The sequence below is a fragment of the Xaviernesmea rhizosphaerae genome (genome assembly GCF_001938945.1).
Lineage (GTDB): Bacteria > Pseudomonadota > Alphaproteobacteria > Rhizobiales > Rhizobiaceae > Xaviernesmea > Xaviernesmea rhizosphaerae.
This window is the reverse complement of the sequence record NZ_MKIO01000042.1, coordinates 57672-104302: the sequence shown is the minus strand read 5'-3', so window position 1 is coordinate 104302 and position 46631 is coordinate 57672. Positions and strand designations below refer to the sequence as shown.

Here is a 46631-nt window from a genome sequence, read left to right as displayed (position 1 = left end):
CCCCTCGTTCGATGAGCGCCTTATACGGCCACCAAACCCGAAACGTCAACACAGGAAATGAAAGAAAAATGACGGAACTGGTTAAGAGACTGAAAACTAAAGGGAAAAACTGACGGAGACCCTTAGTTGGCAGGGCGATCCTCCCCGCAGCAGGGCCCATTTAGGCATCAGAGCGGACTGAAACTGGCTGAGAACTGGAAAAAAAGAGGAGAAAGCGGCGCAAATTGCCAGATTGAGCAGGCTCCGCGCGCCGAAGAGCCATGGCCGGCACCTTCCTTGGACCGACGGGAGCGAGCCGGGAAGTAGCGCGCCGCGCTGGAGCGCCGTCCTTATTGCGTCGGCCCCGCGAGGCGGGCCGTCTCTTTCGCGCCCCGCCCTTCCCCCGTCAAGCGCTCAGATGATCAAGCAATCAGCCCCTTCAGCGGCGCGAGCCCTTCCGTTCCGGGGAAGACCGTCTGGCCCAGCGGCGTGGCGGAGAGGCCGAGGAGCTCCACCGCCACCCCCTTGGCCACGGCCCTGAGGTCGGTGGTCGGGGCCAGATCGCGGGCCTCGTAGAGCGCGCTCTGCTTCAGGCCCGGCCAGTCGGCGAGAACACGGCCGCCGCGCACGGCGCCACCGGCGAGAAAGGCGACCGTGGCTGTGCCGTGGTCGGTGCCCTCCGTGCCATTGATGCGGGCCGTGCGGCCGAATTCGGTGGCCACGAGGATGACCGTGTCTTTCCACACCGGTCCCAGGCCGGCCTCGAAGGCGGCAAAGGCGCGATCGAGGCCGCCGAGCAGCTTGCCCAGCCGATCGACCTCCTGGGCATGGGTGTCCCAGCCCTCGAAGGCGAGCGCGGCCACGCGGGGGCCGTCCTCGCGCGCCAGCAGCCGGGCTGTGCCCATGGCCATCTGCTCCATGCCGTCGGGATCGCCCGGGCCGCCTTTCGCCTTGCCATTGAGGCCGCTGGCGATCTTGCCCGTGTCGATGCCCTGCTGCAGGAGCCCGGCGAGGAGCGGATCGCTCTGGCCATAGAGATCGGCGAGCCGGGCGGCGATATCGCCATCGGCCGGGCGCAGCACGGATGGCGCCCAGCCGAGCAGCGGCGCAGCGCCGCGAATGAGCAGCGGCGGCGTGGCGCCGACCGCGAGACCGAGCGTTCCGCCTGAGGTCGCGCCGGCTGCGAGACCGGCGCGCGGCGCCACGCGCTCGCCCGCCGGCAGAGCGCCGATCAGCCGGTTCATCCAGCCGGTCTCGACATGGCCGGGCATGGGAAAGCCCGATTCCAGCACGTCCTGCCCGTCGAAATGCGAGCGGTCGCGGTAGCCCGTGGCGCAGGCATGGATGATGGCGGCCTGGCCGGCATGGAACAGCCGGTGAAATTGCGGCATGGAGGGATGGAGGCCGAAGAAGCCATCGAGCGGCAGGGCCGCGCCGGGTCCCTGCCCCCCAAGCGCGATCTCGCGGCGCAGATCGGCATAATCGGGATCGCCTGTCGGCGGCACGGCGGTGAGCCCATCCAGCGCGCCGCGCAGGATGATGGTGACGAAGCGCGGATCCCGCGTGGCGGCGGCGCTGGCCAGGCGCGGCATGAAGGCCCAGGCAAACAGCGCGCCGGAAGCGCCGAGCACGGCGCGGCGGGTGGGGGTGAGCGGATCGCAGAGCATGGTCAGCGCCTTTGAAATTCGGGGGAAAGGAAAGCGAGCGTCAGGCCCTGCGCCCGGGTTTCGGCGCGCGAGACGGTCTTGAGCGTCTCCGGGCTGAGGAGCGGCCCCAGCCGGTCGGCGAGGAAGCTGCGGGGATCGAGATCGCCGCCCGGCTGGCCGCCGGACTGACCGCCGGACTGACCGAGAGCCTGGCCGGCGAAGAGGCTGGCGGCATCCAGCCGCGTGGCCAGACCTTCGGCCGAAGCCCAATTCTCGCTCTTGTCGGAAAAGCCATTGGGGCCGGACGGGTCCCAGAGCGGCTGTCCGAGCGCCTTCATCACCTGCAGCACCTGTTCGGGCTTCGGCTTCAGCCCCGTCGTGCGCAGGAGAAGGCTAACATAATCGAGCGGCGGGCGGATCTTGGTCAGGGCCGGATTCCAGGCCTCCGGCGCCTCGACGAGAGCGAGATAGACGGCCGAGAGATCGCCTCGGCTGCGCGTATAGGCGGCGGCCAGACGATCCGTCAGCGCCGGCGGCGGATCGTCGGCGATGAAATGACGGGCGAGCTTGAGCGCCAGATGATGGGCCGTGGCCGGATGGCGGGCGAGATCGGCAAGCGCCGCCCGCCCCTGCTCCACGCCGCCCGCCGCATAGGTCAGGCCCATCACCGTCTGGTCGCCGGGCTCATGCGCTTCGGCGCGGAAGAGAAAGCGGCCACGAACAGTGTCAGGCTGTTTCTCGCCGCGCGCCACCGTCCAGCCGGTGATGATGCGGGCGAGCGCGGTGACATCGCCTTGGCTGTAGCCGCCGGCGACGCCGAGCGTATGCAGCTCCAGGATCTCGCGGGCGAGGTTTTCGTTCAGCCCCTGCTTGCCCTTCAGCCCTACGGGGGATTGCGGGCCGACCGATTGCTGATTGTCGAGAAAGGCGAGCATGGCTGGATGGCTTTCCACCGCCTGCAGCATCTCCTCGAACCGGCCGAAGACATGCGGGCGGATGGCCTCGCGCTCGAAGGCGCCGGCGAGAATATGCACCTCGCCGCCCTTGCCCGTGGCCACCGCAAAATGGTTGGCCCAGAACTGGACGAGCCGCTCGCCGAAGCCGATCAGCGGGGCATGGATCGTGCCGCTGAACCGTGCCTCGGCTTCGGCGATCAGGATTTCCTGCGGCAGATAGCGGCGTTTGCTCGCAGGCTGGGCGGCCATTTGCGGCGCCGGGGCGGTGGCCGGCTGCTTCTGCGCCGACATGCCCTCGGCCATGCCCGCAGCGGGAACCGGCACGGGCGGCGGCATCTTCGCCGGATCGACCGAAGCGGGCTGGACCGGCCGGGCGGAGGCGGGCGCGCCCTGGCCGGGGGGCGCCATGGCGGCGGCTGCGCCCGGGGAGCCCGGCGCGCGCTCGCGCTCGGCCTTCACCGCCTCGGAATAGAGCCGCAGCGCCTCGAGCAGGGCGGCGGAGGACTGCAGGCGCGGCCCGACAGGCACGGGCACGGCCCGCTCGGCGATCTCCTCCTTCAGGAGATCGCGGGCAGCACGCCCGAGTGCAGCGAGGCTGCCGGCCTGGGGGCCGAGGCCGAAGCGCCAGAGCACCAGCGCCGCCTCGAGATCAGGGGATGTCGCACGATCAGCGGATGTCACACGATCAGCGGATGTCTCCATGGCGAACCGACCTTTCCGGCCCGGCAGCGCCTGACCGGCACAAACGGGCATCCTGCAATGGGCACGCCGCGAAAGGCGGCGCATCGATGTTCCTTGGACGCGCGGCCGAGCGCGATCCGTCGGTCGGGAAATGTGATCTTTTCGCGGCAGGGATCGGGAGGCGGTGCGGGGCGTGCGGCCACGAGCCAGACCCGCAAACCTTTTGCACGGCGCCCCTCTCCCGCGTTGACGGCGCCGGCCCCGCCGGGCCAATCTGGCACGCAGGAAGCCGGGCCGCGCGAAGGATTGCGGGCGCCCGGGATTTCACGATTGCATCACAACAGGGATCGAAGCCGGTCGCCGCCCCTGCGGACGCCTTAAGCTTCGAAACAGCCGGAGGCCGACCATGCCGATAACCAGCGCCCGGGTGGAGACCAGCCACGCCACGATCGCCGTCAGCATGACCGACGGGCCGGGCCTGCCGGTTTTGATGATCCATGGCAATTCCGCCTCCGGTATCGTCTTCCGCCAGCAGATGGAGGGCGACATCGGCCGGCAGTGGCGGCTGATCGTGCCGGACCTGCCGGGCCATGGCGTCTCGTCCGACGCGATCGATCCAGGCCGAACCTATTCGATGGAAGGCTATGCGCAGGCCATGGTGGAGCTGTTGGAGCGGCTCGGCACTGCGCAGGCCGCAGTCTTCGGCTGGTCCCTGGGCGGCCATGTCGGGCTGGAGATGATAAAGCGCTTTCCCGGCCTGCGCGGCCTGATGATCACCGGCACGCCGCCGCTGACGCGCGAGACGCTGGGCGAGGCCTTCCTGGCCGGCGAGGCGGCGGGCCTGAGCGGGAAGGAGCATTTCTCGCCCGAGGATGTGGCGCTCTATGCCCGCGCCACCTGCGGCGAACCGTTCAAGGAGGCGTTTCTCGCCATGGTCGCGCGCACCGACGGGCGGGCGCGCCGGATGATGGTGGAAGCCTTCCTGGCCGGCACCGGCGACGACCAGAGCCGCCTCGCCCGCGAAGCCCCCGTGCCGCTTGCCGTGGTCAATGGCGCCGACGAGCCCTTCGTCAATCTCGATTTCGTCGCCCGCGCCGCCTATGGCAATCTTTGGGACGGCCGCACCCATGTCATCCCGGGTGCCGGCCATGCGCCCTTCCGCGGCAGGTCGGCGGAATTCGATGGGCTGCTCGCGCGTTTCCTGAGGGGGGTGGGGCCGCGCTGAACCATCGGAGCGGCGACGCTCAGGCGCGCCTGAAGCCTTTCGCGTGCAACCAGCTCCACAGGACACGACAAAGGTGTTTGTGCGACGAGGCGCCCCCTTGTATCTTCCCGCTGTCGCTCAAATCTCTCACAAGCGACAGCGGGAAGATACAAGGGGGCCAGCCAAGGTCGCAGAGCGTCGTGTCATGGGCCGCACAGGACGATTCTCAGACCGATGCTATAGAACTGACCGTTCATATCGCATTTTTCCGAAAACCGGTTCCCGCTTTCCGTCAGATGCCTTAGTTCTTGCGCGCCTTGCGGGCGGCGTAGCGGCGGTCGCGCTCGGCCTTGCGGGCGGCTTCGTCTTCGACAACGCGGGCGATGCGGGTCTTTTCGGCCAGTTCGCGGGCCTCGGCTTCCGCGCGGGCTTCGGCTTCCAGCGCGGCTTCGCGCGCAGCGGCTTCCTCAGCCAGACGGATTTTTTCCGCGCGCTTGGCTTCCTCGCGCTCGATGCGGCGGGCTTCGCGGGCGGCGGCCACGGCGGCGCGTTCGGCCTGGCGGGCGGCGCGCTCGGGATCGGGCTGGGCCTGGGCGTCGCGATAGGCCTTCAATTGTGCGGCCTTGGCCTCCTGGGCACTCTGGCGGCGGTCGGTCAGTTCATTGTTGCGGGCGTTCTTCAAAAGTTTCCATCCATAGAAAATCGAAAGTGTGCATCAGCCTGTTTCCCCGCGCGTCGCAAGGGCGGCGGGGCGGAGCGTGAATGCCTGGCCAGAGCATCGGACTGGTGCTCCGAATTTATTCCGTGCATCGGATTGTCCCGAAGGCGGCGTCCCGCCTCTTTGCAGGATCCGCAAGGCGCGGTGTCCGCCCGGAAAACCGGGCCGCTGCCTGTCATGCAGGTTGCCGTTATGACAGCAAGCTGCGTCTTATCCTAGTCACGATGCTGTAGACCATCCCCAATTTCCCTGGCCCCAATTTCCCTGGCCCCAATTTCCTTGGCCACAATTTCCCTGGCCCCAATTTCCATGGCAAGACGCGCCGTGCGCAATCTCAGGGTCTTTGCCTCACGGGCGGCCTTGATCGAATCGAGTTCGTCGAAAGCGCGGTCGCGGGACGAGGCGCGGGCCTGGTCCTGCGGCGCGGTCCGGCCCTGGGTCTTGCCAAAAGCGATTTCGGCCTGCTGGCGCGATTTGCTGAAGGTGTTGTTCATGCTGTTCCTCCTCGCCACGCGCATGGCGTGGGACAATTTCTGTTTCGGATGACCTTCTGCCTGTCGCGCGGCCTATCGCGCGATGGTCCTTTGGGCATTCCGCGCTGCCGGTGCATCGGACCGGAACGGCTGCTCCGTCCGTCGCTCTTACGCATGGCGCTGAAAATCATGGGCAGTCCGATGGGTTATCTTTGGTTTCCGCATCGGATTTTTTTAAAAAGAGGTTGCCGGCCCTGCGCGCATGACAGGCTGAAAAGCAATCACTCAAAGCGTGAGGCGCGACCGAGAAAGATCGCCACGGGCTTTTGAGCACCGGGTTTGACCGGAAGCCTGCAACGCGGCTTCGGTTCCGAGCGCCCGCCTCCGCTGAGCAAGAACGCGACGCAACAGCGCCGGAAACAAAAAAGGCCAGGCAAGAGTGCCTGACCTCGCTTGGGTCTCCATCCATCGACAGTGCCATTTCATCCGTGGTCAAAGTCGTGAAGGTGCCCGGAGATCGGCCGGTTGTGTCGAGCCGTCCTGCGCCGCGATCTATCTGATCGGTCTAGCGCAATCGGCCGTTTGACAGTGTGGGCTTTTGGCGGAAGCTTGTAGCCGGAGGCTGCTGGCGCGTTTCGCGTCGCAAAGCCGGTTTCCAGCCCTGCACCATCCAGCGGTGCCCAAGGGGCGCCGGATTCTCCGCCGTGTCGGATCTCTTGATCGACGGAGCAACGAACCGGAAACGGCACGCTGCCCCGCATTTTTGTCGCCGCGTCGGGGGTATCACCCAACAACGGCAGTCTTTCGCCGCATCGGGAAGGCCGAAACCCGCATGGGCTCCAGGTCTCTTCCCTGTCGCAGCAGCCCCGCCCGAAGGTCAGCCCCTCAGGCGGAAAAGCGAAATCAGGCGGCGCGCAGGTTGCAGGCCGACATCTTGCCGGACTTGCGGTCCTGCTCGAGGTCGTAGCTCAGCTTCTGGCCTTCGACGATTTCGCGCATGCCAGCGCGCTCGACGGCGGAGATGTGAACGAAGGCGTCAGCGCCGCCGTTGTCCGGCTGAATGAAGCCGAAGCCCTTGGTGGAGTTGAACCATTTTACGGTGCCAGTGGTCATGTTGAACCCTCTCATAGCAAATAAACGACCACAGGACGGAAGCCCTGCGGATGGTGATAACGACATTTTAAAGGGAGGGTTCGCTCAAAGCGCGGTGCCAATCGCGCGGTAACAAAAGCTCGGCAAGAAAAGATCGATGAGCTGGTTATAGAGGCAACCGCCTTTATTGTCAAATTTTTATTTGAAATTCGCCGATCGGGCGAAAAAAACTTTGCCGCGACGGGCAGTATGTTCGGCAGGTGTTGGCCGTCGATCCCTTGTCTTGCGAGGGGTCAGCGCGGTTTCGGGGCCCAGCCCCGCGGCTGCACCCCATCGTCTGCCGGGCCTTTCGCATCGGCCCGCCACGAGATCCTGTCACAGCACCAGCTTCGGCTCGGTCCAGAGGCGGAAGCCGCCCAGGAAGGCCAGGGCATTGTCTCCGCGCCGGCAGCGGGGCGGCAGGGTCTTGAGATGCTCGACATTGCCGCCGCCGATCACAACCTCGTCGGGCAGGAAGGCAGCATCCAGCCGCTGCGCCACATCGGCCACGGCATCGCGCCATTTCTTCTTGCCGCGTGCTTCGCGCGCCGCTTCGCTGACATAGTCCTCGAAGGACCTGCCCTTGCGATAGGGCAGGTGGCCGGCCTCCAGCGGATGGCAGACGCCTTCCAGAATCAGTGCCATGCCGAGCCCGGTGCCTAAGCCCAGAAACAGCATGCGCCCGCCGCGATAGCTGCCGATGGCCTGCATCAGCGCGTCGTTCACCACCTTGACCGGCCGGCCGAAACTTTGGGCGAAATCATGGCCGGCCCAGCCGGGTCCCAGATGTGCGGGGTCGCGCGACGGCCTGTTGTCGTGCACCGGCCCGGGATAGCCGATCGACACCACATCATAATGCCAGCCATCGGCGAGGCTTTTGACCGCCGCGACCATCTCTGCCGCCGTCATGGTGGGGCCTGACTCGACCCGGCGCTCCTCCTCCACCGCCTGGGTGCGGATCTTCACATGCGAGCCGCCAATATCGATGGCGAGAACGGCCGGGGCGGCTTCGGGGCGATGATCGCCGAGGGGGCTTGCAGCGTCGGATGTGCTGAGGACATCCGGTTTCAGATCGTGCGGGGTCATGGTTCAGCTCTTCACGGGATGGGTGGGCGACATGCTGGTCGCAGGCGCGCCCTTCGGCGCGGCTTCCAGCGCGTGCCAGCCGCCCGGCGGGCCGAAATCGGTCATGGCCTCTTCCGGCCCCCAGGTGCCGGGCGCGTAGACCGGCGGCGGGATCGGATCGTCCAGCACGGGGGCGACCACGCGCCAGGCTTCCTCGCTGATATCCTGCCGGGTGAAGAGCTGCTTGTTGCCGGCGATCGCATCGCCGATCAGGCGCTCATAGGGCAGCATGTCGGCGCTGTCGTCATCCACGGCAAGCAGTTCCACCGGCTCGCCGATCATGGCGTCGCCCGCCATCTTGCGCCGCGCGCCGAGCGCCACCACCACCTGCGGGGCGATGCGGAAGCGCACATAATTGCCCGCGCCGGCCAGAGGATCGAACACGTCGATCGGCGGGCGCTTGAAGCGTACCACCACTTCGGTGGCGTGAACCGGCAGGTTCTTGCCGGCGCGGATATAGAAGGGCACGCCCTGCCAGCGCCAGGTGTCCACCCGGAAGCGCACGGCGACGAAGGTCTCCACCGTCGAGCCCGGCTTCACCCCCGGCTCGTCGAGATAGCCGCGAAACTGGCCGCGCACGATATCCGGGGGCGACAAGGCGGGCATGGCCTTCAGCACCCGCTGCTTCTCGTCCATCAGATCGTCGGCCGCGTGTCCTGCCGGCGGCTCCATGGCGAGCAGCAGCAGCACGTTCAGCAGATGGTTCTGCACCACGTCGCGCAGGCAGCCGACCTCATCATAGAACTTGCCGCGCCCCTCCACGCTGAAATCCTCTGCCATGGTGATCTCGACGCTGTCGATATGGTCGCGGTTCCAGACGGGCTCGAGGAAGCTGTTGGCGAAGCGGAAATAGAGCAGGTTCTGGATTGCCTCCTTGCCGAGATAATGATCGATCCGAAACAGCGCGCTTTCGGGAAAGGCGGAATGCAGGATGGCGTTGAGATCGCGCGCGGAGGCGAGATCATGGCCGAAGGGCTTTTCGATCATCAGCCGCGCATCCTTCGTCAGCCCGGCCTGCTGCAGCGAGCGCACCACGGTCTCGAACAGGCTCGGCGGGATGGCGAGGTAGAAGATCGGCCGGTGGCGCGCGCCGAGCGCCGCCTTCAGCCGGTCGAAGGTGGCGGCATCGCGATAGTCGCCGCTGACATAGGACAGCAGCGCGACGAGCCGGCCGAAGACAGTCTCATCCACCTCGCCCAGCGCATGCGCGATGCCGTCGCGGGCGCGGGCGACCAGCTTTTCCAGCGGCCAGTCGTCAAAGGCGATGCCGATCACGGGCACATCGAGATGGCCGCGCGCCACCATCTGGTAGAGCGAGGGGAAAATCTTCTTGTGGGCGAGATCGCCCGTGGCGCCGAAGAGCACGAGTGCGTCGGAATGCGGGGTGTGCGAATGGGCATCGGCCATGGTGTCGCTATGAGCGTCCGTCATCAGTCTCTCCTTCTTGAGGCCCAGGGTCTCCTGGACCGGGGGTGGAAACGGCCGGGCCTGACCAAAGGCTGCGCGAAAGCCGTTTCCTTCCCGTCTGCTGTCATCGCGCCGTCGCGGCCCGGAACCGACGCCGCGACGGTGCCGAACCGTCAGCCGACGGCCGACGGCGCTTCGGGCTCCGCCACCACCTCCACCGCGAAATCCTCGCCTTCCCAGTGCTGGGCCTCGGTCCAGAAGAAGGTGAAGGCGATGCGCGTTCCCGCCGGCAGATCGGCGACGGGAAGCGTGACGCTGTGCAGCCCGAAGAGCGGCGCGGCCGTGCGGCTTTCCTGCACGCTCGTCCAGTCATCCGCGCTCCAGCGCAGCGTCGCCGCCGCCGTCAGGTCCAGCCGCAGCGCCTTGCCCGGCGGAATTTCGCGGATGCGGTTGTTGAAGCGCCAGATGCGAATGGCCGAACCCGTGGCATCGCGCAGATAGCGCCTCGGCCCCTGTGGCGGCATGTCGAACACGCGGCCATCCTTGAGGGAGCGCAGCAGCTTGATATATTCGGCATGCGCCCAGACCAGCGGCATAGCGCTGCCGGAGGGGCCGCCGCGCATTAGCTCGCGCTCGGGCAGATCCTCGCCGTCCCAGACCTGCTCGGGCAGAAGCCCGCCGGGGCCGGCGCAGGCGGCGAAGGTTTCCAGGAGATCGCCCGCCCGGTCGAGACGGCCGGCGGCGATCTCGTAATGGGCGCGCTCCCCGGTCAGAAGCGGCCAGGGCCGGCCGATGCCGGTGCCGTCGAAGGGGCCGCCATCGGCCTTTTCGCCATAGCCATCCTCGCTGTAGCGATACCAGACCGGCCCCTGCGGCAGCGCGGCGCAGAGCTTGGCGTCGATCACCTTGACTGTGGCAAGAATGCGCGGATCGTCGGCCGCGCGCAGGCCGAAGCGCACCAGCGCCAGCGCGTCCGGGCTGACGATCGCGTCGGCCGCATAGGTCCCGCTTTCGGGCGGGCGGTTCTTGATCGGCACGAAGCCATGGCTGGGCGAGGCGGCATCGGCCGTGTCGGCAGCGGCGATGCGCACATAATAGCCTTCGATGCTCAGCGCGCGGGCGGTGCCATTGTCGCGCACATAGGTCCAGCGCTCGATCTGCTCGTTCCAGCAATCGGCGGTCTCACGCGCCAGCGCGGCCCCAGCCGCCCGGCCGCAGGCCTCCAGCGTATCGGCAGCCGCCAGAAGTGCGGCGATTTCCACCGCTAGCGTGAAAGGGGAATAGCCGGCATCCTCCTCCCAGCGGTCCTCCCCGGTCACGGGGCCGTTCTGCAGGAGATAGGCGACCGCGCGCTCGGCCATCGGCAGATAGGCGGCCAGATCTTCCCCCGTCAGCGTGCCCATGCGGTGCAGCGCATCGAGCAGCAGCAAGGGAAAGCCGCACTCGTCCATCTGCACGCCGGTCCAGTAGGGCGTGCCGTCGAGCCAGGCATTTTGCGGCCAGTGGCCATCCTCCTCCTGGATGGTGCGCAGATAGGCAAGGATCTCCAGCGCGTTCTCCGTCAGCCCGCAGGCGAGATAGCCGCCGGCCGTTTCCACCAGATCGCGCGGCCAGACGAGGTGATAGCCGCCGAGATCGTCATCGCCCTTGTTGAAGCCCCAGGGGATGGACAGGCTGGCCACCGCGGGCCCGCGAAAGGCGAGCGAGCGGTGAAGGCCGAGCACGGCGGTGCTCGCGCGGTAGAGATGGGCGCCCTTGCGACCGCCCGATTCCAGCGGCAGGAGATCGCGCTGAAACGCCTGCCAGCCGGCGACATAGGCCCGCGCCGCACCCTCATAGCCATCCTGCAGGCTGGCAAGCGCGTGATAGCCGGCTTCCGCCTCGCTGGCGCCGAAGGCGAGCGCGAGAAGCGCCGCATCCTCCTGCGGCCCGAAGCCGATCAGGCCCGTCAGCGCCACATTGCCGTCAAGCGCGCGCCCATAGGGCGCCAGCCGCCCGGTTTCCGACAGCTGACGCCAGCCATCGGACTGGCCGACATAGCCCGCCGACATAGCCGCCCAGGGCAGAGAGGAGGCCAGCGCCAGAAACTGGCCCTTGCCCGAGGCAAACAACATGGGAAACCCCTTGTAATGCCCGGTCCAGGCCGAATTGCCGGCCCCGGCATTGACCAGATGCGGCGAGAGCAGCGCATGGACGCGATAGTCCGCAATCGACCCCGCCAGCGGGCGAAAGCGGATCTTCTGCAGGAGCACCGGCCGGCGCGGATCGGTCAGCACGGTCTTGTCGATGGCATAGGCGCCATCGCGCGCCACGTTCTCAAGGTGAAAGGCGGGAATGCCGTCATGCAGCCAGTGGCAGGCATGGGCGGCGTGGCGCTTCTCCTCGGAAAAATAGCCGTCGTCGCGCGTCACCAAAAGCCCGAGATCGCGGGTGCAGGCGAGATCGACGCGCGGATGATAGACCTCGTTGACGATGCCGTGGCTCAGCGTGAACCAGACGGGAGAGGCGGCGGAAAGCGCGGTTCCGAGCCCGCTCTTGGCGCTGGAGGTCCAGCGTCCGGCGATGCCGGGCGCGCCCGGAGCAGCGATCGCGGCTGACAGGACAGGTTCGGATGACATGGCGGCAGGCCCCCCGGCATTGCGAATTGGCATTGCGAAATCGGCGTGAACGCGGCCACGCGGCTCTTCACGGGGCCGGGCGCCGTGGCGCCCCACCCTGCATTGTCGAACCTACTGATAATGCACATCCATGCGAAATTGTTTCATTACAGATACTTAATCAATTGGCGGAAGCGGGGCCCGCCGTCCTCGCTTAAGAGCCTTTCAGCCGGCTGCAAAGCCCGGCGCTGCGGGCGTCCGTACGCTGGCGGACAGGAACCGGGGCTGGCCCGCGCGCATTTTCCCGACAACAAGAAGATGGAGATGATGGCCATGGCGACATGCGGCGCCGATAATCGGTGCGAGGATCCCTCGGGCGATCTTTCACATGACCGACAAGGGGAGGAACGGCTTCGCCAGGAACTCGGCCGCATGGCGCGGCGGTTCTGCCGTCATCCCGAAGATGTCACGCGCCTGATCGACAGGACGCTCGACGAGGCCGGCCTGGCCGGCGGCACGTTGGAAGGCTGGGCGGCGCGAGAGGCTGAAGCCGCCACCATGCCGAGCCTTCTGTCCGCCATGCGCCGCGTCATGCTGGCGCCCAGCCTTGCCGAGGACGAAGCGCCGCGGTCACGTGGCCCCTCTTTGCTGACCTGAGGCGGGCTGTCCTCAGGCAGTCAACGATTTCGCAGGCGGGAAACGCGCGACGAGGCCGTTTGTGCCGCGCCTTGACTGGCGAGTGGGCAAAAAATCACAGGCAGACGACGCTCAGGCATTTTGTTCGCATTGGATGGCCAGAGCCGTGAAACCACTTTCTTTCAGGGGCTCAGCGCCCGGCGCGGCTCACCACCAGTGCGGCGCCCGCGGCCAGAAGCAGGGCTCCGAACAGCGTCATGGGTTTGAGGCTGGCAGGGCCGAAGCGGACGGCGTCGGCGAGAAGGCCGCAGGCAAGCTGGCTGGCGATGAGCAGCGCGATGGTGGACGCCGCGCCAAGCCGCTGATAGCCCATCAGGCTCGCCAGCACGAAGAAGGAGCCGAGCAGGCCTGGCAGAAAGGCGCGCCAATCCGCCACCTGCGCCAGTTCCTTCAGCCCCGCCGGGCCGGCCTGCCAGAGCAACAGGCCGAGAAACAGGCAGAGCCCGGTAATCGAATTCAGCAGAAGCGGGATCAGCAGGCTGGAGGCGCGCGCGGCGATCGCGCTCATTGCGAGATTTTGCAGCACCAGCGCACCGCCGGCGGCCACCAGAAGCAGGAAGACCATGAGAACCTCGGAGCAAAAAGGGAAAGGTTTGCGGAAAAATCCGATGCAAGACCTTAAAAACCAGAGCATCGGACGGCGGACGACCTCCCGTCCAAATGCCCTGCTGGCGCTGAGCGGATTGAGTCAGACGTGCGCATTTCAAGCCTTTTTCTTTGAAGCATCATCTGGTTGATCGTCGTCTCGCTCCGATCGAAGGATGCTTCAGGGCGCCGCGCGATCGTCCAGCACCAGCTGGAGAAAAGCGAGGTCCAGCCAGACGCCGAACTTCGTGCCCACCTGCGGCATCAGCCCGACCTGGCGGAAGCCGAGCTTCTCGTGCAGGCGGATCGAGCCGCGATTGCCCGCCTCGATGCCGGCCATCATCACATGCTTGCCCAGCGCCCGGGCGCGGTCGATTAGCGCCTGCATCAACACGACGCCCAGGCCCCGCCCTTGCGCATCCGCGCGCACATAGACGGAATGCTCCACCGTGTGGCGATAGCCGTCAAAGGCGCGCCAGTCGCCGAAAGAGGCATAGCCGAGCACCTCGCCGCCCTCCACCGCCACCAGCACGGGATAGCCCAGCCGCTGGCGATCGGCATGCCAGGCGATGCGGTTGGCAAGATCCACCTCGGTCTCGTTCCAGATCGCCGTGGTCTCGCGCACCGCATGATTATAGATCTCGGTAATGCCGGCGAGATCGGCCGGGATCGCATCGCGGAGTTCCATCATGCTCCCCTTCGTCCATTATTTGAGACTAATCGTCTAAAATAATGGACAGAAGAATGCAAGCGATTTTTGAGAGATTGGCGCGATAGCCTGCTTCCGCGCGGGTCGGGCTAGTCCTTAACCGGCCATCTTCAAGAAGGTCACGGCGTAGCGGCAGGGCGTCTCCGTCCGGTTTTCGAAGCGACAGTCGACGGGCGGTCCGAGTTCGAGGCAGTCGCCGGCCTGCAACTCATGGCGCAGGCTGCCCTCGGTGAAGATCAATGCGCCTTCCAGAACCCAGATCAGGTGGCGCTGAAAGGCATAGGCGGCGGCGGGCATGGCCACTTCGGCGCGCGGCGGCAGCACGATTTCCACCAGCTCCAGCGGCAGTTCGGTGCGCGGCGAGACCTGGCGGCGGAGATAGCCGGTCTCGGGATCGGTCCAGAGCGGCTGCTCGCCGCGGCGCGCAAGGCGCCCCTGCCCGCGTTCGGCCCGCGCCATCAAGGTCGACATGCTGAGCCCGAAGGCGCCGGAGAGCTTGCCGAGAAGCTGGGCGGTTGGGCTGCTTTCGCCGCGCTCCACCTTGTTGATCATCGCGCGCGACACACCGGCCCGTTCGGCCAGATCGGTCAGCGACCATCCCCGGAGGTCGCGCTCGATGCGGATGCGGGCGCCGATGCGGCGGTCGAGGTCCTGGATCTCTGTCATCCGTCCATCATAGTGGACGACGTCAGGACATGGCAAGACGGAAGAGGGAAAGGCTCGAGGCCGCCGGGCCGGCGCGGGCGAGAGGCGCGCAAGGTGACTCACTCCACTTCGCAGTGCAGCACACCCCTTCGCAGAGCGGCGACGATCCTTGATTGACATTTGTCGATTGCCTGCCGAATAATGTCAAACATCAGACGGGGCGATGGAGGTCGCCCGGTCGCCGGCTGTGCCACAAGGCGGGCCGCGTGGAGGAAGATCCGTGACCTATCTGCTTGAGGTGGAAGGGCTGAAGAAGTCCTTCGGCGGCGTGGCCGCCTTGCGCGACGGCGCGCTGCGGCTGAAGCCCGGCTCGGTCCATGCGCTGTGCGGTGGCAATGGCGCGGGCAAGTCCACCTTCCTGAAGATCCTCATGGGCATCCACCAGCGCGATGGCGGCACGATCCGGGCCCGCGGGCGCGACGTCGTCTATTCCTCGCCGGCCGAGGCGCTTTCGGCCGGCATCGCCATCATCGAGCAGGAGCTGAGCCCGATCCCGCATATGAGCGTGGCGGAAAACATCTATCTCGGCCGCGAGCCGTCGGGCCGTTTCGGCGGCATCGATTTCAAGACCATGAACCGCAAGGCCCAGGCGCTGCTCGACCGTCTGGGCTTCGACATCCGCGCAAGCGCGCTGATGATGCATCTCTCGGTCGCGCAGGTGCAGCTCGTGGAAATCGCCAAGGCACTCTCCCATGATGCCGACGTGATCTTCATGGACGAGCCCACCTCCGCCATCGGCGAGAAGGAGGCGCAGCACCTCTTCGTCGCCATCGAGCGGCTGAAGGCCGAAGGCAAGGGCATCGTCTATGTCTCGCACCGCCTGTCGGAAATCTTCCAGATCGCCGACAGCTACACGGTCTTCCGGGACGGCCGCTTCATCGGCGACGGGCTGCTGTCGGACATCGACCGCCCCGGCCTGATCCGCATGATCGTCGGGCGCGATCTGGGCGAGGAATTCTACAAGACCAATGTGCCGACCGACGAGCCCGGGCTGGAGGTGGAAAACCTGACCGCGCCCGGCAAGATCGACAAGGTCTCGTTTACCGCGCACAGGGGCGAAGTTTTCGGCATTTACGGGCTGATGGGCTCGGGCCGCACCGAGATCTTCAATTGCCTTTTCGGCCTGGACACGCCTTCGGAAGGCATCATCCGCCTTGCCGGTACGCCGATTACGGTGCGCCGGCCGAGGGACGCCATGGATCTCGGCCTCGCCTTCGTCACCGAGGACCGCAAGCTGACCGGGCTCAATCTCGGCGACAGCCTGCGCAACAATGTCTGCCTGGCGAGCCTGCCGGAAATGAGCCCGCGCTTCTCCATGAACCGGCGCGCGGAGGCCGATGCGGCCCGCGCCATGATCGACCGCTTCGCCATCAAGGCCGCGCGCGACACCATGCCCGTCTCGGGTCTCTCCGGCGGCAACCAGCAGAAGGTGGTGCTGGGCAAGTGGTTTCTGCGCCAGCCCAAGGTGCTGCTGCTCGACGAGCCCACGCGCGGCGTCGATGTCGGCGCCAAGCGCGAGATCTACCGCATCATCTGCGACTTCACGGCGCAAGGCGGCACAGTGGTGATGATCTCCTCGGAAATCGACGAGGTGCTCGGCCTGTCCGATCGCATCATGGTCATGCGCCAGGGGCGCTCGGCCGGCATCCTTGCGCGCGACGCGGTGGATGCCTCCGCGCTCGTCAACCTGTCCACCTGAGCGCGGCCTGCCACCTGGAGCGTCGGACCGAAAAGTGGGAACCGGTTTTCGGAAAAATCCGATGCAAAAACAAAAATCTAGAGCATCGCACTGAGGACTGTTCTTCAGTCCGCTGCTCTAGCGCATGCCCGCAGCCCTGCCAGACAGTCCCGAAGAAGACATTGCCGAAGGAACCGATCCCGTGTCCGTCACCGACAACAGCCCCGCCCCTTCCGAGACGACCTCCGCGCGCGGACGGCTGATCCTGCAGGAATACGGCATCTTCATCGCCTTCCTGCTGCTGTCAGGCATTCTCTCGGTGTCCAACGAATATTTCCTGACGCCCGGCAACATCTCCAACGTGCTGTTGCAGACCTCGATCAACGGCATTCTCGCCATCGGCATGACCTTCGTCATCCTGACGCGCGGCATCGATCTGTCGGTTGGCGCGGTCGTGGCGCTGTCGGGCATCGTCGCGGCCAGCTTCGCCACCACCTCGGCCACGGCGGCCATTCCCGGCGGGCCCTATCCGGCCGTACTGGCGCTCGCCATCGGCGTTCTGGTCGGCGTGGCCTGCGGCGCGCTGGTGGGCACCATCGTCTCGCGCTTTTCCGTGCCGGCCTTCGTCGCCACGCTCGGCATGCTCTCGGCCGCGCGGGGCATGACGCTGATCTATGGCGGCGGCAAGCCGGTGCCGGCGCTCACCCCGGATTTCCGCTTCATCGGCACGGGCAGCGTCGCCGGCCTGCCGATGCCGGTCGTGGTGCTGGCCGTGGTCTTCCTGGTGTCCTGGTGGGTGCTCTCGCGCACCCGTTTCGGCCGCTACATCTATGCCGTGGGGGGCAATCCGCATGCGGCCAACACCTCGGGCATCCCGGTCTCGCGCCTGCGCTTCTCGGTCTATGTCATCTCCGGCGGCCTGTCGGGCCTGGCGGGCATGATCCTGTCGGCGCGCACCGGTTCGGCCCTGCCCCAGGCCGGCATCGCCTATGAGCTGGACGCCATCGCCGCGGTGGTCATCGGCGGCACCTCGCTGTCGGGCGGCGTCGGCCGCATCACCGGCACGCTGATCGGCGCGCTGATCATCGGGGTGATGAACAACGGCCTCGATCTGATGGGCATCCAGTCCTACTACCAGCAGGTTCTCAAGGGCGCCCTGATCGTCGGCGCCGTCATGCTGGACCAGAAGCGCAACCACGGCTGATCGCATCCGATGATAACGGCCGATTAACCATATTCCCGGGCGGATGCGCCGCCCGGCCGCCCATGTTGCGGGCCGCGTCCGGGTTTCGGAGGGGCGCGCCCGAAGCAGACCGCCGGTTCCCTTTCCTGACGGACAGGCTGGAACAGGCTCCCTCGAAAGACCACCCCTGGAGGAAACGACATGAAGAAACTTCTCATCGCGCTGGCGGCCGCCACCGCCCTCATGGCCACGCCGAGCCTGGCGCAGGACAAGAAGCTGAAGATCGGCGCGGCGCCCTATGGCCTCAATGCCGAATTCATGCAGATCTGGACCGCCGCGCTGGAACAGCACCCCGCCGTCAAGAGCGGCCAGGTGGAGCTGACCGTGTTCGACGGCCGCTATGACGCGCTGGTGCAGCAGGAACAGTTCAACACGATGATCACGCAGAAATTCGACGCGATCATCTTCGTGCCGATCGACATCGAGGCCGGCGCCACCGCCGTCCAGGCTGCCCATGACGCGGAAATCCCTGTCGTCGGCTCCAACACCCGCGTCAATTCAGACCTGCTCGCCGCTTATGTCGGCTCCGACGACACGATCTCGGGCTACATGGAAGCCAAGACCGTGCTCGACAAGATCGGCTGCAAGGGCAATGTCGTCATCCTCGAAGGTCCGATCGGCCAGTCGGCCCAGATCTCGCGCCTGGAAGGCAACAAGAAGGCGCTGGCCGAATGCCCTGACGTGAAGGTGCTGGAAGACCAGACGGCCAACTGGTCGCGCGCCGAGGCCCAGACGCTGATGGAAAACTGGCTGACGGCCCATCCCGGCCAGATCCAGGGCGTGATCGGCCAGAACGACGAAATGGCGCTCGGCGCCATCGAGGCAATCAAGGCCGCCAAGCTGAAGCCGACGGACTTCGCCATTGCCGGCATCGACGGCATCACCGATGCGCTGCACGCGGTCAAGGACGGCACCATGACCTCGATCCTGCAGGATGCCCGCGCCCAGGCGCAGGGCGCCATGGATCTGGCGATCTTCCACGCCAAGAAGGGCGACTACAAGCCCGAGTCCGACATCTGGGCCCATTACAAGGACATGCCGTTCAACGACGGCAAGGACAAGAACTACAACGTTCCCTGGACGCCGGTCACCAGCGAGAACGTCGATACCCTGCTGCAGGGCCGCAAGTAACCGCGAACTTCGCGGCATCCAAGCCCGGTTTCGCACCCGCCGATGCCACGACAGAACAGAGAAACCGGCCGCAGCCTTTGCGGCCGGTGCGCCGATCGGCAGGCCCGCCAGCCGGGCGCCCGTCCCCCTATTCAGCCCGAGAGTTTCCCTATGACTGACGCCGCTCCTCAGATCGACTTCACCTTTCCGCTGACCGGCAAGGTCGCGCTTGTCACCGGCGGCGGCTCCGGCATCGGCGCGGCCACGGCCGAGGCGCTGTCCGCCAAGGGCGCGCGCGTGGCCGTGCTCGACATCAATCGCGAGATCGCCGAGGCGCAAGCCGCAAGGCTTACCGGCGAGGCCCGCGCCTTTGTCTGCGATGTGGCCGATCCCGCTTCGGTGGAACAGGCCGTGGCCGATGTGCTCGCCGCCTTCGGCGGCATCGACATTGCCGTCAACAGCGCCGGCGTCGCCCTGCTTGCGCCCGCCACCGAGCTGACGCTGGCCCATTGGGACAAGACCATCGACATCAATCTGAAGGGCAGCTTCCTGGTGACCCAGGCCGTGGGCCGGGCGATGATCGCCGCAGGACGCGGCGGGCGCATCATCAACCTTGCCTCCCAGGCCGGCACGGTGGCCATCGAGGACCATGTCGCCTATTGCGCCTCGAAATTCGGCGTCATCGGCATGTCCAAGACCTTCGCCGCCGAATGGGGCAAATACGGCATCACCGTCAACACGCTGTCCCCCACCATCGTTCTGACCGAGCTCGGCAAGAAGGCCTGGGCCGGCGAGAAGGGCGAGAGTGCCAAAAAGCGCATTCCCAATGGCCGCTTCGCCTATCCGCAGGAAATCGCCGCCGCCGCCGTCTTCCTGGCATCGGAAGGGGCTGCCATGATCAACGGCGCCGATCTCTTGATCGACGGCGGCTACACCATTCTCTGACCGCCATCCCTTCTTTCGGGCGCGCTCATGACAGGAGTTTTCATGCAACGCTTCATCAACAATCCGGACGAGGTCGTCGAGGATACCGTCAAGGGCTTCGTCAAGGCGCATGCCGACCTTCTGGCGCTTTCGCCTGCCAATCTGCGCGTGGTCGTGGCCAAGGGCGCGCCGGTGGCCGGCAAGGTCGGCGTCGTCACCGGCGGCGGCTCGGGCCATGAGCCGGCTTTCATCGGCTATACCGGCCGCAACATGCTGGATGCGGTCGCCGTGGGCGAGCTGTTCTCCTCCCCCACCGCCAAGAGCTTTCACGATGCCATCCGCGCGGCCAATGGCGGCAAGGGCGTGGTCTGCCTCTATGGCAATTATGCCGGCGACAACATGAACGTGAAGATGGCGATCAAGCTTGCCGCCAAGGACGGAATCGAGGTGGCCACCGTGGTCGCCAATGACGACGTCTGCTCCGCGCCGAAGGACGAGCGCGAGAAGCGCCGGGGGGTCGCCGGTGAGATCTTTATGTGGAAGGTCGGCGGCGCCAAGGCAGCGCAGGGCGCAAGCCTGGAAGAGGTGCGCGCCACCGCCCAGAAGGCCATCGACCATTGCCGCTCGATCGGCGTCGGCCTCGGCCCCTGCACGCTGCCGGCCGTCGGCCATCCCAATTTCCAGATCGAAGCCGGCACGATGGAGGTCGGCATCGGCCATCATGGCGAGCCGGGCGTGCGCGTGGAGCCGTTGAAATCTGCGGGCGAGGTCGGGCGCGACATGGCCCGCATCGTGCTCGACGATCACGACCTTCCGGCCGGCACCGAAGTCGCCGTGCTCGTCTCCGGCCTCGGCGCCACGCCGCTCAACGAGCTCTATATTCTCTTCGACACGATCGAGGAGGAGATCACTGCCCGCGGGCTCACCATCGCGAAAACCTATGTCGGCAATTATTTCACCTCGCTGGAAATGGTCGGCGCGACGCTGACCGTCATGGCGCTCGATGCCGAGCTGAAGGCGCTGCTCGAGGCCGAGGCGCGGTGCACCATGGTGCTTTGAGGTCCGGCCATCCCTGCCCGCGGGGATAGGCTGCACCATCATTTTGTAAGAGGGGAAGAACCCATGCAGAGCTTTTCCAATGCCGGCGGCGGCGCCATCGTGCTCGCCATGGCCGAGCGCATCATCGAAAACCGCGCCTATCTCTCGGAGATCGACGGCAAGATCGGCGATGGCGACCACGGCGTGAACATGGCCAAGGGCTTCGGCATGGCCGCCGAGCGGCTGAAGGGCACGGAGGCGACGCTGGCGGGCGCGCTGGACACGCTCGGCACCGTGCTGATGACCGAGATCGGCGGCTCGATGGGCCCGCTCTATGGCGTGATGTTCACCGAATTCGCCGAGACGATCGAGGGGCTTGAGACGATCGACGCCGCCGCCTTCAGCCGCATGCTGCATGCGGGTCTGGCTGGCATCCAGTCGATCGGCTCGGCCAAGGTGGGCGACAAGACGCTGATCGACACGCTGGTGCCCGCCATCGAGGCCTTCGATGGCGCCACGAGCGCCGGCCGGAGCTTCGCCGAGGCGCTGGACGCCCTCGTCGCCGCCGCCGAGGCGGGCCGCGATTCCACGCTGAACCTCGTGGCCCGGATCGGCCGCGCCAGCCGGCTTGGCGAGCGCTCGCTCGGCGTGCTGGACGCCGGCGCCACCTCCTGCGCCATCATCCTGAAGACGCTTTGCGAAGGCGCCCGCGCCCGGCTCGGCTGACCTGAAGCGCAGACGCTTCCCGTCTTCTCCTCCTTCCGCCGGCGGTCCTCCCGGCACCCGGCGGGTCTTGCGGTCCCGGTCGCCTCTCTCTCCAAAGGCGGCCGGGCCTCGCGGTGTCAAGCAGATTAGCCCAGGTGCAGGCAGGCGCGCTTGCGAACAGTCCTTCCCTGTGATGTCGTTGCGGCGACAGCTTCGCCGAGGGGGATGGGACAGTCCGGCTCAGGGATCACATCGCGCGGGCGACGGGAGGTCACCAACAGCGGGTGGGCGCGTTCAGAACCGATGTGCCGTGTTTCTCACGGCTCCTTCCGCAATCCCGTCTCTACAGGACCGACGGGGGCCCGACTGCCACCTTTGGCCAAGAGAGCCGGATCACCGTTTGCGGCCTAACGAAGCTTTAGGGGACAGGACCGGGACGGGGCGAACAAAATCCGGGAGATGAGACTGACCATTTCCCGCAATGTGATGCTAGGCTATCAGCAGACGGGGGTTCAAGCCGTCTGATGCCGATCTGAACGATCGCGACAGGCCTGAACGCAATCGCATCAGGAGCGGCCGGGCGCAGCCGGCGGAGACACCATGGCCAACAACAGGACGACAACGCCCGGCCGCAGCCCGCGCCTGGTGCCTGCGGAGGCGGCCGGCGCCGGGCCGGCGGCGGTGCCGCTGCGCTATGGCGACGATCCCTATGTCTGGGCCTGCTGGCTCTATTACGAGGAAAGCCGCACCCAAGGCGAGATCGCCGAGATCATGGGCATTTCCCGCGCCACGGTGAACACCTATCTGGCCGAGGCGCGCGCGCGCGGCATCGTCAACATCGCGCTCGAACCCGAGCGGCTCGGCGCGCTGTCGGTCGCCCAGGCCTTGAAGCGGCACTTCGGGCTGGAGGATTGCCTGGTCGTGCCGGGCGATGATGGCGCGCGGCCGCTGATCGACCGGCTGGGCGTGGCCGGCGCCCAGGCGCTGGGCCGGCTGGTGCAATCGGGCGATACGCTGGCGGTGGCCTGGGGCCGCACCGTGCTTTCGGTGGCCGGCCAGATCAAACGGCAGGCGCAGGATCCGCGGCTGCAGGATGTGACGGTGGTGCAGGCCACCGGCGGCACGCGGGCCGACATCGCCTATACGCCCGAGCTTTGCGCCGCAGCCCTTGCCCGCGCGCTCGGCGCCAGGCTGGTGCATCTGGCCGCTCCGGCCATCGTCTCCTCCCCGGCCTTGCGCGCCGGGTTGATGGCCGAGCCGCTGATCGCCGACCAGTTTGCCACGCTGGGCCGCGCCAACAAGGCGCTGTTCGGCATTTCCTCGCTGCGGCCCAATTCCACCATCCAGACCAGCGGCTTTTTCGAGGATGTCTCGCTGCAGGACTATCTGGCCAAGAATGCCGTGGGCGGGGTGGCCGGCCGCTTCATCGATGCGCAGGGCCGGCCCGTGGCTGGGCCGCTGGACGGGCGCACCATCGGCATCGAGCTTTCCGCCCTTGCCGCCATCGGCCTGCGCATCGCGGTTGCCGGCGGCTTCGACAAGGTGCCGGCGATCCTGGCCGCGCTGCGCGGCGGCTATGCCAATGTGCTGGTGACCGATGCGGCCACGGGGCGCGGCATCCTGCATGCCGAAGGCGTGAGCGAGGGCGAAGCGAAGGCGCGGCAGAGGGCCGAGAGCGCCGGCCCCGCCCCTCTCACCGGCCCGCGCACCCACATCAAGAAATTCCTCAACAAGGCAGACCATGTGGTGGAGGAGATGCTGGATGGCGCGGTGCAGGCCCATGCCGCCCATATCAGGCCGATCGGAGGCTCGAACCGGGCGCTGGTGGCGCGCAACGGTCCGCGCCCGGGCAAGGTGGGGCTGGTGATCGGCGGCGGCACCGGGCACGAGCCCTGCTTCCTCGGCTATGTCGGGCGGGGGCTGGCGGATGCGGTGGCGGTGGGCAACATCTTCTCCGCCCCGCCGCCGGCGCCGATCCTGGCCTGCGCGCGCGCGGCCTCCGGCGGCGCCGGGGTGCTGTTCGTCTATGGCAATTATGCCGGCGACGTCATGAATTTCGAGATGGCGGCGGAAATGGCGGAGGAGGACGGCATTGCCGTGCGCACCGTGCTGACGACCGACGACATCGCCTCCTCCCCGCGCGAGGACCGCGAGGGCCGGCGCGGTGTCGCCGGAAACGTGCTGATCTTCAAGGCGGCGGGTGCTGCCTGTGAGCGCGGCCTGCCGCTGGAGGCCTGCGCTGCGCTGACCGCGCGCGCCAATGCCCGCACCTATACGATGGGCGTGGCGCTGGAGCCCTGCTCCCTGCCGCAGACCCGGCGGCACAATTTCGAGCTCTCGGCCGACGAGATCGAGATCGGCATGGGCATTCACGGCGAGCGCGGCGTGGCGCGCGACCGGATGATGAGCGCCGACGCGGTGGTCGACCGGGTGATGGACGGCATCTTCGCCGAAATGGAGGCGAAGCCAGGAGACCGCGTCGCCGTGCTGGTCAATTCCTTCGGCGCGACGCCGCTGATGGAGCTCTATATTCTCTATCGCCGGGTGGCGCAGCGCCTGGCCGCCAAGCGCATCGTCATCGCCCGCAACTGGATCGGCCATTATTGCACCTCGCTCGACATGGCCGGCGCATCGATCTCGGTCATGCATCTGGACGAGGAGCTGGAAGCGCTGCTGGCCGCGCCCTGCGACACGGCCTTCCTGAAGGTGTGAGCGGCGACAAGGCCGGACCGGCGCGCGCGGCAGGCGGATGCGGGCGGACCCGAGGCTAGCCTTCGGACCGGAAGGCGGGCACCGGTTTCCGGACGCCGCCGCGGCAAGAACAAATCGGAAGCATCCGACAGATGCTCGAGGGAGGAGCGGACGGCAGAGACCGGCCGCGGGAGGAGACCAGCATGACCGATCACGCGGCCCGGCAGCTCAGCCGGATGTTCCGGGATATTGCCAGCGCCATGGCGGACGCGCGCGACTGGCTGACCGAGCTGGACGGCGCCATCGGCGATGCCGATCACGGCATTACCATGGCGCTGGGCTTCGAAGCGGTGACGGCCGCGCTTGCGCGCGAGGATCTCGACAGGATGGCACCATCGGCCCTGTTCGAAATCGCCGCCACCGCCTTTCTCGACGCGGTCGGCGCCTCCACCGGCCCGCTCTATGCCACCGCCTTCCGCCGCGCCGCCCGCTTTCTCAGGACGCAGGAACCGGCCGCTTCCAACACCCCCGCGCAAGCGCCATCGCTTGCCGCGCGCCCTCTCGCCCCGCTTTCCACCGCCACACAGGCCGGGCTGCTGCAGGCCATGGCCGCCGGCATTGCCGAGCGCGGCAAGGGCCAGCGTGGCGACAAGACCATGCTCGATGCCTGGATTCCCGCCGCCGAAGCCGCCGAGAGCGCCGCCGGCCTCGATGCCGCGTCGCTTTGGCGCGCCGTGCTGCCGGCAGCCGAAGCCGGCGCCGAGGCCACCCGTTCCATGACCGCCGCCCGCGGCCGCGCCGCCCGCCTGGGAGAACGCTCCCTCGGCCACATCGATCCCGGCGCCGCCTCCGCCGTCATCCTTCTCCAGGCCATGGCGCGGGTGCTTGCAGACCAGACCGACGCGTCCTGAGGGGATGCAGCCGGAAGGTGCCGCAAGGCCGGCGCCGAGTCCCGTCATCCGCCGCCTTGCGGTACAACACGCTGAAATAGCAGAATTCAGCGGATTGCCTAGATTTCAGCATCAATGAGTATCTCTTCAGCGATGGGAAGCCCACAATTGCATCGCCTGCCCGCCAAAGGGCTGTGATATTGTATTATTTATAAAAACCAAATAAGAGGCAGCCATCGGACAGGCGATTGTGGGGAAAACGGCAGCTTTTTACATCCTGTCGAGAAATCTCGCGCTTGTGCAATTTTTGTTTTGCAGTCTCGATGTCCAGTGTAACAGATAAGTCAGGCTCAAGATTGATGGTTGACCTTTAAGCAGCGGCGCACGTCGAGCGGGCTGCAGGGAAGGCCGTCTGCGTCCGACGAAAGACCGCCTCTGGGTTGCAACGTCCTTTTCGACAGGGAGAAACATCATCCTGACTCTGGCAGCGCTCACAGGGATGACAAAGCTTTCCTTCTACAGCCTGACATCGGCCTTTCGGCGCGCTGCAGGCGAAAGCACACAGGCGTCTGCGCCGCCCGCCGCGCCGCGCGCCGGCACGGCAGGCACGCTGCTGATCTGCGGCACGCCCGGTGAGGGCCGTGCGCAACTGGCCAAGGCGCTGGCCGACGAGGCCGGCCTGACATGGCTCTCGCCAAAGGCACAGCAGTCCCCGCAGGGTGACGCGCAGCAGAGCTGGACGATCGAGCAGAGCGAGGACGAGGCGGGCGAGACCCCGCTTGCGCGGCTTGAGGCGCTGATCATGGCCGACCTCGTGCTTTTGGCGGTCGATGTCCGCGAGTCGAACCGCGATGCGATGGGCAACCTGCTGATCCGCCACCACCTGTTTCGCCGGGGCGGCCTCGTCATCGTGCTGACGGGCCTCGATGCCATCGAGGACGGGCGCGCCAGTGTCGAAACGATCCGTGCGGAACTGGCCACGCTCTGTGGCGATCGTGCGATGCCACCGCTGGTTCCGCTGTTCAACGCCCTGTCCGCACGATCCGAAGGCCGCGAAAGGACCGCAGCGACCCCCGAGTGGTTTGCCGGGCCGACGCTTGGCGCGGTCATCGAGGCCGAGACGGCGCGCTTCATGCAGCAGGAAGATCAGCCCTTCCGCCTGGCGGTGACCGCCTTCGATCGCAGCCGGCCGGAGGCGCCGGCCGTCGAAGGCACGGTCTGCCAGGGCCGGATCGCGGCGGGCGAATCGATCCGCATCCTGCCGGGCGGCATGCTGTCCTCGGTGGGCGCGTTGGTGTCGCTGGAGCCTGCGCCGCGCCGCGTCACCGGCCCCGCCGCCCTGCGCCTGACGTTGTCAGAGCCGGTGGCCTGCCAACCGGGACAGATCATCGTTCCGGCCGACCGGCCTTGCGAAGTGACCGACCAGTTCGAGGCCGCGATCGCCTGGTTTGATTCGGAGCCGCTTCTGCCCGGGCGCAGCTATGGTCTCGACCTCGGCGGCCAGTCCGCCACCGCCTCGGTCACACGGCTGAGAGCTGCCGCCGATCTCGACATGGCCGACCCTGTGGAGGCCGAAAGCCTCGGATGTTTTGCCATGGGCATGGCGCATATGGCGCTCGAAACGCCACTGGCCTTCGACGTCGACAGCAATGGCCTCAGCTGCTTCTACCTGACCGATTCCGCCACCGGCCGCATCGTCGGCCTTGGCCGGATCCACCAGGCGCTGCGCCGCGCCGACAATATTCACTGGCAGGCGCTTGCCATCGACCGCAGCCGCCGCGCGGCGATGAAGCATCAGGCGCCGCTGGTGGTCTGGATGACCGGGCTCTCCGGCGCGGGGAAATCGGCCATCGCCAACCTGGCCGAACTGAAGCTGGCGGCAGCCGGCAAGCACACCTTCCTCCTCGATGGCGACAATATGCGCCACGGCCTGAACCGCGACCTCGGCTTCACCGAGCCGGACCGCGTGGAAAACATCCGCCGCGTGGCGGAGGTGGCCCGCCTGATGAGCGATGCCGGGCTGATCGTGTTGTGCGCCTTCATCTCGCCCTTCAGGAGCGACCGGCAGATGGCGCGCAAGCTGATGGCCCCGGGCGAATTCATCGAGGTCCATGTCAAGGCCTCCGTCGAACTCGCCGAATCCCGCGACCCCAAGGGCCTCTATCGCAAGGCCCGGGCGGGGGAGCTGAAGAACTTCACCGGCATCGACAGCCCCTATGAGGAGCCGGAAACGGCCGAACTCGTGCTGGACACCGCGATCCTGTCGGCGGCGGCGGCGGCGGATCTCCTGGTCGACTTCCTCCTCGACCGACTGATGCGCAACACACCGACCCCGGTCGACCCCTTCAGGCCTCGCTAAATCAAGGATTTTTTCGTCAGGCCTGCTTGCTCCTGCCATCACAGTTATTCTACATCCGTCTGCAGAGCGCTCGAAAGCCGTTGGTTGCAACAATGGCCTGCGGACACGGCGAGATTGAATTGCGATCGAGGCAATTCCTATTCCAGAAGGCGTGCAGATAGACCAGCTCCCGCTTCACCGGAGCGTTAAAGACTATGAGACTCTGGTCGGAATCGACAGCTATCAGGATGAAGCGGAGTCTCATTTCCTGTCGATCTTAAGGCACTTTGCGACCAGGCAGGCATCAAGGCCGTCATCTTCGACTGTTTCGACACCATCTTATGGCGGCCTTTCCGCCAGCCGAGCGACAGCTTCGCCAAGCTGGGCGAGACGCTCCTCTCGCTCGGTCTTCTTCACGACACGATCTCGCCCGATGCCTTTCGCCGCGGCCGGATTCTGGCCGAGCGCCGCGCCCGCGAGCGCAGGGAACAGGCGGGCCTTTTTCACGAAGTGACCCTGGCCGAAATCTATGCCGAATATACCGGCTTCTCCGCCGAGACGCGCGCCGCGCTGGCGCGCGAAGAGGTGCGGCATGAGGCGAACCTGACCTTCGTCGATCCGCTGGTCGATCAGGCACTGACCTATGCGCGCCAGGCCGGCAAGACGATCCGCGTTCTGTCCAACACCTATCTCTGCCCCGACGAACTCCATGCGCTTTTGCGGGGCAAGACCGCCGTGCCGTTTGCCGAGGAGGAGGTTCTGTGCTCCTCGACCTTCCGGCTGGACAAGGAAAACGGCCTGTTCGGGCATCTTCTGAAGGACCTGAACTGCCTGCCGGAATGGCGAAGGGCCGATCCTCTGCCTGACACGCGAAGGGCTTTTCCTCAGCGAGGCCATCAACACGGTGGCGGCCGCCACCGGCCGTCGCGAGACGATCAGCCGGCCTTTCCTGTCCTCCCGCTCCATCGTCTTCCCGGCGGCCTTCTTCGATTATTCGCAGGAGGAAATCCGCACCTTCATTCTCTCACGCCGCACGCCCTTCACCATCCGCTCCTTCTGCACCATGGTGAAGCTGGAAACGGTGGACGCCGATGAATTCGGCATCGAAGGCGTGATGCTCGACTATCCGCTGTTGCACGGCGCGATGATAACCCACACGCTGATCGCCTGCATGCAGCGCCATCAGGGACTGAAGGCGGCGACGCTCGCCTATGCCCAGGCGCAGCGCGACATCTTCAAGGTCTTTGTCGATGACGTCTTCGCCCGCTATGGCGTCCAGCCGGGCCACACGACGCTCTATGCCGTCGATGTCGGCTGGACCGGCAAATCGCAGCGCCTGCTGGAAAAGGTCCTGCGCGCCTGCGGCTACGATGTCACCCTGCACGGGCTTTACCTTGCCAGCGATGCGGGCTGCATCGAGGAACAGCTGGCCGGCCTGCGGGCGAAGGGCTGGCTTTACAATGCAGGCCAGCCCCAGCGCAGCGAATTGCTCGGCCTGCACTGCAAGGAAATCATCGAGCAGGTCTGCTCCTCCGAACTGGGCGCGGTCAAAACCTATTCCGCCGATGGCGATCCCGTCTTCGGCGAGGATACGAAGACGCTGCAGCAGCGCATCGATCTGCGCCGGCTGAGAAACGCCGCACGCAGGGCGATCGCGCTCTACGGCCAGGTGTCGCAGCAGGCGCGCGACAATGGTCTGGCCGAGCTGCTGATCGATCCCGTCGATTACCGCAATGCCTATGGCGGTCTGGTCGCCTTCCCGACCTTCGACGAGCTGACGATGATCGGCCGCTGGTCGCACGACGAAAACAACCTGTCGCGCAATGTCGAAGGCCTGTCGTCACCCTATTGGGAGACGTTCGCCCGTTACGCCACGGTTCAGCAGTTCCTGGAATCGCGCTCCTACTGGAAGGTGCCGGAGCTGCGCCGCTCGCGTCCCGCTCTGGCGGATTCGCTCGTGATCAGGATGATGGGCGGCCGCCATACCCAGCAGGAATACAGCTATCCCGTCAGGCTGGGCGTCATGGCCGAGGGGGAGCCAGCGGAATTCGTCGATCGCCAGATCTTCTTTTCCGCCGATGGCTGCGCCATCGTCCCCAATGCGCGCATCTGCCTGCTGACGAGCAGCTTCATCTTCGAAAACACCGGCAACGACATGCTGCGTGTCGAAGCCGTGCTGATCTCCTACTACAATACGGCGACGCGCGCCCGGATCGAGAAGGTGATCATGCCTCTGTTCATGGACAAGCCGGAAACGGCGCACATGCCGTCAGATCTGCCGCCCGGAGGCAGCTTCGTCGTGCGTGCCGAAGGCAAGCAGTCCGCCATTTATGACAGCCTCTTCGGGATGCTGTCGCCGGTTTCCGTTATCTGCTGCGTGCGGAAAATTTAAAGGGATCATCACGCCTCATGGCTAAGATCGTTGTCATTTCTCCCGCGCCGATCAAGGGATCCGGCGGTGTCAGAACTATCCTGAACTATGCCCACGCGCTGATGCGCAACGGGCATGAGGTGACCGTGTCGTTCCTGGCGGACGGCAAGCCGATCGGGACCAATGTCTCGCAGCTGGTCGAAGCCTATTTCGGCATCAGCGGGCTTCATTGCGGGCAGTTTCCCTTCGGCCTGCACAATGCCGATCTGGCCGTGGCCACCCGCTGGGATACGCCGCCGATGATCCGCCGGCATTTCGGCGGCAAGATGGTGCATCTCATCCAGGACATCGAGGGCTGGTTCAACCCGGTGGGCGACGCCTTCCTCTATGCCGAGAACAACTTCCTGTTCAATTCATCCTTCATCACGCTCGGTCACTGGCTGGCCAAGCGGCAGCAGAAGCAATATGGCGTCAACAGCTATACGATGGACTTCTGCTATGATGACGAGGTCTACAGCCTGAGCCAGCCCTATGCCGAAAGGCCGAAGCGGGTCTGCTTCATCTATCAGCCGGAAAAGCCGCGCCGCTGCGCGCAGCTCGGGCTGGAAGCGCTGGGCATCTTCAAGAGCTTCCACCCCGATTACGAGATCGTCCTGTATGGCAGCGATGCGCCGGCCTATCTCTGGTATCCGACCGTCAATCTCGGCATCGTTTCGCCCAAGGAACTGAACGACCTCTACAACGCCTCGCGCGCCGGCCTTTGCATCAGCGCGTCCAACCCCTCGCGCATTCCCTTCGAGATGATGGGTTGCGGCCTGCCCGTGGTCGATATCTACCGCGCGAACAACCTGCACGACTACAAGAGCAACCAGCTGCTGCTCGCGCATCAGACGCCCGAGTCGATTGCCCACGCCTTGTCGTCGCTGGTCGTCGACGAGCAGCTGGGCGCGCGCCTGTCGCGCCTGGGCCATGAGAGCGTTTCCGGCCTGTCGCTGCAGCACGAAATGCAGCAGTTCGCCGCTTTCGTGGAAAAGGTCGCCAATGGCGAGCAGCCGCAGCCCCGCACGGACATGGCGCCGCGCTATCGCAGCGCGCCGGTCATTGCCCCCGCTTATGAGGTCGACCGCGTTCGCGCCTTCTGCGAGGATCAGACGCGGGAGTTTCAAAGCGAGAAGGCGACGATCAGCCAGGCATCGACCAGCGTGGAGCCTTCCGCTGCCCTGTTTGCGACCGCCAAGCTGACCAGCACCAAGCCCGCCGGCTTCATCTGGGACATGGTGACGCTGGAAGTGGACGGATCGCTTCAGCTGAATTCGCATCAGGCGACGGCGACGACGGCTGTTCTGCCGCACGCCCTGCCCGCCGGCACGCTCTCGGCCATCGCCGTGGTGCGCCTGGCCCATCCCAAGGCCTCGCCGACCGAATTCGCCATGGCCGCCGTTCCGGCCATCGACGACGAGGACATCATCCGCCGACCGGATGAGCAGATCTGGTCGTCGCCTATGGGAAGCGGCTGGACCGAAGTGACGCCGGGCGCAGATGTTCTTCTGCAATTGCAGCTGCCGGAGCCTTCGGCCGTGCCGCTCGATCTGCATATTGCCGTGCGTCTTCCGGAGGGTTCGCCCCAGGACTTCGGCTGGTGCCGGTGGGTCAACATCATCCATCTGCAAGCCCATCAGTGAGCCTTGGGCTCGAACAGGCACATGCGAAGTTGCGCTGTTGTCGGCGCAATGGCAGGTCGAAAATGGAAGTCAAGATGACACGACTGATCGTCAAGCTGCAGGGGCGGAAACTGACGGGCTGGGCCTACGAGGTCGGCGGCAGCTCCCACGCCTACGAGATCGTCCTCAGCCAGGACGGAGCTGCTTTCGCGCGATGTTTGGCCGACATGAGCCTGAGCCAGGTCGAAGCCTTCGTGGCGGTCGATGAGGCCATGGGGCATGGCTTCAGCTGTCTGATCGATCCCGACCGTCTGGCACCCGGCCGCTCCCCCATCATCGTTTCCATCGTGGGAACCGATATTCGACGCGAAGTTGCCGCCGGCGGTCGCAATGCGGTGACGCTGCGCGCTGATCTGCGCATCGATCATGTGGACCAGATCGGTTTTCGCGGCTGGTGCTGGAACCCGGCAATACCAGATGATGCACCGACGGTCTCTCTGCGCGCCACCCACCCCGGCTCGGATGCGCCGGCTTATGAGTTCACCTTCAAGGCGGATCAGTTCCGTGCCGATCTGCTGAGCTTGGGGATGAACAACGGGAATGTCGGCTTCGCCCTGCGCTGGCCCAACAGCCTGCCACCGGTCATGCGCAAGCTGAGCCGGTTGCATGTGGCGGATCTCACCTTCGATCTCGGCGCGCGCTACAGCCGCCTGCTGAAAGGCTCAACTTTCGAACTTCCCGGCTTCATCACGAGTTTCTGAGGCAATGGCCTGCCTTTACTGCGGCGGGAAAGAGCGTGCTGGAACGCTCGACCTTAACCGCTCTTCTCACATGCGGACGGTTATTACTTCCGAAGCATAATTCGATCTGATTAAAACGACGATCGAGAAGGTAATTCTTTAAGTAAAAATCTTTTAAGATACGCCGACCCGAGTGAAACAGATCGGATAGCGCCGTAATGCCTCGTCTTGTCGCATGTCGTAACCGGAAAGCCGGCGTTTGTATTTGCGTGACAGTCCCCGACCGGAAGGATCGCCGGTGCCCGATCCAGGCAAGACACAGGAAGGGACCTCACGCCGACAGGCAGCGGCGCACGCTGTCGCGCCAGCCGGCGATGGCAGCTTCGCGTTCGGGCGCGGCCATGCCGGGGGCGAAGCGGCGGTCGCGGTGCCAGCGCTCGGCGAAGCCCTTGGCGTCCGGCCAGAGGCCGGCGCGGGCGCCGGCGAGCCAGGCGGCGCCGAGAATCGTGGTTTCGAGGAAGAGCGGGCGGTCCACGGGCGCGGCGAGGATGTCGGCCAGGCGCTGCATGGTCCAGTCGGAGGCGACCATGCCGCCATCCACGCGCAGCACCGTGCGCCCGTCATGGCCCTGCCAGTCCTGCTGCATGGCATCGAGCAGGTCCAGCGTCTGGAAGGCGACGCTTTCGAGCGCGGCGCGGGCGAATTCGGCCGGCCCGGTGCCGCGCGTCAGGCCGAAGATCGCGCCCCGCGCCTCGGCATCCCACCAGGGCGCGCCGAGCCCGGTGAAGGCCGGCACGAGATAGACCCGCTGTTCGGGGTCGGCCTGTTCCGCCAGCGCGCTGACCTGCGAGGCCACCTTGATGAAGCCCATCTCGTCGCGCAGCCATTGCACGGCCGCGCCGGCGATGAAGATCGATCCCTCCAGCGCATAGGTGGTGACTCCATCCAGCCGGTAGGCGATGGTGGTCAGCAGGCGGCTGGTGGAGGCCACGCGATCCGTGCCGGTGTTGAGCAAAGCGAAGCAGCCGGTGCCATAGGTGGATTTCATCATGCCCGGCTCGAAGCAGGCATTGCCGATCACGGCGGCCTGCTGGTCGCCGGCCACGCCGAGGATCGGAATTTCGGCCCCGAACAGCGCGGGGTCGGTCACGCCGAAATCGGCGGCGCAGTCCAGCACCTCCGGCAGCATGGCGAGCGGCACGCCGAGCAGGCCGGCCAGTTCCGCATCCCATGCATTACGGCCGATATCATAAAGCAGGGTGCGCGCGGCATTGGTGGCGTCGGTCACATGGCGGCGCCCGCCGGTCAGGCGGAAGATCAGGAAACTGTCGACCGTGCCGAAGCAGATCTCGCCCCGCTCGGCCCGCGCCTTCAGCCCGTCCACATGATCGAGCAGCCAGGTGATCTTCGTGCCGGAGAAATAGGGGTCGAGCAGCAGGCCGGTCCTTTCAGTAAAGACCGGCTCCAGCCCGTCGCGCTTCAGTGCCTCGCAGATCGGCGCGCTGCGCCGGTCCTGCCAGACGATGGCGCGGTGAAGCGGCGCGCCGGTCTGGCGGTCCCAGACCAAAGTGGTCTCGCGCTGGTTGGTGATGCCGATGGCGGCGATGTCCTTGGCGCCCAGACCGGCATCGGCCAGCGCCAGCCTTACGGTCTCGACCACGCTGTTCCAGATGTCCTCGGGATCGTGCTCCACCCAGCCGGAGGCCGGAAAATGCTGCGGAAACTCCCGCTGCGCGCGGCCCGCCACGCGCATCTGACCGTCGAAGACCATGGCGCGCGTGGATGTGGTGCCCTGATCGATGGCCAGGATATAGCCGCCCATGATGTTCTCCTCCCTGATATCGTCGCGCGACGCGCTCGGCCGGCTGTTCGCCCGGCGAGGCAGTCGCTTCAAGTCTTCGGCCTGCCGCCGCGCTCCCGCGCCCGCGAACGCCGCCCCTCCCAGGGCGGTGCGCATCGCCGGGGCAAGCGAAGCCCGTAGGCCCGGCCTCTAGGCCCTTACCCCGCCCGATGTTGCACGGCCATACCCCGCAGATAGTCTTCCAGACCCTGCATCTCGTCCTGCGTGAGGAACAGGCCCTGTTTCGTGCGGCGCCAGAGGATGTCCTCCGCCGTCATGGCCCATTCCCGCGCCACCAGCCAGCGCACCTCCGCCTCGTAAAGCGTGCCGCCGAAATGGCGACCGAGGCCGGCGATGTCGGTAGCGCCGCCGAGCAGTTCGGCGGCATCGCTGCCATAGCAGCGGATCAGCCGCGCGGCATGGCGCTCAGACAGGAAGGGATAGGCCGCGATGAGCGACCTTGTGGCCGCCGCCGCGCCATCGGCCGGAAACTGGCCGCCGGGCAGGCGCGAGCCCGCCGTCCACGCCGCGCCCTTCGCGCCGATCGCCTCGCCGACCTTTTCCAGCGCATGCTCGGCCAGCCGGCGATAGGTGGTCAGCTTGCCGCCGAAGACATTCAGCAGCGGCGCCATGCCCTCCTCCAGCTTCAGCACATAGTCGCGCGTCGCCTCCTGCGCCTTGGAGGCGCCGTCGTTGAACAGCGGCCGCACGCCGGAATAGCGCCAGACAATATCGTCCCGCGTCACCGGCTCGGCGAAATAGTCGCTGGCCGCCTGGCAGAGATAGTCGATCTCGCCTTCGGTGATGGAAATCGCGCGCGGGTCGCCGGTAAAGTCGCGATCGGTCGTGCCGATCAGCGTGAAATCCTCTTCGTAAGGAATGGCGAACATGATGCGGCCATCCGGGTTCTGGAAGAAGAAGGCGCGCGGATCGGCGAATTTGCGCCTGACGACGATATGGCTGCCCTGGACCAGACGGACATTGCGCGCATCATTGCGCGCCAGAACGCCCGACAGCACCTGGTCCACCCAGGGGCCGGCGGCATTGACCAGCATGCGGGCGCGGTGCGTTTCCAACTCGCCTTCGGCATTGCGCGTCTCGATGGTCCAGCCGCCCTGTTCCCGCCGCGCGGCGATCACCTGGGTGCGGTTGAGAATGCGGGCGCCGCGCGCCGCGGCGTCGCGCGCATTCAGCACCACCATCCGCGCATCGTCGACCCAGCCGTCGGAATATTCGAAAGCCTTGCGGAAGATCGGCTTCAGCGCCCTGCCGGCCGGATCGCGGCGCAGGTCAAGCGTGCGGGTGGCCGGCAACCGCTTGCGCCCGCCAATATGGTCGTAAAGAAACAGGCCCAGCCGCACCAGCCAGGCCGGCCGCACGCCGCCCTTCTGGAAGGGCAGCACGAAGCGCATGGGCCAGATGATGTGCGGCGCCATGGCCCAGAGCACCTCCCGCTCCATCAGCGCCTCGCGCACCAGGCGGAATTCGTAATGTTCGAGATAGCGCAGGCCGCCATGAATCAGCTTGGTGGAGGCCGATGAGGTGCCGGAGGCGAAATCCTTCATCTCGGCCAGAGTGACCGAATAGCCGCGTCCAGCCGCATCGCGCGCGATGCCGCAGCCATTGATGCCGCCGCCAATGACGAACAGATCCTGCAGCTTCTCGCCTGACATCATCTCTCCACCGCCCGGATGCCGCAGAAGGGCGCCGAACTTATTGCTTCTCGAAACTGAAGCAATCTAAAGTGAATGCAAAACGAATGTCAAATGAAGATTTTCGGACGATTGCATGCCGAAGGATGAGGTGACGGGATCAGCCCTGTGTCTCGATCAGGCGCACATCGTTTTCCGCGCAGATCGCGCGGATGCGCCCGTTTGGACAGTGATCTGTGATGAAGCTGTTGACCTGCGAGAGATGGCCGATGCGCACGGGCGCGGTGCGCTCGAACTTCGAGGCGTCGGAGACGAGGATGACATGGCGGGCATTGTCGATGATCGACTGCGCCACCTTCACCTCACGGAAATCGAAATCGAGCAGCGCGCCGTCGCCATCGATGGCGGAGGCACCGATCACGGCGAAATCGACCTTGAACTGGCGGATGAAATCCACCGCCGCCTCGCCGACAATGCCGCCATCCGAGCGACGCACCACGCCGCCGGCAATCACCACTTCGATCGCTGGTGACAGGCGCAAGCTGTTGGCAACGTTGATGTTGTTGGTGATCACCATCAGGCCCTGATGGTCTGACAGCGCCTCGCCCACGGCCTCCGTCGTCGTGCCGATATTGATGAAGAGCGAGGCATTGTCGGGGATCATGGCGGCAGCGGCCCGGCCGATCGCCTGTTTCTGCGCGGCCGCCATGGCGCGCCGGGCCTCATATTGCACATTCTCGTTGCCGCTCGGGAAAAGCGCGCCGCCATGCACGCGGGTGAGCAGGCGCCCGTCGCAGAGATCGTTGAGATCCTTGCGGATCGTCTGCGGCGTCACGCCGAAGCGCGCGGCCAGATCTTCCACCGTCACCCGGCCGCTCGCCTTGGCCAGCGCAATAATGTCTTCCTGGCGGGTGCTGAGCAGCATCGGCGGTTCTCCCTTTCCTTTCAGGTTCACATGATATGAAAGCGAACCCGGCGGCAGTCAACAGGTGCTTACCCCTGCGGCGCAGAGTGCTGGACACGAGGCGGCGGGACGGGCAAGGCAGGGACCATGATCGATCTTGCGAAATATGCGGCTCTGGCGCTGGTGATGGCCGGCTGCCTCTCGCTGCTGATCACGCAGCTGCGCACGGGCGTTCCCGCCATGTCCTCCTCGCGAAAGGAAGCGCTGCAGGTGGTGGCGCTGCTGAAAGCAGCGGGGCTGGCCGAGGATGCGGTGATCTACGAGCTGGGCAGCGGCTGGGGCGCGATGGCCAGCGTGCTGGCGGAAAGCTTTCCGCAGGCGCGCATCCGCGGCTTCGAGCTGTCGCCCCTGCCCTACTGGATCTCACGGCTGCGGCTGCGCCACCATCCTCATATCAGGCTGATGCGACAGGATTTCTTCCGCGCCGATCTCACGGATGCCGATGCGGTCGTGTCCTATCTGATGATCCGGCCGATGCCGAAGCTGGGGCTGCTGCTGGACCGCGACCTGAAGCCGGGAACGCCCGTCGTCAGCCTCGCCTTCTGGTTTCGCGACCGGCAGCCGGAGGCCGTGGGCCGCGCGGGAACGGCCGCGCTCTATCGCTGGCCGGCACGGGTCGACACGTCTCGGTTGGAAGAGACGGCGCGTGTGGAAGAAACGGGGCGGGCCTGATCAGGCCGCCGGCCAGTCATTGGCGGGTTCCTCGCGCATCGGCGCGTCGGGCGACGGCGGGGCGCTCTCGGGCTGGTCGGACATCGCGTCCCGTTCCAGCTCGGCCCGGATCAGCGCCGAAGCCTTGGCCCTGGAGACGCCGTCGCGCTCCAGCCGGCCCAGCATGTCCTTCAGCGCGTCGCGCACCTTATCGGCCTCGGGGCCTTCGATCCTGCCGCTGATGTCCATCAATGCCGCTCCTGCCGTTCTCATGGGGGTGGTCCACCAACAGAACGCGGGGCCGGGCGAAAAGTGCCCGGCGGAGAGGCGACCACCTGCGCAAGGTGTGGCACCTGCCCCCTCGCCTGGCCTTCTCCCCGCCGGGGAGCGGAGGCTTACGCTTCACGCGCGGGCGGACCGGATTGGCGCGGTGGCGTCCCCGGCCTTTTCCCGTCAGGCCGCCGGTCGGCAGGCGGCGGCATAGAGGCCGAGCACCTGATCGACGGCGGTCACCAGGATCTCACTCGCGCTTTTTCCCGCGATCTCGGCCAGCGGCAGGCCGCCGAGATATTGCCGGAGCAGGGTTTCGGGGATGGCCACGCCGTCCAGCGCCTGCAAAAGCTTGGCCACGGCGGCGTCCGCCTCCGGCCGGTTCCAGTAATAGCGGATGCGGTCGCTATAGCTGTAATGGCGCTGCAGCCGGAGTGCGGCCTCTTCCCCGTGATAATGGCCCTGCCAGTCGGCGGGGGCTGCGCGCATCAGGGCCTCCATGGCGGCGGCGAGCGGGCGCTGGCCATAGCCGGGCACCAGTTCGGAGGCGATCATGTCGAGACCGTAGAGCGCCTCGCGATAGGCGAAGGTCAGGCCGGGGCCGACCTTCAGGATCGGATAGCCGTCGCTGACCAGCGCCGCCAGCGCCGCTTCCGTCTGGTAATCGGTGGAATGCGCCTCGAAGACCAGGCCGGGCTGGGTGGCGAGCACGGCGCTCAGCGCCTCGGCCTTTTCGGGCTGATAGGCCACGACATTGTCGCTGCCGAACTCAACGCCCGGCTGGACGACGAAGGCGATGACGCGGGAGAAGGCTTCGCCTAGACCCGCCTCGGCGAAGATCGTCTTGTGCACGGCGATGGTGGCTTCGGCGGCCTCGGGCGCGGTCGGCTCCACCGTGTCGAGCACATGGTCGGCCCCGCCGGGCACCGGCACTTCCGTGCCGAGAATATAGAGCGGCGGTGCGATGCCGGCCTTTCTGGCGGCGGCTTCCGCCACAGCCGCAAGCCTTGCCGCGCGCCCGGCAATGGTGCGGTCGTCCAACGCTGCCGGCTCGCCGGCGCAGCCCATGGAGGCATCCAGATGGATCTTGGAGAAGCCGGCGGTGACATAGGCCTCCACCATCGCCTCCGCCTTGACGAGCGCCGTTTCCGCCGGCTCCTTGCGCCAGGGATTGGGGCCGAGATGATCGCCGCCGAACAGGATCTGCCCGCGATCGAGCCCTTCCTCCGCAGCGATCTTCTCGACGAAACGGACGAAATCGGCGGGCGTCATACCGGTATAGCCGCCGAGATGATTGACCTGGTTGCACGTCGCCTCGATCAGCACCGGCTGGCCATCGCGCCGGGCGCGGCGGATGGCGGCGCGCAGCACGGTGGGATGGGCCGAGCAGACGGAGGTGATGCCGAAGGGCCGGCCGGCGCGGTGGGCCGGAGCAAGATCGGTCAGGACGAGATGGCTGAGAGGGGTCGACATGACCTTATCCTTTCGCGGAAACGGAAGCGATGAACTGGTCGAGCTCGGCCAGGCTGCCGACACCCTCCATCGGCCCCTGCCGGGTGACGTTGCGCGCGCCGGCGGCATTGGCATAGGCAAGCGCCTGGGGCGGCGCCATGCCGAGCCGGCGGCAGGTGAGATAGGCAGCGCCGAAACAGTCGCCGGCCCCGGTGGGATCGACCTCCTCGACTTTCAGGCCCGGCGCATCGATGCGCCCATGCGCGCGGCTGAAATGGCTGGAGCCGGCGGCCCCGCGCTTCAGCACCACCTCGGCGATGCCGGCTGCGAGCAGCGCCTCGATCGCGGCCTCCTCCGTATCCTGTCCTGAGGCGACAAAAAGCTCCTCGCCCGAGGGAAGCAGCAGGTCGCAGACCGACAGCAGATCATCCACCAGCCTGCGGCCTTCCGCCCCGCTGACCAGCTCCTTGCGCAGATTGGGATCGAAGGAGACCGAGCCGCCCCGCGCCTTCACCTCTGCAATTGCCTCGCGCAGGATCGCGCCGGCGCCGTCAATGGCGAAGGCCGAGCCCATCACGTGGACATGGCCGGCGCGCGCGATCAGCGCCTGCGCCTCACCCGTCATCGCCGTGTCGCCGGCGGCGGAATGAGCGATGTTGAAGACGAAATCGCGGTTGCCATCGGCGCGGTAGCGCACGAAGGCGCTGCCGGTCGGCTTGCCGGCAATGGTGGCAATCGCCGAGACATCGACCCCGTCGCGCGCGAGACGCTCGACATTGAGCCGGCCGAAATCATCGGCCCCGACAGCGGCGACGATGCCCGCCGCCCCGCCGCAGCGCGCCACCTGCGACATGAAGATCGCCGGAGCGCCGCTGGGAAAAGGGCCGATCAGCGGCTGCGGCGCCAGAAAGCCGTCGCCCACCGTGGTGGCCATGATCTCCACCAGAATTTCGCCCACCGTGATCGTCGGTCCGAGCGCCTCCGGCGCGATCGCGCGCGCTGTCGCCATGCCTGCCTCCTCCGGCGCGCCCGCGCGGGCCGCCTCCACTCATGCCGAGGCGCTCTCCCGCTCAAGGAAGAGGCCGCCAATTCGTCAGCGCTGATAAACGCCGCGGTGACCGAGATCAACATTGAAATTTACACGCGTCAATAAAAATCTCTTTCGAGGCAATTATGGCGATGCAGCACAAATACTGTGCACCGCACCCAGGCAAAATCATAATTCTGAACTTTTTCAGAGGCTTAATGCGCCACCAGCAAGAACAGGCGCCGACCGCCCGACGACGCCCTTGACAGCATCAACGATCATAGCCGATAAAAACTTTACGCACGTAGCTTTATGCGTGCACATCCGTAAAGGAGGAGACGGATCCCATGAACACATTCATCCGCATGCTGTCGTCGTCGGTGGTGGGTCTTGGCCTGATGGCCGGGCTGGCCCATGCCGAAGAGATCACCGTCGCCACGGTCAACAATGGCGACATGATCATCATGCAGAAGCTTTCCAGCGCCTGGGAGAAGGAAACCGGCAACAAGATCAACTGGATCGTTCTGGAGGAGAACGTTCTGCGCGAACGCGTCACGACCGACATCGCCACCAAGGGCGGCCAGTTCGACGTGATGACCATCGGCGGCTACGAAGCGCCGATCTGGGGCAAGGCCGGCTGGCTGACCTCGGTCGACGATCTGGGCGACGATTATGACTATGCCGACCTCCTGGACCCGATCAAGAAGGGCCTGACGGTCGACGGCAAGCTCTATGCCGTGCCCTTCTATACGGAAAGCTCGTTCACGCTCTATCGCAAGGATCTGTTCGACGCCGCCGGCCTGAAGATGCCGGACCAGCCGACCTATGACCAGATCAAGGAATTCGCCGCCAAGCTCACCGACAAGGCCAAGCAGCAATATGGCATCTGCCTGCGCGGCAAGCCGGGCTGGGGCGAGAACATGGCCTTCCTCGGCACCATGGTGAACACCTATGGCGGCCGCTGGTTCGACATGGACTGGAAGCCGCAGCTGACCACCGAGTCCTGGAAGAAGGCGATCGGCGACTATGTCAAGCTGATGCAGGAAAACGGCCCTCCGGGCGCGACCGCCAACGGCTTCAACGAGAACCAGTCGCTGTTTGCAACAGGCCATTGCGCCATGTGGATCGACGCCACCTCGGCCGCCGGCCGCGTCTATGACCCCAAGCAGAGCCAGGTGGCAGACAAGATCGCCTTCACCCGCTCGCCCGTCGAAGTCACGCCGAACGGATCGAGCTGGTCCTGGTCGTGGAACCTCGCCATTCCCGCCACCACCCAGAAGGCGGCCACCGCCAAGTCCTTCCTGAAATGGGCCACCTCCAAGGCCTATGTGAAGACGGTGGGCGAGACGGAAGGCTGGGTCGCCGTTCCCCCTGGTACCCGCAAGTCCACCTATGCCCTGCCGGAATATCAGAAGGCCGCGCCGTTCGCCGAAACGGTGCTGAAGGCGATCATGTCCGCCGATCCGTCCAAGCCGACCAAGGATCCGGTGCCCTATACCGGCGTCCAGTTCGTGGCGATCCCGGAATTCCAGTCGATCGGCACGGTCGTCGGCCAGCAGATCGGCGCCGCCCTTGCCGGCCAGCAGACGGTGGATGCCGCGCTGGAAGCCGCGCAGGCGCAGGTTCAGCGCGACATGATGCGCGCCGGCTACATCAAGTAAGCCGCAAGCATCGCCGATAAAGGCGGCAATCCTGTTCGGTGCCATGATCGCATGCGACGGACAGCCGCTCTCCACGCCCTGGCTTTTGCCGCCAGGGAGGGGCCGTCCGGGTCCGGCCTCTGCCGGGCCCGGACGAAAGCGTTCACAACAGAAAACCGGGCCGCCCGACGGCGGCGCAGGACGGGAGACCGACATGAGACTGAAGGACAAGGTGGCCCTGATCACGGGCGGCGCGCGCGGCATCGGGCTCGGCTTTGCCGAAGCCTTCGTGGCCGAAGGTGCCCGCGTCGTGATCGCCGACATCAACATCGCGCGCGCCAGCGAGGCGGCCGCCGCGATCGGTCCGGCCGCAAGCGCCGTCAAGCTCGACGTAACCAGCGTGGCCGATATTGAGGCCTGCGTGACGGCGGTGGATGCCGAATTCGGCGGCATCGACATTCTCGTCAACAATGCCGCTATCTTCGACATGGCGCCGATCAACGACATCACCGAAGAGAGCTACGACAAGGTCTTCGACGTCAATCTGAAGGGTCCGCTCTTCATGATGAAGGCGGTCTCCAACGTGATGATCGCGCGGGCACGCGGCGGCAAGATCATCAACATGGCGAGCCAGGCCGGCCGGCGCGGCGAAGCGCTGGTGACGCTCTATTGCGCCTCCAAGGCCGCGATCATCTCCGCCACGCAATCGGCTGCCCTGGCGCTGGTCAAGCATGGCATCAATGTCAACGCCATTGCCCCCGGCGTGGTGGATGGCGAGCACTGGGACATTGTCGACGCGCATTTCGCCAAGTGGGAAGGTCTCAAGCCCGGCGAGAAGAAGGCCGCGGTTGCCAAATCCGTGCCGATCGGCCGCTTCGCCACGCCCGACGACATCAAGGGCCTGGCCGTGTTCCTCGCCTCGTCCGACAGCGATTATATCCTCGCCCAGACATACAATGTCGACGGCGGCAACTGGATGAGCTGAGAAAGGGGGCCGCCATGCAGGCGATCCGTTTCACGGGCAAGGGCCAGGCCGAGCTTGCCGCTTTCGATCCCGGCCCGCCGGCGGAAGGCCATGTGCGCCTGCGCGTGCGCGCGGCCGGCCTCTGCCATACCGATATCGACGTGCTTCATGCCCGCTATGGCGACGGGGCCTTCCCCGTCGTGCCCGGCCATGAATATGCCGGCGAGATCGAGGCGCTCGGGCCCGGCGTCTCCGGCTTTGAGGTCGGCGACCGCGTCGCCGTCGATCCGAACCTGCCCTGCGGCGCCTGCCCGGCCTGCGCCAGGGGGCTGACCAATCTCTGCCGCAACCTGAAGGCCTATGGCGTCTCGCACAATGGCGGCTTTGCCGAGGTCAGCCTGGTGCATGCCGATCATCTTCACCCGATCGGGGCCATGCCCTACACCACGGCCGCACTCGCCGAGCCGCTCGCCTGCGTGGTCAACGGCATGCGCAGCGCCGGCATCGGCGCGGGCGCGCGCACGCCCGACCATGCGCTGGTCTTCGGCGCCGGGCCGATCGGGCTTCTGCTGGCGCTGTCGCTGAAATCGCAAGGGGTGGCGCGCGTCACCATGGCCGATATCAACGAGAGCCGTCTGGCCTTCGCCGCCGAGCTGGGTCTCGAAGGCGCGGTGTCGGGCTCGCAGGCGCTGATGGGCCAGAGGAAGGGCTTCGATTTCGTCGCCGATGCCACCGGGATCGCCAGCGTGGTCGAGAGCATGATCCCGCTGGTGGACGATGGCGGCACGGCGCTGTTCTTCGGCGTCTGCGCGCCGGATGCCCGCATTGCCATCTCCCCCTTCGAGGTGTTCCGCCGCCAGCTGAAACTGGTGGGCTCGCATTCGCTCAACCGCAACATTCCCGACGCGCTCGCCATCCTGCGCGCCGATGACGGGACCATGGCGCGGCTGGTGTCGCATCAATTGCCGCTGCAGGACATGCTGCCCTTCTTCCTGCACAAGCCGGGCGATCCCGCGACGATGAAGGTGCAATATGTCGCGGCCTGAGGCTGCGTCCGGGACGAGACGGTGCGAGAACCGCTCCGCAGGCGTGGTCGGGCCGGAGCCGGGGATGCGGGCATCGTGGCAGGGGCGGCGGCGGCGACCCTTCCGCTCGCTGAGCTGGTTCGGGATGTCCGCCATCGCCCCACGCGCTGCAGCCAAGGTGGATCCTCGGGTCAAGCCCGAGGATGACGTCGTGGGTGGGGGCGCCTTGGTGGAGACAGCGCGCCAAAGCGGGAGCCCGCCGGAACGCAAAAACGTCCTTTCCGTGCCGCGAAGACAGGTGACGGACCTCTCTTGTGACACCATCGGCCACCCCGATCGCCCGTCATCCTCGGGCTTGACCCGAGGATCCACCGCGGGTGCGGCGGGTGGGATGGTGCGGTCAGTGCCGACGGCAACCCTCTTATGTCTGACGTCGGACGCTCCGGCGCCATCCCTCTTTTCCTTGACACGGCTTTCCGGCATTTTAGGGAATTGCGGTGCAATCACAGGGGCGAAGCCTGGCGCCGGGGGCCACGCCTGACAGACCGGACCTTTCGGGCCAGCTGCGGTTGCATTGCAACCGCAACAGCCCTTTTGATGCCGGCGGCAGCGCCGGAGGCAGAGAGCGGGGCCTTGCCCCAGGGAGCATGCGATTTGGCCAAGACGATACGCACGATGGAGGAATTCTCGGAATTCGTCGGCCTGTCCCGCCCCACGGTCTCGAAATATTTCAACGACCCGGCCTCGGTGCGCAAGAAGACGCGCGACGTGATCGAGGAGGCGCTGAAGAAATCCGGTTTTCGGCCGAACATCTTCGCGGTGAACCTCAACCGCCGCCGCTCCAACATCATCGGCGTCGTCATTCCCAATGCCACCGACCCCTTCTACATGGCGCTGACGCGGCGTATCGAGCTGATCGCCAGCGAAGCGGGCTTTCTCGCCTTCGTGCTGACCTCGGATGGCCGGCCGGAGCTGCAGGACCGGGCGATCCGCACCTTCCGCTCCATGAATGTCGCCGGCGCCATCGTCGCGCCGCTGGATCTGAACGGCCGGCGCTCGACGCTCGCCGAGCTCGACCGCGACATTCCGCTGGTCTATGTTGATTCCCCGCCGGACGACATGGCCGCCTTTGTCGGCACCGACAACCGCCAGAGCTTTGCGCTGATCGTCGACTATCTCTGCCGCTCGGGCGAGGCGCCCTGCTATTTTGGCATGCCCGCGGTCAACACCAATGCCCGAACGCGTCTGGATGCCTATTGCGAGGCGATGGAGCGGCTGAACCAGGCGCCGCATGTGCTGGCGCTGTCGGATGTCGCCAGCTGGGATTTCGAGCGCTTCGGCTTCGAGGAGGCCGAGCGGCTTTTTGCCCAGCCGGACCGACTGCCGACGCGTACCATTCTCTGCGCCAATGACCGGCTGGCCTTCGGCGTGATCGCGGCGGCCTATCATCGCGGGCTCAAGGTCGGCCATGGCGCCGATTGCGACCTGCGCGTCGCCGGCCATGACGACCATCCGCTGTCGCAATATGCCTGTCCGCCGATCACCACCGTGGCGCAGAACTACAACGAGATCGGCCGGCTGGCGATCGGCCTGCTGATGCGCAAGCTCGGCGAGAGCGAGGAGCAGTCCGGCCCGCACCGCGACCAGATCCTCCTGAAGAGCGAGCTGATGCTGCGCCGTTCGGCCTGACGCGTCAGGCCCGGCCCGTGAGCCGGCGCAGCACCTCCAGCTCGCCTGCCGCCAGCGGCCGCACCGCACCCTTGGGCAGATCACCGAGCAGCACGGGACCGATCGCCACGCGCACCAGCCTGAGACAGGCGATGTCGAGCACCTCCAGCATCCGGCGGATCTGGCGGTTGCGGCCCTCTTCCAGCACGATCTCCAGCCAGGAGGTCTTGTCGCCAGCGCGCAGCAGCGTGACGGACCGGGCGCTGAGACATTCGCCCTCATGCCGCACGCCGTCGCAGAGCGCCCGCAGCACCGCATCATCGGCAATGCGGTCGATCTGCACGTGATAGGTCTTGGACACATGCGTCTCGGGATCGAGCAGGGCCTGGGCAAACGCGGTGTCGTTGGTGAAGAGCAGCAGGCCTTCGCTGGCCTTGTCCAGCCGGCCGACCGGCGAGAGATGGGCCACGGCCAGCTCCGTCAGGCAGTCGAACACGGTCGGTCGTCCCTCGGGGTCGTGGCGGGTGGTCACCAGCCCGCGCGGCTTGTTCAGCATGTAGTAAACCGGCGCCTCGGCCTCGACCTTCCTGTCGTCGACGCGGATCTCCTGACGGTCGAGATCCACCCAGTGCTCGGGATCGCGCACCACCTGTCCGCCCACGCGCACCCGCCCCTCGCCGACCAGCGCCTCGGCCTGGCTGCGCGAGCAGAAGCCGAGCTTGGACAGAGCCCGGGCAAGCGTCGCCCTCCGCCCGCCCTCGCGCGGGGGGGCGCCGGCGGGTCTGGATGCGGCAGGGCTTGCGGCTTTGGCCCCGGTGGCGAAGCGCCTGGCGGCCATTCCCTTTGTGCCCTGCTCCTTCGGGCCCTGCCCCTTTGCCGGATGTCCCTTCCCGCGCTGTCCCTTGACACCGGTGCCCGGGTCGCGGCCTGGGCCGGCGCCGGTCTTCGGCGGGCGGGGGGGCGGTCTGCGGCCGTTCTTCATCATCATGCTCCTCGCCGAAAGGTTGACCCGCAGCCCCATGCCATTCTAGAGCGGAGACCTTTGGCGCGCGGCCATCCGGCCGCCCGCATCGGCCTCCATTTTCTCGGGGAATAGAGGACGCGGCCACTCTTTGGAAGGGAGAGCCTTGATGAGCCTGGATGACATCACCCGCGAGCTGGCGACGCTGCGCGATTACTGGCGCTATGCGATTTCGCGCTTCAACGCCGCGGATCTCAGCTATGGCCACGGCACGCTGACGGCCGCCGACGACGCCGCCTTTCTGCTGCTCGACTCGCTGGAGCTGCCGATCGACCGGCTGGACCCGTTCCTCGATGCGCGGCTGCTGCCGGCCGAGCGCCGCCTGCTGGCCGAGCGGATCGAGGCGCGCGTGACCACCCGCAAGCCATCGGCCTATCTGACCGGCCGCTCCTATATTCAGGGCGTGCGCTTCCATGTGGACGAGCGGGTGATCGTGCCGCGCTCGCATCTGGGCGA

At 66.4% G+C, this 46631-nt stretch carries 40 protein-coding genes (1 of these 40 only partly in view); 21 read left to right on the top strand and 19 right to left on the bottom strand.

Annotation, left to right across the window (positions count from 1 at the left end):
• Positions 1-401: 401 nt before the first annotated feature.
• Together BJF92_RS23100 and BJF92_RS23095 are read right to left on the bottom strand one after the other, a co-directional pair.
• Positions 402-1646: a DUF1501 domain-containing protein gene (locus BJF92_RS23100; protein WP_075637112.1), complete on the bottom strand. Its 1245-nt coding sequence runs from the start codon at positions 1644-1646 to the stop codon at positions 402-404.
• A gap of 2 nt (positions 1647-1648) precedes the next feature.
• Positions 1649-3283, bottom strand: coding sequence for a DUF1800 domain-containing protein (locus BJF92_RS23095; RefSeq protein WP_075637111.1), 1635 nt, complete (start codon positions 3281-3283; stop codon positions 1649-1651).
• A 385-nt stretch (positions 3284-3668) separates the two neighbouring features.
• Between BJF92_RS23095 and BJF92_RS23090 the strand changes: the two genes are divergently transcribed.
• Positions 3669-4487 (top strand): alpha/beta fold hydrolase, encoded by an 819-nt coding sequence (locus BJF92_RS23090; RefSeq protein ID WP_078058344.1) that lies wholly within the window; start codon positions 3669-3671, stop codon positions 4485-4487.
• Between the two features lie 280 nt (positions 4488-4767).
• On the opposite strand, the gene BJF92_RS23085 is transcribed toward BJF92_RS23090, so the two are convergent.
• The 6 genes from BJF92_RS23085 to BJF92_RS23060 form a co-directional block, all read right to left on the bottom strand.
• Positions 4768-5148 (bottom strand): DUF6481 family protein, encoded by a 381-nt coding sequence (locus BJF92_RS23085; protein WP_075633312.1) that lies wholly within the window; start codon positions 5146-5148, stop codon positions 4768-4770.
• 251 nt (positions 5149-5399) lie between these two features.
• Positions 5400-5678 (bottom strand): hypothetical protein, encoded by a 279-nt coding sequence (locus BJF92_RS23080; RefSeq protein ID WP_075637110.1) that lies wholly within the window; start codon positions 5676-5678, stop codon positions 5400-5402.
• An 882-nt stretch (positions 5679-6560) separates the two neighbouring features.
• Positions 6561-6770 carry a cold-shock protein gene (locus BJF92_RS23075; protein ID WP_075637109.1) on the bottom strand — a complete coding sequence of 70 codons (210 nt, stop codon included), beginning with the start codon at positions 6768-6770 and terminating at the stop codon, positions 6561-6563.
• A gap of 354 nt (positions 6771-7124) precedes the next feature.
• Positions 7125-7874, bottom strand: coding sequence for an ROK family protein (locus BJF92_RS23070; RefSeq protein WP_078058343.1), 750 nt, complete (start codon positions 7872-7874; stop codon positions 7125-7127).
• Between the two features lie 3 nt (positions 7875-7877).
• Positions 7878-9344 carry a glucose-6-phosphate dehydrogenase gene (zwf, locus tag BJF92_RS23065; RefSeq protein ID WP_075637108.1) on the bottom strand — a complete coding sequence of 489 codons (1467 nt, stop codon included), beginning with the start codon at positions 9342-9344 and terminating at the stop codon, positions 7878-7880.
• A 149-nt stretch (positions 9345-9493) separates the two neighbouring features.
• Positions 9494-11938 (bottom strand): glucan 1,4-alpha-glucosidase, encoded by a 2445-nt coding sequence (locus tag BJF92_RS23060; RefSeq protein ID WP_075637122.1) that lies wholly within the window; start codon positions 11936-11938, stop codon positions 9494-9496.
• A gap of 45 nt (positions 11939-11983) precedes the next feature.
• On the opposite strand from BJF92_RS23060, the gene BJF92_RS25400 reads away from it, so the two are divergent.
• On the top strand, positions 11984-12574 hold the full coding sequence (locus BJF92_RS25400) for a hypothetical protein (RefSeq protein WP_143524169.1): 591 nt from the start codon (positions 11984-11986) through the stop codon (positions 12572-12574).
• A 169-nt stretch (positions 12575-12743) separates the two neighbouring features.
• Here BJF92_RS25400 and BJF92_RS23050 read toward each other — a convergent pair whose 3' ends face one another.
• Positions 12744-13178: a DMT family transporter gene (locus tag BJF92_RS23050; RefSeq protein ID WP_075637106.1), complete on the bottom strand. Its 435-nt coding sequence runs from the start codon at positions 13176-13178 to the stop codon at positions 12744-12746.
• On the opposite strand from BJF92_RS23050, the gene BJF92_RS25670 reads away from it, so the two are divergent.
• Positions 13177-13350, top strand: a complete 174-nt coding sequence (locus BJF92_RS25670; RefSeq protein ID WP_158032262.1) for a hypothetical protein — start codon at positions 13177-13179, stop codon at positions 13348-13350. The genes BJF92_RS23050 and BJF92_RS25670 overlap by 2 nt on opposite strands.
• Before the next feature lie 29 nt (positions 13351-13379).
• On the opposite strand, the gene BJF92_RS23045 is transcribed toward BJF92_RS25670, so the two are convergent.
• Together BJF92_RS23045 and BJF92_RS23040 are read right to left on the bottom strand one after the other, a co-directional pair.
• Positions 13380-13886, bottom strand: coding sequence for a GNAT family N-acetyltransferase (locus tag BJF92_RS23045; RefSeq protein ID WP_075637105.1), 507 nt, complete (start codon positions 13884-13886; stop codon positions 13380-13382).
• A gap of 117 nt (positions 13887-14003) precedes the next feature.
• Positions 14004-14573 carry a helix-turn-helix domain-containing protein gene (locus BJF92_RS23040; RefSeq protein WP_075637104.1) on the bottom strand — a complete coding sequence of 190 codons (570 nt, stop codon included), beginning with the start codon at positions 14571-14573 and terminating at the stop codon, positions 14004-14006.
• A 259-nt stretch (positions 14574-14832) separates the two neighbouring features.
• Here BJF92_RS23040 and BJF92_RS23035 point away from each other — a divergent pair, with 259 nt between their 5' ends.
• The 9 genes from BJF92_RS23035 to cysC all read left to right on the top strand — a co-directional run bounded on the left by BJF92_RS23035 (position 14833) and on the right by cysC (position 27250).
• Positions 14833-16311 (top strand): sugar ABC transporter ATP-binding protein, encoded by a 1479-nt coding sequence (locus BJF92_RS23035; RefSeq protein ID WP_075637103.1) that lies wholly within the window; start codon positions 14833-14835, stop codon positions 16309-16311.
• Between the two features lie 181 nt (positions 16312-16492).
• On the top strand, positions 16493-17494 hold the full coding sequence (locus tag BJF92_RS23030) for an ABC transporter permease (RefSeq protein ID WP_075637121.1): 1002 nt from the start codon (positions 16493-16495) through the stop codon (positions 17492-17494).
• A gap of 180 nt (positions 17495-17674) precedes the next feature.
• Positions 17675-18664, top strand: a complete 990-nt coding sequence (locus tag BJF92_RS23025) for a substrate-binding domain-containing protein (RefSeq protein WP_075637102.1) — start codon at positions 17675-17677, stop codon at positions 18662-18664.
• Between the two features lie 150 nt (positions 18665-18814).
• Positions 18815-19588 (top strand): SDR family oxidoreductase, encoded by a 774-nt coding sequence (locus BJF92_RS23020; RefSeq protein WP_075637101.1) that lies wholly within the window; start codon positions 18815-18817, stop codon positions 19586-19588.
• 42 nt (positions 19589-19630) lie between these two features.
• The gene (locus tag BJF92_RS23015; protein WP_075637100.1) at positions 19631-20626 is read left to right on the top strand and encodes a dihydroxyacetone kinase subunit DhaK; all 996 of its coding nucleotides are present in this window, start codon (positions 19631-19633) and stop codon (positions 20624-20626) included.
• Between the two features lie 63 nt (positions 20627-20689).
• Positions 20690-21331, top strand: coding sequence for a dihydroxyacetone kinase subunit DhaL (dhaL, locus tag BJF92_RS23010; protein ID WP_075637099.1), 642 nt, complete (start codon positions 20690-20692; stop codon positions 21329-21331).
• A 579-nt stretch (positions 21332-21910) separates the two neighbouring features.
• The gene (locus BJF92_RS23005) at positions 21911-24022 is read left to right on the top strand and encodes a bifunctional sugar-binding transcriptional regulator/dihydroxyacetone kinase subunit DhaK (protein ID WP_075637098.1); all 2112 of its coding nucleotides are present in this window, start codon (positions 21911-21913) and stop codon (positions 24020-24022) included.
• A gap of 182 nt (positions 24023-24204) precedes the next feature.
• Positions 24205-24912 (top strand): dihydroxyacetone kinase subunit DhaL, encoded by a 708-nt coding sequence (dhaL, locus tag BJF92_RS23000; RefSeq protein ID WP_075637097.1) that lies wholly within the window; start codon positions 24205-24207, stop codon positions 24910-24912.
• A 478-nt stretch (positions 24913-25390) separates the two neighbouring features.
• On the top strand, positions 25391-27250 hold the full coding sequence (gene cysC / locus BJF92_RS22995) for an adenylyl-sulfate kinase (protein ID WP_075637096.1): 1860 nt from the start codon (positions 25391-25393) through the stop codon (positions 27248-27250).
• A 318-nt stretch (positions 27251-27568) separates the two neighbouring features.
• Here cysC and BJF92_RS22985 read toward each other — a convergent pair whose 3' ends face one another.
• Positions 27569-28039, bottom strand: a complete 471-nt coding sequence (locus tag BJF92_RS22985) for a hypothetical protein (protein WP_143524168.1) — start codon at positions 28037-28039, stop codon at positions 27569-27571.
• Positions 28040-28133: 94 nt separating this feature from the next.
• Between BJF92_RS22985 and BJF92_RS22980 the strand changes: the two genes are divergently transcribed.
• From BJF92_RS22980 to BJF92_RS22970, 3 genes are all read left to right on the top strand, one after another.
• Positions 28134-29621, top strand: a complete 1488-nt coding sequence (locus BJF92_RS22980) for a hypothetical protein (RefSeq protein WP_075637093.1) — start codon at positions 28134-28136, stop codon at positions 29619-29621.
• A gap of 17 nt (positions 29622-29638) precedes the next feature.
• Positions 29639-31282, top strand: a complete 1644-nt coding sequence (locus BJF92_RS22975) for a rhamnosyltransferase WsaF family glycosyltransferase (protein ID WP_075637092.1) — start codon at positions 29639-29641, stop codon at positions 31280-31282.
• Positions 31283-31356: 74 nt separating this feature from the next.
• On the top strand, positions 31357-32022 hold the full coding sequence (locus BJF92_RS22970) for a hypothetical protein (RefSeq protein WP_210187606.1): 666 nt from the start codon (positions 31357-31359) through the stop codon (positions 32020-32022).
• 310 nt (positions 32023-32332) lie between these two features.
• Here the strand turns inward: BJF92_RS22970 and glpK are convergent, their stop codons facing one another.
• The 3 genes from glpK to BJF92_RS22955 all read right to left on the bottom strand — a co-directional run bounded on the left by glpK (position 32333) and on the right by BJF92_RS22955 (position 36418).
• On the bottom strand, positions 32333-33823 hold the full coding sequence (gene glpK, locus BJF92_RS22965; protein ID WP_075637090.1) for a glycerol kinase GlpK: 1491 nt from the start codon (positions 33821-33823) through the stop codon (positions 32333-32335).
• Between the two features lie 176 nt (positions 33824-33999).
• Entirely contained in the window at positions 34000-35514 is a 1515-nt protein-coding gene (gene glpD, locus BJF92_RS22960) for a glycerol-3-phosphate dehydrogenase (protein WP_075637120.1), read from the bottom strand.
• A 139-nt stretch (positions 35515-35653) separates the two neighbouring features.
• Positions 35654-36418, bottom strand: coding sequence for a DeoR/GlpR family DNA-binding transcription regulator (locus tag BJF92_RS22955; protein WP_075637089.1), 765 nt, complete (start codon positions 36416-36418; stop codon positions 35654-35656).
• A gap of 126 nt (positions 36419-36544) precedes the next feature.
• Here BJF92_RS22955 and BJF92_RS22950 point away from each other — a divergent pair, with 126 nt between their 5' ends.
• A complete protein-coding gene (locus tag BJF92_RS22950) occupies positions 36545-37129 on the top strand; it encodes a methyltransferase (RefSeq protein WP_075637088.1) in 585 nt (194 codons plus the stop codon).
• On the opposite strand, the gene BJF92_RS22945 is transcribed toward BJF92_RS22950, so the two are convergent.
• The 3 genes from BJF92_RS22945 to BJF92_RS22935 all read right to left on the bottom strand — a co-directional run bounded on the left by BJF92_RS22945 (position 37130) and on the right by BJF92_RS22935 (position 39839).
• Positions 37130-37357: a hypothetical protein gene (locus BJF92_RS22945; RefSeq protein WP_075637087.1), complete on the bottom strand. Its 228-nt coding sequence runs from the start codon at positions 37355-37357 to the stop codon at positions 37130-37132.
• A gap of 204 nt (positions 37358-37561) precedes the next feature.
• Positions 37562-38851: a D-tagatose-bisphosphate aldolase, class II, non-catalytic subunit gene (locus BJF92_RS22940; RefSeq protein ID WP_075637086.1), complete on the bottom strand. Its 1290-nt coding sequence runs from the start codon at positions 38849-38851 to the stop codon at positions 37562-37564.
• Positions 38852-38855: 4 nt separating this feature from the next.
• The gene (locus BJF92_RS22935) at positions 38856-39839 is read right to left on the bottom strand and encodes a tagatose kinase (protein ID WP_075637085.1); all 984 of its coding nucleotides are present in this window, start codon (positions 39837-39839) and stop codon (positions 38856-38858) included.
• Between the two features lie 365 nt (positions 39840-40204).
• Between BJF92_RS22935 and BJF92_RS22930 the strand changes: the two genes are divergently transcribed.
• From BJF92_RS22930 to BJF92_RS22915, 4 genes are all read left to right on the top strand, one after another.
• Complete coding sequence (locus BJF92_RS22930) at positions 40205-41518, top strand: ABC transporter substrate-binding protein (RefSeq protein ID WP_075637084.1); 1314 nt, start codon at positions 40205-40207, stop codon at positions 41516-41518.
• 193 nt (positions 41519-41711) lie between these two features.
• Positions 41712-42482: an L-iditol 2-dehydrogenase gene (locus tag BJF92_RS22925; protein WP_075637083.1), complete on the top strand. Its 771-nt coding sequence runs from the start codon at positions 41712-41714 to the stop codon at positions 42480-42482.
• A 14-nt stretch (positions 42483-42496) separates the two neighbouring features.
• Complete coding sequence (locus BJF92_RS22920; protein ID WP_075637082.1) at positions 42497-43507, top strand: zinc-dependent alcohol dehydrogenase family protein; 1011 nt, start codon at positions 42497-42499, stop codon at positions 43505-43507.
• Between the two features lie 654 nt (positions 43508-44161).
• On the top strand, positions 44162-45175 hold the full coding sequence (locus tag BJF92_RS22915; RefSeq protein ID WP_075637081.1) for a LacI family DNA-binding transcriptional regulator: 1014 nt from the start codon (positions 44162-44164) through the stop codon (positions 45173-45175).
• A gap of 4 nt (positions 45176-45179) precedes the next feature.
• Here the strand turns inward: BJF92_RS22915 and BJF92_RS22910 are convergent, their stop codons facing one another.
• Positions 45180-45992: a pseudouridine synthase gene (locus tag BJF92_RS22910; RefSeq protein WP_078058346.1), complete on the bottom strand. Its 813-nt coding sequence runs from the start codon at positions 45990-45992 to the stop codon at positions 45180-45182.
• 292 nt (positions 45993-46284) lie between these two features.
• Between BJF92_RS22910 and prmB the strand changes: the two genes are divergently transcribed.
• Positions 46285-46631, top strand: partial view of a 50S ribosomal protein L3 N(5)-glutamine methyltransferase gene (gene prmB / locus BJF92_RS22905; protein WP_143524167.1) — the start only. 568 nt of this gene lie beyond the right edge of the window; only the first 347 of its 915 coding nucleotides appear in the window; the start codon lies at positions 46285-46287; the stop codon falls past the right edge of the window.

Excerpts from the sequence above, each read along its gene's own strand:
- glpD (WP_075637120.1), bottom strand. The coding sequence starts at position 35,514 with ATGTCAGGCGAGAAGCTGCAGGATCTGTTCGTCATTGGCGGCGGCATC.
- BJF92_RS22925 (WP_075637083.1), top strand. The coding sequence starts at position 41,712 with ATGAGACTGAAGGACAAGGTGGCCCTGATCACGGGCGGCGCGCGCGGC.
- BJF92_RS23040 (WP_075637104.1), bottom strand. The coding sequence starts at position 14,573 with ATGACAGAGATCCAGGACCTCGACCGCCGCATCGGCGCCCGCATCCGC.
- BJF92_RS23020 (WP_075637101.1), top strand. The coding sequence starts at position 18,815 with ATGACTGACGCCGCTCCTCAGATCGACTTCACCTTTCCGCTGACCGGC.
- BJF92_RS23050 (WP_075637106.1), bottom strand. The coding sequence starts at position 13,178 with ATGGTCTTCCTGCTTCTGGTGGCCGCCGGCGGTGCGCTGGTGCTGCAA.
- BJF92_RS23060 (WP_075637122.1), bottom strand. The coding sequence starts at position 11,938 with ATGTCATCCGAACCTGTCCTGTCAGCCGCGATCGCTGCTCCGGGCGCG.
- dhaL (WP_075637097.1), top strand. The coding sequence starts at position 24,205 with ATGACCGATCACGCGGCCCGGCAGCTCAGCCGGATGTTCCGGGATATT.
- BJF92_RS22970 (WP_210187606.1), top strand. The coding sequence starts at position 31,357 with ATGACACGACTGATCGTCAAGCTGCAGGGGCGGAAACTGACGGGCTGG.
- dhaL (WP_075637099.1), top strand. The coding sequence starts at position 20,690 with ATGCAGAGCTTTTCCAATGCCGGCGGCGGCGCCATCGTGCTCGCCATG.
- BJF92_RS23015 (WP_075637100.1), top strand. The coding sequence starts at position 19,631 with ATGCAACGCTTCATCAACAATCCGGACGAGGTCGTCGAGGATACCGTC.
- cysC (WP_075637096.1), top strand. The coding sequence starts at position 25,391 with ATGACAAAGCTTTCCTTCTACAGCCTGACATCGGCCTTTCGGCGCGCT.
- BJF92_RS23100 (WP_075637112.1), bottom strand. The coding sequence starts at position 1,646 with ATGCTCTGCGATCCGCTCACCCCCACCCGCCGCGCCGTGCTCGGCGCT.
- zwf (WP_075637108.1), bottom strand. The coding sequence starts at position 9,344 with ATGACGGACGCTCATAGCGACACCATGGCCGATGCCCATTCGCACACC.
- BJF92_RS23090 (WP_078058344.1), top strand. The coding sequence starts at position 3,669 with ATGCCGATAACCAGCGCCCGGGTGGAGACCAGCCACGCCACGATCGCC.
- BJF92_RS22985 (WP_143524168.1), bottom strand. The coding sequence starts at position 28,039 with ATGCCCGAACAGGCCGTTTTCCTTGTCCAGCCGGAAGGTCGAGGAGCA.
- BJF92_RS23095 (WP_075637111.1), bottom strand. The coding sequence starts at position 3,283 with ATGGAGACATCCGCTGATCGTGTGACATCCGCTGATCGTGCGACATCC.
- BJF92_RS23070 (WP_078058343.1), bottom strand. The coding sequence starts at position 7,874 with ATGACCCCGCACGATCTGAAACCGGATGTCCTCAGCACATCCGACGCT.
- BJF92_RS22975 (WP_075637092.1), top strand. The coding sequence starts at position 29,639 with ATGGCTAAGATCGTTGTCATTTCTCCCGCGCCGATCAAGGGATCCGGC.
- BJF92_RS23025 (WP_075637102.1), top strand. The coding sequence starts at position 17,675 with ATGAAGAAACTTCTCATCGCGCTGGCGGCCGCCACCGCCCTCATGGCC.
- BJF92_RS22945 (WP_075637087.1), bottom strand. The coding sequence starts at position 37,357 with ATGGACATCAGCGGCAGGATCGAAGGCCCCGAGGCCGATAAGGTGCGC.
- BJF92_RS22930 (WP_075637084.1), top strand. The coding sequence starts at position 40,205 with ATGAACACATTCATCCGCATGCTGTCGTCGTCGGTGGTGGGTCTTGGC.
- BJF92_RS23080 (WP_075637110.1), bottom strand. The coding sequence starts at position 5,678 with ATGAACAACACCTTCAGCAAATCGCGCCAGCAGGCCGAAATCGCTTTT.
- BJF92_RS23045 (WP_075637105.1), bottom strand. The coding sequence starts at position 13,886 with ATGGAACTCCGCGATGCGATCCCGGCCGATCTCGCCGGCATTACCGAG.
- BJF92_RS22935 (WP_075637085.1), bottom strand. The coding sequence starts at position 39,839 with ATGGCGACAGCGCGCGCGATCGCGCCGGAGGCGCTCGGACCGACGATC.
- BJF92_RS22910 (WP_078058346.1), bottom strand. The coding sequence starts at position 45,992 with ATGGCCGCCAGGCGCTTCGCCACCGGGGCCAAAGCCGCAAGCCCTGCC.
- BJF92_RS22955 (WP_075637089.1), bottom strand. The coding sequence starts at position 36,418 with ATGCTGCTCAGCACCCGCCAGGAAGACATTATTGCGCTGGCCAAGGCG.
- BJF92_RS23005 (WP_075637098.1), top strand. The coding sequence starts at position 21,911 with ATGGCCAACAACAGGACGACAACGCCCGGCCGCAGCCCGCGCCTGGTG.
- BJF92_RS22950 (WP_075637088.1), top strand. The coding sequence starts at position 36,545 with ATGATCGATCTTGCGAAATATGCGGCTCTGGCGCTGGTGATGGCCGGC.
- BJF92_RS22940 (WP_075637086.1), bottom strand. The coding sequence starts at position 38,851 with ATGTCGACCCCTCTCAGCCATCTCGTCCTGACCGATCTTGCTCCGGCC.
- BJF92_RS22920 (WP_075637082.1), top strand. The coding sequence starts at position 42,497 with ATGCAGGCGATCCGTTTCACGGGCAAGGGCCAGGCCGAGCTTGCCGCT.
- BJF92_RS22915 (WP_075637081.1), top strand. The coding sequence starts at position 44,162 with ATGGAGGAATTCTCGGAATTCGTCGGCCTGTCCCGCCCCACGGTCTCG.
- BJF92_RS25670 (WP_158032262.1), top strand. The coding sequence starts at position 13,177 with ATGAGAACCTCGGAGCAAAAAGGGAAAGGTTTGCGGAAAAATCCGATG.
- BJF92_RS23075 (WP_075637109.1), bottom strand. The coding sequence starts at position 6,770 with ATGACCACTGGCACCGTAAAATGGTTCAACTCCACCAAGGGCTTCGGC.
- glpK (WP_075637090.1), bottom strand. The coding sequence starts at position 33,823 with ATGGGCGGCTATATCCTGGCCATCGATCAGGGCACCACATCCACGCGC.